At 66.6% G+C, this 54,136-nt stretch carries 61 protein-coding genes and 2 riboswitches (1 of these 63 running past the window's edge); of the genes, 20 read left to right on the top strand and 41 right to left on the bottom strand.

What is annotated here, in order from left to right:
* The first annotated feature begins 63 nt into the window (after positions 1 to 63).
* The gene (locus tag ABWV23_RS16040; protein ID WP_353349562.1) at positions 64 to 417 is read left to right on the top strand and encodes a hypothetical protein; all 354 of its coding nucleotides are present in this window, start codon (positions 64 to 66) and stop codon (positions 415 to 417) included.
* Here ABWV23_RS16040 and ABWV23_RS16035 read toward each other — a convergent pair.
* Positions 414 to 1,130, bottom strand: a complete 717-nt coding sequence (locus ABWV23_RS16035; RefSeq protein WP_353349560.1) for a COQ9 family protein — start codon at positions 1,128 to 1,130, stop codon at positions 414 to 416. The two genes, ABWV23_RS16040 and ABWV23_RS16035, sit on opposite strands and share 4 nt — an antisense overlap.
* 84 nt (positions 1,131 to 1,214) lie before the next feature.
* On the opposite strand from ABWV23_RS16035, the gene rpsU reads away from it, so the two are divergent.
* Positions 1,215 to 1,421, top strand: coding sequence for a 30S ribosomal protein S21 (rpsU, locus tag ABWV23_RS16030; RefSeq protein ID WP_008207378.1), 207 nt, complete (start codon positions 1,215 to 1,217; stop codon positions 1,419 to 1,421).
* Between the two features lie 92 nt (positions 1,422 to 1,513).
* On the opposite strand, the gene ABWV23_RS16025 is transcribed toward rpsU, so the two are convergent.
* On the bottom strand, positions 1,514 to 2,803 hold the full coding sequence (locus tag ABWV23_RS16025) for an Nramp family divalent metal transporter (protein WP_353349558.1): 1,290 nt from the start codon (positions 2,801 to 2,803) through the stop codon (positions 1,514 to 1,516).
* 195 nt (positions 2,804 to 2,998) lie between these two features.
* Here ABWV23_RS16025 and mntR point away from each other — a divergent pair, with 195 nt between their 5' ends.
* Positions 2,999 to 3,454 carry a manganese-binding transcriptional regulator MntR gene (gene mntR, locus ABWV23_RS16020; protein WP_353349556.1) on the top strand — a complete coding sequence of 152 codons (456 nt, stop codon included), beginning with the start codon at positions 2,999 to 3,001 and terminating at the stop codon, positions 3,452 to 3,454.
* 7 nt (positions 3,455 to 3,461) lie between these two features.
* Here mntR and ABWV23_RS16015 read toward each other — a convergent pair whose 3' ends face one another.
* The 3 genes from ABWV23_RS16015 to ABWV23_RS16005 form a co-directional block, all read right to left on the bottom strand.
* Positions 3,462 to 4,622, bottom strand: a complete 1,161-nt coding sequence (locus ABWV23_RS16015) for a cytochrome P450 (protein WP_353349554.1) — start codon at positions 4,620 to 4,622, stop codon at positions 3,462 to 3,464.
* Between the two features lie 78 nt (positions 4,623 to 4,700).
* Positions 4,701 to 5,618, bottom strand: a complete 918-nt coding sequence (gene ppk2 / locus ABWV23_RS16010; RefSeq protein WP_353349552.1) for a polyphosphate kinase 2 — start codon at positions 5,616 to 5,618, stop codon at positions 4,701 to 4,703.
* A 134-nt stretch (positions 5,619 to 5,752) separates the two neighbouring features.
* Positions 5,753 to 6,211, bottom strand: coding sequence for an Lrp/AsnC family transcriptional regulator (locus ABWV23_RS16005; RefSeq protein WP_353349550.1), 459 nt, complete (start codon positions 6,209 to 6,211; stop codon positions 5,753 to 5,755).
* Positions 6,212 to 6,354: 143 nt separating this feature from the next.
* Between ABWV23_RS16005 and ald the strand changes: the two genes are divergently transcribed.
* A complete protein-coding gene (ald, locus tag ABWV23_RS16000; protein ID WP_353349548.1) occupies positions 6,355 to 7,473 on the top strand; it encodes an alanine dehydrogenase in 1,119 nt (372 codons plus the stop codon).
* Positions 7,474 to 7,624: 151 nt separating this feature from the next.
* Here ald and ABWV23_RS15995 read toward each other — a convergent pair whose 3' ends face one another.
* Both ABWV23_RS15995 and mscL read right to left on the bottom strand, forming a co-directional pair.
* Positions 7,625 to 8,431: a mechanosensitive ion channel family protein gene (locus ABWV23_RS15995; protein ID WP_353349546.1), complete on the bottom strand. Its 807-nt coding sequence runs from the start codon at positions 8,429 to 8,431 to the stop codon at positions 7,625 to 7,627.
* Between the two features lie 90 nt (positions 8,432 to 8,521).
* Entirely contained in the window at positions 8,522 to 8,956 is a 435-nt protein-coding gene (gene mscL, locus ABWV23_RS15990) for a large conductance mechanosensitive channel protein MscL (RefSeq protein ID WP_353349544.1), read from the bottom strand.
* Positions 8,957 to 9,126: 170 nt separating this feature from the next.
* Here mscL and ABWV23_RS15985 point away from each other — a divergent pair, with 170 nt between their 5' ends.
* Positions 9,127 to 9,825: a glutathione S-transferase family protein gene (locus ABWV23_RS15985; RefSeq protein ID WP_353349542.1), complete on the top strand. Its 699-nt coding sequence runs from the start codon at positions 9,127 to 9,129 to the stop codon at positions 9,823 to 9,825.
* Positions 9,826 to 9,864: 39 nt separating this feature from the next.
* Here ABWV23_RS15985 and ABWV23_RS15980 read toward each other — a convergent pair whose 3' ends face one another.
* From ABWV23_RS15980 to ABWV23_RS15910, 15 genes are all read right to left on the bottom strand, one after another.
* A complete protein-coding gene (locus ABWV23_RS15980; RefSeq protein WP_353349540.1) occupies positions 9,865 to 10,314 on the bottom strand; it encodes a YtoQ family protein in 450 nt (149 codons plus the stop codon).
* A gap of 57 nt (positions 10,315 to 10,371) precedes the next feature.
* Positions 10,372 to 11,013 carry a phosphoribosyltransferase gene (locus tag ABWV23_RS15975; protein WP_353349538.1) on the bottom strand — a complete coding sequence of 214 codons (642 nt, stop codon included), beginning with the start codon at positions 11,011 to 11,013 and terminating at the stop codon, positions 10,372 to 10,374.
* Positions 11,014 to 11,161: 148 nt separating this feature from the next.
* Positions 11,162 to 11,893, bottom strand: a complete 732-nt coding sequence (locus tag ABWV23_RS15970) for an ABC transporter permease (RefSeq protein ID WP_353349536.1) — start codon at positions 11,891 to 11,893, stop codon at positions 11,162 to 11,164.
* Entirely contained in the window at positions 11,890 to 12,615 is a 726-nt protein-coding gene (locus ABWV23_RS15965) for an ABC transporter ATP-binding protein (RefSeq protein ID WP_353349534.1), read from the bottom strand. The genes ABWV23_RS15970 and ABWV23_RS15965 overlap by 4 nt, the downstream gene beginning before the upstream one ends.
* Positions 12,612 to 13,283, bottom strand: coding sequence for a TenA family protein (locus ABWV23_RS15960; protein WP_353349532.1), 672 nt, complete (start codon positions 13,281 to 13,283; stop codon positions 12,612 to 12,614). The genes ABWV23_RS15965 and ABWV23_RS15960 overlap by 4 nt, the downstream gene beginning before the upstream one ends.
* The gene (locus ABWV23_RS15955; protein ID WP_353349530.1) at positions 13,280 to 14,215 is read right to left on the bottom strand and encodes an ABC transporter substrate-binding protein; all 936 of its coding nucleotides are present in this window, start codon (positions 14,213 to 14,215) and stop codon (positions 13,280 to 13,282) included. Before ABWV23_RS15955 ends, ABWV23_RS15960 begins: the two co-directional genes overlap by 4 nt.
* A complete protein-coding gene (locus ABWV23_RS15950; protein WP_502901664.1) occupies positions 14,212 to 15,195 on the bottom strand; it encodes a ThiF family adenylyltransferase in 984 nt (327 codons plus the stop codon). Before ABWV23_RS15950 ends, ABWV23_RS15955 begins: the two co-directional genes overlap by 4 nt.
* Positions 15,192 to 15,788, bottom strand: coding sequence for a thiamine phosphate synthase (locus ABWV23_RS15945; protein ID WP_353349526.1), 597 nt, complete (start codon positions 15,786 to 15,788; stop codon positions 15,192 to 15,194). The genes ABWV23_RS15950 and ABWV23_RS15945 overlap by 4 nt, the downstream gene beginning before the upstream one ends.
* Positions 15,785 to 16,555, bottom strand: a complete 771-nt coding sequence (locus tag ABWV23_RS15940; protein ID WP_353349524.1) for a thiazole synthase — start codon at positions 16,553 to 16,555, stop codon at positions 15,785 to 15,787. The genes ABWV23_RS15945 and ABWV23_RS15940 overlap by 4 nt, the downstream gene beginning before the upstream one ends.
* Before the next feature lies 1 nt (position 16,556).
* The gene (gene thiS, locus ABWV23_RS15935) at positions 16,557 to 16,751 is read right to left on the bottom strand and encodes a sulfur carrier protein ThiS (protein ID WP_353349522.1); all 195 of its coding nucleotides are present in this window, start codon (positions 16,749 to 16,751) and stop codon (positions 16,557 to 16,559) included.
* Positions 16,735 to 17,712: an FAD-dependent oxidoreductase gene (locus tag ABWV23_RS15930; protein WP_353349520.1), complete on the bottom strand. Its 978-nt coding sequence runs from the start codon at positions 17,710 to 17,712 to the stop codon at positions 16,735 to 16,737. The genes thiS and ABWV23_RS15930 overlap by 17 nt, the downstream gene beginning before the upstream one ends.
* Complete coding sequence (thiD, locus tag ABWV23_RS15925; RefSeq protein WP_353349518.1) at positions 17,709 to 18,512, bottom strand: bifunctional hydroxymethylpyrimidine kinase/phosphomethylpyrimidine kinase; 804 nt, start codon at positions 18,510 to 18,512, stop codon at positions 17,709 to 17,711. Before thiD ends, ABWV23_RS15930 begins: the two co-directional genes overlap by 4 nt.
* Before the next feature lie 54 nt (positions 18,513 to 18,566).
* Positions 18,567 to 18,667, bottom strand: a riboswitch (TPP riboswitch).
* A 146-nt stretch (positions 18,668 to 18,813) separates the two neighbouring features.
* The gene (locus ABWV23_RS15920) at positions 18,814 to 19,092 is read right to left on the bottom strand and encodes a hypothetical protein (RefSeq protein WP_353349516.1); all 279 of its coding nucleotides are present in this window, start codon (positions 19,090 to 19,092) and stop codon (positions 18,814 to 18,816) included.
* A gap of 105 nt (positions 19,093 to 19,197) precedes the next feature.
* The gene (locus ABWV23_RS15915; protein ID WP_353349514.1) at positions 19,198 to 20,565 is read right to left on the bottom strand and encodes an ATP-binding protein; all 1,368 of its coding nucleotides are present in this window, start codon (positions 20,563 to 20,565) and stop codon (positions 19,198 to 19,200) included.
* On the bottom strand, positions 20,562 to 21,221 hold the full coding sequence (locus ABWV23_RS15910; protein WP_353349512.1) for a response regulator transcription factor: 660 nt from the start codon (positions 21,219 to 21,221) through the stop codon (positions 20,562 to 20,564). The genes ABWV23_RS15915 and ABWV23_RS15910 overlap by 4 nt, the downstream gene beginning before the upstream one ends.
* A 196-nt stretch (positions 21,222 to 21,417) precedes the next feature.
* On the opposite strand from ABWV23_RS15910, the gene ABWV23_RS15905 reads away from it, so the two are divergent.
* From ABWV23_RS15905 to ABWV23_RS15880, 6 genes are all read left to right on the top strand, one after another.
* Positions 21,418 to 21,750 (top strand): PepSY domain-containing protein, encoded by a 333-nt coding sequence (locus ABWV23_RS15905; protein WP_353349510.1) that lies wholly within the window; start codon positions 21,418 to 21,420, stop codon positions 21,748 to 21,750.
* Positions 21,743 to 22,399 (top strand): cytochrome b/b6 domain-containing protein, encoded by a 657-nt coding sequence (locus ABWV23_RS15900; RefSeq protein WP_353349508.1) that lies wholly within the window; start codon positions 21,743 to 21,745, stop codon positions 22,397 to 22,399. Before ABWV23_RS15905 ends, ABWV23_RS15900 begins: the two co-directional genes overlap by 8 nt.
* Positions 22,400 to 22,606: 207 nt before the next feature.
* On the top strand, positions 22,607 to 22,948 hold the full coding sequence (locus tag ABWV23_RS15895) for a hypothetical protein (protein WP_353349506.1): 342 nt from the start codon (positions 22,607 to 22,609) through the stop codon (positions 22,946 to 22,948).
* Positions 22,949 to 22,982: 34 nt separating this feature from the next.
* Entirely contained in the window at positions 22,983 to 23,453 is a 471-nt protein-coding gene (locus ABWV23_RS15890) for a DUF2271 domain-containing protein (protein WP_353349504.1), read from the top strand.
* Between the two features lie 12 nt (positions 23,454 to 23,465).
* On the top strand, positions 23,466 to 25,673 hold the full coding sequence (locus ABWV23_RS15885) for a PepSY domain-containing protein (protein ID WP_353349502.1): 2,208 nt from the start codon (positions 23,466 to 23,468) through the stop codon (positions 25,671 to 25,673).
* Positions 25,654 to 26,634: an FAD:protein FMN transferase gene (locus tag ABWV23_RS15880; protein ID WP_353349500.1), complete on the top strand. Its 981-nt coding sequence runs from the start codon at positions 25,654 to 25,656 to the stop codon at positions 26,632 to 26,634. Before ABWV23_RS15885 ends, ABWV23_RS15880 begins: the two co-directional genes overlap by 20 nt.
* An 84-nt stretch (positions 26,635 to 26,718) precedes the next feature.
* On the opposite strand, the gene ychF is transcribed toward ABWV23_RS15880, so the two are convergent.
* Entirely contained in the window at positions 26,719 to 27,816 is a 1,098-nt protein-coding gene (gene ychF, locus ABWV23_RS15875) for a redox-regulated ATPase YchF (RefSeq protein WP_353349658.1), read from the bottom strand.
* 148 nt (positions 27,817 to 27,964) lie between these two features.
* Between ychF and trpA the strand changes: the two genes are divergently transcribed.
* From trpA to ABWV23_RS15835, 8 genes are all read left to right on the top strand, one after another.
* Positions 27,965 to 28,756: a tryptophan synthase subunit alpha gene (trpA, locus tag ABWV23_RS15870; protein ID WP_353349498.1), complete on the top strand. Its 792-nt coding sequence runs from the start codon at positions 27,965 to 27,967 to the stop codon at positions 28,754 to 28,756.
* Between the two features lie 114 nt (positions 28,757 to 28,870).
* Positions 28,871 to 30,442: a trimethylamine methyltransferase family protein gene (locus ABWV23_RS15865; RefSeq protein ID WP_353349496.1), complete on the top strand. Its 1,572-nt coding sequence runs from the start codon at positions 28,871 to 28,873 to the stop codon at positions 30,440 to 30,442.
* A gap of 149 nt (positions 30,443 to 30,591) precedes the next feature.
* A complete protein-coding gene (locus ABWV23_RS15860) occupies positions 30,592 to 31,758 on the top strand; it encodes an alpha-hydroxy acid oxidase (protein WP_353349494.1) in 1,167 nt (388 codons plus the stop codon).
* A gap of 4 nt (positions 31,759 to 31,762) precedes the next feature.
* Positions 31,763 to 32,383 carry a hypothetical protein gene (locus ABWV23_RS15855; protein ID WP_353349492.1) on the top strand — a complete coding sequence of 207 codons (621 nt, stop codon included), beginning with the start codon at positions 31,763 to 31,765 and terminating at the stop codon, positions 32,381 to 32,383.
* A 127-nt stretch (positions 32,384 to 32,510) separates the two neighbouring features.
* Positions 32,511 to 33,146: a 50S ribosomal protein L25/general stress protein Ctc gene (locus ABWV23_RS15850; RefSeq protein WP_353349490.1), complete on the top strand. Its 636-nt coding sequence runs from the start codon at positions 32,511 to 32,513 to the stop codon at positions 33,144 to 33,146.
* A gap of 130 nt (positions 33,147 to 33,276) precedes the next feature.
* Positions 33,277 to 33,969 (top strand): aminoacyl-tRNA hydrolase, encoded by a 693-nt coding sequence (gene pth / locus ABWV23_RS15845; RefSeq protein ID WP_353349488.1) that lies wholly within the window; start codon positions 33,277 to 33,279, stop codon positions 33,967 to 33,969.
* Positions 33,970 to 34,067: 98 nt separating this feature from the next.
* A complete protein-coding gene (locus ABWV23_RS15840; protein WP_353349656.1) occupies positions 34,068 to 35,231 on the top strand; it encodes a serine hydrolase domain-containing protein in 1,164 nt (387 codons plus the stop codon).
* A gap of 9 nt (positions 35,232 to 35,240) precedes the next feature.
* On the top strand, positions 35,241 to 35,612 hold the full coding sequence (locus tag ABWV23_RS15835) for a DUF2237 family protein (RefSeq protein ID WP_353349486.1): 372 nt from the start codon (positions 35,241 to 35,243) through the stop codon (positions 35,610 to 35,612).
* Position 35,613: 1 nt separating this feature from the next.
* Here the strand turns inward: ABWV23_RS15835 and trpB are convergent, their stop codons facing one another.
* The 5 genes from trpB to rpsA form a co-directional block, all read right to left on the bottom strand.
* The gene (gene trpB, locus ABWV23_RS15830; protein WP_353349484.1) at positions 35,614 to 36,867 is read right to left on the bottom strand and encodes a tryptophan synthase subunit beta; all 1,254 of its coding nucleotides are present in this window, start codon (positions 36,865 to 36,867) and stop codon (positions 35,614 to 35,616) included.
* Positions 36,868 to 36,933: 66 nt separating this feature from the next.
* Positions 36,934 to 37,581: a phosphoribosylanthranilate isomerase gene (locus ABWV23_RS15825; protein WP_353349482.1), complete on the bottom strand. Its 648-nt coding sequence runs from the start codon at positions 37,579 to 37,581 to the stop codon at positions 36,934 to 36,936.
* A gap of 66 nt (positions 37,582 to 37,647) precedes the next feature.
* Positions 37,648 to 37,998: a LapA family protein gene (locus ABWV23_RS15820; RefSeq protein WP_353349480.1), complete on the bottom strand. Its 351-nt coding sequence runs from the start codon at positions 37,996 to 37,998 to the stop codon at positions 37,648 to 37,650.
* Entirely contained in the window at positions 37,998 to 38,285 is a 288-nt protein-coding gene (gene ihfB / locus ABWV23_RS15815; RefSeq protein ID WP_353349478.1) for an integration host factor subunit beta, read from the bottom strand. The genes ABWV23_RS15820 and ihfB overlap by 1 nt, the downstream gene beginning before the upstream one ends.
* Positions 38,286 to 38,588: 303 nt before the next feature.
* Complete coding sequence (rpsA, locus tag ABWV23_RS15810) at positions 38,589 to 40,415, bottom strand: 30S ribosomal protein S1 (protein ID WP_353349476.1); 1,827 nt, start codon at positions 40,413 to 40,415, stop codon at positions 38,589 to 38,591.
* A 169-nt stretch (positions 40,416 to 40,584) separates the two neighbouring features.
* Here rpsA and ABWV23_RS15805 point away from each other — a divergent pair, with 169 nt between their 5' ends.
* The gene (locus tag ABWV23_RS15805; RefSeq protein ID WP_353349474.1) at positions 40,585 to 42,132 is read left to right on the top strand and encodes an AMP-binding protein; all 1,548 of its coding nucleotides are present in this window, start codon (positions 40,585 to 40,587) and stop codon (positions 42,130 to 42,132) included.
* 289 nt (positions 42,133 to 42,421) lie between these two features.
* Here the strand turns inward: ABWV23_RS15805 and ABWV23_RS15800 are convergent, their stop codons facing one another.
* The 13 genes from ABWV23_RS15800 to miaB form a co-directional block, all read right to left on the bottom strand.
* The gene (locus ABWV23_RS15800; RefSeq protein WP_353349472.1) at positions 42,422 to 43,420 is read right to left on the bottom strand and encodes an aldo/keto reductase; all 999 of its coding nucleotides are present in this window, start codon (positions 43,418 to 43,420) and stop codon (positions 42,422 to 42,424) included.
* Positions 43,421 to 43,432: 12 nt separating this feature from the next.
* Positions 43,433 to 44,056: a (d)CMP kinase gene (gene cmk / locus ABWV23_RS15795; protein ID WP_353349470.1), complete on the bottom strand. Its 624-nt coding sequence runs from the start codon at positions 44,054 to 44,056 to the stop codon at positions 43,433 to 43,435.
* Positions 44,053 to 44,571 (bottom strand): hypothetical protein, encoded by a 519-nt coding sequence (locus ABWV23_RS15790; RefSeq protein WP_353349468.1) that lies wholly within the window; start codon positions 44,569 to 44,571, stop codon positions 44,053 to 44,055. The genes cmk and ABWV23_RS15790 overlap by 4 nt, the downstream gene beginning before the upstream one ends.
* Positions 44,568 to 45,920, bottom strand: a complete 1,353-nt coding sequence (aroA, locus tag ABWV23_RS15785) for a 3-phosphoshikimate 1-carboxyvinyltransferase (RefSeq protein ID WP_353349466.1) — start codon at positions 45,918 to 45,920, stop codon at positions 44,568 to 44,570. Before aroA ends, ABWV23_RS15790 begins: the two co-directional genes overlap by 4 nt.
* Positions 45,921 to 46,066: 146 nt before the next feature.
* Positions 46,067 to 46,771 (bottom strand): tRNA (guanosine(46)-N7)-methyltransferase TrmB, encoded by a 705-nt coding sequence (trmB, locus tag ABWV23_RS15780; RefSeq protein WP_353349464.1) that lies wholly within the window; start codon positions 46,769 to 46,771, stop codon positions 46,067 to 46,069.
* A 110-nt stretch (positions 46,772 to 46,881) separates the two neighbouring features.
* Complete coding sequence (gene metK, locus ABWV23_RS15775) at positions 46,882 to 48,063, bottom strand: methionine adenosyltransferase (RefSeq protein ID WP_353349462.1); 1,182 nt, start codon at positions 48,061 to 48,063, stop codon at positions 46,882 to 46,884.
* A 5-nt stretch (positions 48,064 to 48,068) separates the two neighbouring features.
* Positions 48,069 to 48,118, bottom strand: a riboswitch (SAM-SAH riboswitch).
* A gap of 39 nt (positions 48,119 to 48,157) precedes the next feature.
* Positions 48,158 to 49,669: an apolipoprotein N-acyltransferase gene (gene lnt / locus ABWV23_RS15770; protein ID WP_353349460.1), complete on the bottom strand. Its 1,512-nt coding sequence runs from the start codon at positions 49,667 to 49,669 to the stop codon at positions 48,158 to 48,160.
* A 10-nt stretch (positions 49,670 to 49,679) separates the two neighbouring features.
* Positions 49,680 to 50,573, bottom strand: a complete 894-nt coding sequence (locus ABWV23_RS15765) for a hemolysin family protein (protein ID WP_353349458.1) — start codon at positions 50,571 to 50,573, stop codon at positions 49,680 to 49,682.
* 21 nt (positions 50,574 to 50,594) lie between these two features.
* Entirely contained in the window at positions 50,595 to 51,107 is a 513-nt protein-coding gene (gene ybeY, locus ABWV23_RS15760) for an rRNA maturation RNase YbeY (protein WP_353349456.1), read from the bottom strand.
* Between the two features lie 41 nt (positions 51,108 to 51,148).
* Positions 51,149 to 52,156 carry a PhoH family protein gene (locus ABWV23_RS15755; RefSeq protein ID WP_353349454.1) on the bottom strand — a complete coding sequence of 336 codons (1,008 nt, stop codon included), beginning with the start codon at positions 52,154 to 52,156 and terminating at the stop codon, positions 51,149 to 51,151.
* Between the two features lie 140 nt (positions 52,157 to 52,296).
* Entirely contained in the window at positions 52,297 to 52,593 is a 297-nt protein-coding gene (locus ABWV23_RS15750; RefSeq protein ID WP_353349452.1) for a hypothetical protein, read from the bottom strand.
* A gap of 11 nt (positions 52,594 to 52,604) precedes the next feature.
* A complete protein-coding gene (locus ABWV23_RS15745; RefSeq protein WP_502901663.1) occupies positions 52,605 to 53,171 on the bottom strand; it encodes an OmpA family protein in 567 nt (188 codons plus the stop codon).
* A gap of 231 nt (positions 53,172 to 53,402) precedes the next feature.
* On the bottom strand, positions 53,403 to 54,136 hold the 3' portion of the coding sequence (gene miaB, locus ABWV23_RS15740) for a tRNA (N6-isopentenyl adenosine(37)-C2)-methylthiotransferase MiaB (RefSeq protein WP_353349450.1). The gene runs 592 nt beyond the window's last position; 734 of the gene's 1,326 nt are visible here — the last part of the coding sequence; the start codon falls outside the window, past its right edge; it ends in the stop codon at positions 53,403 to 53,405.

Raw genomic sequence — 54,136 nt, 5'->3', positions numbered from 1 at the left:
TTTCCACGACGCGAGTGAGCGCCGCCGCTTGCCCCCCGGCCGCAATCGGCTAGGGTCCGGCCCATGTTTCCACTGATGCTCTATATCTCGCTTGGCGCCAATGTCGCCGTCACCCTGCCGCTGGGCTGGCTGGCGCTGTCAGGCCGCCCGGCGGTTTGTACAATCCTGGGGCCGGAGTCCCCGTCCCGCCGGCTGTTGGGCTGCCTCTTGCTCACCCTCGCCCTGCTCAGCACGCTGGGCCTCTACGCCTGGCCCACCGGTCATGACGAAACCGCCATGGCGGTGTTGCTGGGGCTGTTGCCCACCCAGATCGTCTGGTCGGTCATGAGCCTTTTGGCGCTGCCACGTAGCCCGCTGGTCCGGGGTGCCCTCGCACTCAGCGCACTGCATGCGGTGACGCTCAGCACCGTGATTTAACGCCCCCCGAGCGAGCCCGGCAGATCGTCACGCATGTCCTTCGGCGCCCGGATCTGGCCCGCCAGCCATTCCGGCCCGGCCAGCAGCGGTTTCAACAGCGGGTTGCTGCGGATCTTTCCCTTGACCCCCTCGAAGCGCATCACGTCGTCGATCCGCCGGTCGAGAAAGGCCCAGGTCGCCTCATGCCCCGGGCTGTCGTCACCCAGCCAGTAGAGCACGGTCGAGGAATAGACCGCCGACAGCGTGGCGCGCTTGGTGTACCAGTTCACATCGCGCGAGGTATCGCCCAGCGTGGTCCAGATCAGGTCGCAGGTGTTCCAGATCGCGCGCGCGCCGGCGGCGGCGTGCTGCGGCAGCGCAAACAGGGTCACGCCCCGGCGCACCGCCTCCTTGTCCGGGACCGCCTCGAGCCGGAACCGCACCGCGAGTGCGATCTTGTCGCTGAACCGCATGCCGTCCAGATGCGCTGCCGACAGCAGATCCAGCATCGCCGCATCGCCGCGCGCGTGAAAGGCAAGCGCGAGGTCCACCGCACCGCGCGGACACATCGCCTGCGCCAGCACCGGGTCGATCCCCGCGTCGGCGACCGCGGCCTTGAAGGTGGTGTCGGACCATCCGTCGAAGGCCACGTGGTTCAATGCGGCATCCAGCAGCCGCTCCCTGGTGTCGTCCTGTTGCATGGTGATGACGTCCTCTGGTTCGTTGGTCGGCATACTAGACAAGATAGGCGTCACTTGCTATACGGCCACTTCCTGCAAATCCTTGCAACTCGAATCTAGAAAGGTGGTGACAACCACATGCAGGTTAGTGTTCGCGACAACAATGTCGATCAGGCGCTTCGTGCCCTGAAGAAAAAGCTGCAGCGCGAAGGCGTTTTCCGCGAAATGAAGCTCAAGCAACATTTCGAGAAACCGTCCGAGAAAAAAGCGCGCGAGAAAGCTGAAGCGATCCGTCGTGCCCGTAAGCTGGCGCGCAAGAAAGCTCAGCGCGAGGGGATGCTCTAAGCACACCTTCAAGCGGCCTATTCTGACGCTTATTCAGACGACCCCCGTGCCTTGGCCCGGGGGTTTGTTTTTTTTCAGGGGGGCCTTGGCGCTCAGCCCAGCCCCGGCATGCTGACGCCGAAGGTCTGCAGCAGCAGTACCATGTTGAGGCTCAGGACGATCCCCGCCCCGATCACCGCCAGCACCTGCGTCAGCCGTCCGATGCGGAAGGCGCCCATGATATCGGTGCGCGAGACGAAGATGATCAGCGCCACCATCGGCACCGGCAGCGCGATCGACAGGATCACCTGGGATACCACCAGCGCCTGGGTCGCGTTCACCCCCATCGCCACCACGGCAAAGGCGGGGATCATCGTCACCGCGCGGCGGAACCAGATCGGCAGGCGCATGTGGATGAAGCCCTGCATGATCAATTGCCCCGCCATCGTCCCCACCACAGAGCTGGAGATGCCCGAGGCGATCAGCGACACCAGGAATACCGCCGCCGCCGCGCTGCCCAGCAGCGGCGTCAACATGTGATAGGCGGTCTCGATCTCGGCCACCTCGGCGTGACCGGAATGAAAGGCACCGGCAGCCATCATCACCATCGCGATGTTCACCATCCCGGCGGCGGCCAGCGCCAGCACCACCTCGCGGTTGGAAAAGGTCAGGATCTTGCGACGGTCCTTGTCGTTGCGCGCCTGCGCGCGGTTCTGGGTCAGGCCGGAATGCAAATAGATCGCATGCGGCATCACGGTGGCCCCGATCACCCCGACCGCGATGGTCAAGGCGGTCAGATCCGGCAGCGAAGGGGTGATCAGACCGGCCCCCGCCTCGCCCCAGTCGACCGGCGCGATGAAGATCTCGATCAGGTAGCACAGGCTGATGATGGCAACGAAGGTGCCGATGATCAGTTCCATCGGGCGAAATCCGCGCCCCTCGAACAGCAGGATTCCATAGGTCACCACCGCGGTGACCCCCATCCCCGCCATCAGCGGCATGTTGAACAACAACGCCAACCCGATCGCCCCGCCAAGAAACTCGGCCAGATCGGTCGCCATCGCGGCGACCTCGCTCACCGCCCACATGATCCAGACCACGGGACGCGGGAAATGGTCACGACACAGCTCGGCCAGGTTGCGGCCGGTGACGATGCCCAACCGCGCCGATAGTGATTGGAAAAGCATCGCGATCAGGTTGGCGACCAGCACAACCCACAGCAGCGCATAGCCATAGCCAGCCCCGGCCTGGATGTTGGTCGCATAGTTGCCCGGGTCGATATAGGCGACCGAGGCGATGATCGCCGGCCCCGCGAACAACAACGCCGCGCGCAGCCCGTGGCGCCGGCCCTCGAGCACTTCCGAGATGCCAAGGCGCGTGCGACCGGTCGATGTGGATTTCATCTCTTTGTCCTGTCCGAAAATCGTTCAGCCACCTAGGGCAATCGCAAATAAACCCAAGGCTACACTTTTAACAAGTGGCAATCTGATATAGCCTTGACTTCGATATAAATTGAAAGCCTGTTTGCAAATTATTCCGGCATCTGCAATTTATGCCTTCTCCTTGACTATCCTCGTCCGGACCGGAGACCTCCCCCCGTGCCCCATCGCCCGCCCCCAGATCCCACGCCCGAGGCCGAGGCCGAAGCGGCGGCGCAACCCGACCGTTTCAACCAGGCTCGGGCCGCACAGGCGATGGCGGTTCTCGAGGATTACGCCGAAATGATCGGCGACCTGCTGGAAGAGATGGGCGAGGCCCGGATCACCGATATCGCCCGGCGGATGGGGGTGACCCACCCCACCGCGACCAAGGCGGTGGCGCGGCTCAAGCGCGAGGGGCTGGCGATCTCGCGCCCCTACCGCGGCGTGTTCCTGACCGACGAGGGGCTGGCGCTGGCCGACCGGGTGCGGGCCCGGCACCGCACGGTGGTGGCGGTCCTGGTGGCCCTCGGGGTGCCGCCCGAGACCGCCGAGTTGGACGCCGAGGGGATGGAGCATCACGTCTCGGACGTGACCCTGGCAGCCTTCGAATCCTACCTCACGCGCGAGGGCTGAACCGGACTCAGCCCCATTCCACGGGCATGCTCAGCGGCCCGCGAAAGGCCCAGCCGCCGAAACGCGCGGGACCAGCAAGGCGCAGATCGGGGAACCGCTGGAACAGCATCGGCAGCGCCACCTCGGCGATCAGCGCCTTTGACGCCCAGGCCCCGGCGCAGAAATGCGGCCCGGCACCAAAGGAGATGGCGGCGCTGATGTCCTGCCCAGTGTCGAAGGCATCGGGGTTGGCAAAGACATCCTCGTCGCGGTTGCCTGAACCGAACATCAGGAACACCCGGTCCTCGGGCTCCAGCGTGACGCCGTGCAGCTCGTAGCGCTGCGCCACCCGGCGCGGCGACATGCCGATGGGCGAGATCCAGCGCGCGTATTCCTCGAAGGCGCGCAGCCAGGTTACCTGTCCGCCCCGCAGCTGCTCCAACTGGTCGGGATGGGTCAGCAGGGCCCAGGCCGTGCCGGCGATGGCATCGCGTGGTTCGTTCTGGCCGCCTGAGATCGCCAGTTTCACATTGGCCCGCACCTGTTCGTCCGACAGCCCCGCCTGCCGCTGCACCGACAGCAGCGACTGGTCCGGTGCCGCGTCCAGCACCGGGATCATGCCGTCGATATGACGGTCGATCGAGGCGGTGCAATCGTGGCAGTTGGCCTCGATCCCCGGGTCGCCGGCGTAATTCGCGCAGCCGTCGATCATGCCCTGGCTGACGCGGTTCATTTCATGCGCGGTCATGTTGGTCAGCCCGGTGATGGCTTTCAGCGCCTCGCCCGACACCGGCATGGCATAGTCGGCCACCAGGTCGCAGGCGCCGCGCGGCGCCAAGTCGTCAAGGATGCGGGCGGTTTGGGTGCGGAACTGCGCGGTCCAGACCTGTTTCACCGTCTTCGGCGACACGGTGGGAAAGATCGCGCGGCGTTCGGCCATATGCGCCACGCCGTCCTTGCGCATCATGTTCTGCCCCATCAGCACGGTCATCAGCCCGCCGGGCTGGTCCGAAGAGAATACCTCGGTCTTCTTCTCGTTCTCGAAGATGTCATCGCGCCGGGTCAGCAGCGTCGCGCCCAGTCGCGGCACGCGCAGCACCGGCCCCCGCGCGCGCATGCGCTTGAGGTCCGGATAGGGGTCGGCCCAGAACGCCTGTGGGTCGATCTCGTAGACAGGGGCATCTGACATGGCGGCTCTCCTCCCTGCCCGGCAGGACTGAAGGTCAGCACGCCGCCCGCCCCCTGTCAACGTGAGGCGAGCGTTCCGTCAGTAGATCTTGGGCACGTAAAGCTCGTCCGGCAAAACCCGCCGCTCGTAATCGGGGTTATAGACCCGCTCGGGCAGTTCGACCTTCTCGTGCTCCACCTCCTCGTAGGGGATCTTGGTCAGAAGATGCTCGATGCAATTCAGCCGTTCGCGTTTCTTGTCGTTGCCCTCGACGATGTACCAGGGCGCCTCGGGGATGTTGGTGCGGGCGAACATCTCTTCCTTGGCCTTGGTGTAATCCTCCCAGCGGATGCGGGATTCCAGGTCCATCGGCGACAGTTTCCACTGTTTCATCGGATCGTGGATCCGCATGAGGAACCGCAACTGCTGTTCCTCGTCGGTGATCGAGAACCAGTATTTCAACAGGATGATGCCGGAGCGGACCAGCATGCGCTCGAATTCCGGAACGTCCTGGAAAAACTGCTCGACCTGATCGTCGGAGGCAAAGCCCATCACCCGCTCGACCCCGGCCCGGTTGTACCACGAGCGGTCGAACAGCACGATTTCACCGGCGGCAGGCAGATGCGGCACGTAGCGCTGGAAGTACCACTGGCTCTGCTCCCGGCGCGAGGGCGCGGGCAGCGCGACCACCCGGGCGACGCGCGGATTCAGCCGCTGGGTGATCCGCTTGATCACCCCGCCCTTGCCGGCGCTGTCGCGGCCCTCGAACAGGATGCAGACCTTGGCGCCGGTATGCTCGACCCAGTCCTGCACCTTGATCAGTTCTGCCTGAAGCCGCAGCAGGTTATGGAAATAGACCTTGCGATCCAGCATCTCGGGATGCGCCTCGCGATAGATCTTGCGGATCTCAAGCGACAGCATCGGTTCGGCGAACTCGATCTCGATGTCCTCGTCGAACGTGTCCTGCAGTTCGGCCTCAAGCCAGTCCAGCGAATGCCTGTCACTCTCGTCTGTCAAAATCGGGTCCTTTCCAAAGTGTCGCCGGGGGACCTACCCCCCGAGTGTAAAAATCTGGTGTCGCCGCCTGCAAGACACAAGGCCCCACCGGCGACGACCCGCCCCGCAAGGCCGATGCGCGGCGGCGCCGGGGATCAGACCGGCAGGGCCGTTGTCCGACACACGGTGCGCAGCGCAAAGCTCGACTGCATCTGTGCCACGCGCGGCAGACGCGACAGGTACTGGCGGTGAATGCGGGCGAAATCCTCGGTGTTCTCGGCAACGATCTTGAGGATATAGTCGGCGGTGCCGGCCATCAGATGGCACTCCAGCACCGACGGAATCCGCGCCACGGCCCGTTCGAAATCGTCCAGCACCTCGTCGGCCTGGGCCTGTAACGTGATCTCGACGAACACGGTGGTGGGCAGGCCCATCTTGCGTTCGTCCAGAAGCGCGACATAGTCGCGAATATAGCCCTCGGTTTCCAGCCGCTGGACCCGCCGATGACAGGCCGAGGGCGACAGGTTGATCTGTTCGGACAGGTCCGAGTTGGACATCCGCCCCTTTTTCTGGAGCGCCCCGAGAATTCTACGATCCACTGTGTCTAGCGTCACAGGCGCACGTCCTTTGCGGAAAATATTGAATTTATCGAAGACTATTCGATAACACCCGGTTGTGCGAGGCAAGTTTACACAGACATTGCACGGCATCTCGCCTATTTTTTCAGCAGGATTTACGCCCTCGGGGAGGATGTGGCATGAAAATCGGTTGCCCGAAAGAAATCAAACCGCAGGAGTTCCGCGTCGGGATGACGCCGAACGCCGCCGGCGAGGCGGTGGCGCATGGTCACCAGGTGTTCATTGAAACCGGCGCCGGGATCGGCGCGGGGTTCGACGATGCCTCCTATCAGGCCGCCGGCGCGACGATCCTGCCGACCGCCAAGGATATTTTCGACACCGCCGAGATGATCGTCAAGGTCAAGGAACCGCAGGCCGGCGAGCGCAAGATGCTGACCGACAAGCACCTGTTGTTCACCTATCTGCACCTCGCCCCCGACCCGGACCAGACCCGCGACCTGCTCGCCTCGGGTTGCACCGCCATCGCCTACGAGACCGTGACCGACGACCGGGGCGGGTTGCCGCTGCTGGCGCCGATGTCCGAGGTGGCCGGGCGACTGGCGCCGCAATCCGGGGCCTGGGCGCTGCAAAAAGCCAATGGCGGCAGCGGCGTGCTGCTGGGCGGTGTGCCCGGCGTCCGGCCCGCCAATGTCGCCATCATCGGCGGCGGTGTCGTGGGCACGGCGGCGGCGCGCGTTGCCGTCGGCATGGGCGCCAATGTCACCGTGCTGGATCGCTCGGTGGCGCGGCTCTCCTACCTCGACGATGTGTTCATGGGGCGGTTGACCACCCAGTATTCCGATGCCGGCGCGCTCACCGAATTGCTGCCGCAAATGGACATGGTGATCGGCGCCGTCCTGATCCCCGGGGCCGCCGCGCCGAAACTGGTCTCCCGGGACCAGCTTTCGACAATGAAGCCGGGCTCGGCGCTGGTCGACGTGGCGATCGACCAGGGCGGCTGTTTCGAAACCTCGAAACCGACCACCCACCAGGACCCGATCTATGACGTGGACGGCATCATTCATTACTGCGTCGCCAACATGCCCGGCGCGGTGGCGCGCACCTCGACCATCGCGCTGGGCAACGCCACCATGCCCTTCATGCTGGAACTTGCCGACAAGGGCTGGAAACAGGCCTGCGCCGACAACCCGCACCTGCTGAACGGGTTGAACGTGCACGCGGGCCAGCTGACCTATTACGCCGTCGGCAAGGCACTGGGGATCGACGTCGTCTCGCCGCAGCTGGTGGTGAAGGCCTGACCCCCCAGAAGGTCGTCGGGGCGCTTTCTGTTCCGATGCCCGACCGAGTGTCATCCCCGGGGGTCCCGCCGACACCTCGACTATCTGACCGCCCCACGAAAAAACCGGCCGGAAAAACCGGCCGGTCCAAACTGTACGAAACGGGGGCGATTTACCCCTGTTTCTGGATCTCCACCTGGTGCGGATAGGGGATCGAGATACCGCCCTTGTCAAAGGCTTCCTTGATCGCCTTGGTCAGGGTGAACTTCAGATCCCAGTAATCCGCCGCCTCGCACCACAGCCGCGCGGTAAGATCGACCGAACTGTCACCAAGGTTGGTCACCCGCACCCAGGGCTCCGGATCGGCGAGCACGCGGCCATCGGCCTGCGCAGTCTCGAGGATGATCCGCATCGCGGTGTCGGCATCGTCGCCATAGTCGATGCCGAAGGTCAGGTCGACGCGCCGGGTCTCATGCGCCGAGTAATTGGTGATGATGGCGCCCCAGGCCTTGCCGTTGGGCATGATGATCTGCACGTTATCCGGGGTGATCAGCTCGGTGGTGAACAGGGTCAGGTCCCGAACCGTGCCCGAGGTGCCGCCGATATCGACATATTGGCCCAGCTTGTAGGGCCGGAAGATCACCAGCATCACCCCCGCCGCCAGATCGCTGAGCGTGCCCTGCAACGCAAGGCCGATGGCCAGCGAGGCGGCACCGAGGATGGCGACGAGACTGGTCGCCTGGATGCCGAAGATGCCCAGGACCGCGACCAGCACCACCGCCAGAATCACCCATTTCACCGTGCTGGCCAGGAAATTGCCCAGCGTCGGGTCGATCCGGGGGGTGGCGTTCACCCGGCGCCGGACCAGCCCGGCGATGGCGCCGGCGGCGATCCAGCCCAGGACAAGAACGGCCAGCGCCTTGGCTGCATTGAGAACGATCGGCGCAAACGGGCCGAGTTCCGCGATCAGGTTTTGCATGTTGCCTCTTCTTTAGCTGTGTGCAGGCAGGGCAACCGGGAATGCCCCGGTGCCCTGCCTGCCTGTTCATCTCGGGTGTCGCCGGTGCGATCACCCCTGTTTGAGCGAATCCCGGATCTCCAGCAGAACGTCAAGCTCGCTGGGGCCGGCCGGGGCCGCCTCTTCCACGGCCTCTTCCTCGCGCGCGGCCATGTCCTTGACCTTGTTGACATAGCGCACCAGCATGAAGACCACGAAAGCGATGATCAGGAAGTTGATCACCGCCATGATGAAGGCGCCATAGGCGAAGACAGCCGCACCCGCCTCGCGCGCCGCCTCGAGGCTCGCGCCCGAGGGCACGTCGCCCGACAGCACGACATAGAGGTTGGTGAAATCCACGCCGCCCAGAAAAAGCCCGACGAAGGGGTTGATGAGATCCCCCACCATGGATTTGACGATCGCCGTGAACGCGGCGCCGATGATGATGCCGACGGCCATGTCCATGACATTGCCCTTGGCGATGAAATCCTTGAATTCCTTGATCATTTCACTGTTTCCCTCAACCGGGGCCCAAGTCGGGCCAATACACTGTTATTCATAATTTGGGGATGCACCTTAACCTTGAATCCACATGATTCCCAACCCTCTTTCGTTTTGACACATGGCCCCTTGCGTCAAAACCGCTATCCTCGCGGCACCTGACGAAGGACTCCCAGATGACCGATCTTTCCGATTTTCCGATCACCCGGCGCTGGCCTGCCGCCGATCCGGGGGTGATCCAGCTTTATTCCTTTCCCACCCCGAACGGGGTCAAGGCCTCGATCATGCTGGAGGAAACCGGCCTGCGTTACGAGGCACACAAGGTCACGCTGGACGACGCCGACGTGAAAAGCCCGGCGTTCCTGTCGCTGAACCCCAACAACAAGATCCCGGCGATCATCGACCCCCACGGCCCCGACGGGGCACCGATGGCCCTGTTCGAAAGCGGTGCGATCCTGATCTACCTGGCGGAAAAGACGGGAAAATTCCTCGGGGAGAGCGCGACCGAGCGGATGCAGATCATCCAGTGGCTGATGTGGCAGATGGGCGGGGTCGGTCCGATGTTCGGGCAGTTGGGCTATTTCCACGCCTTCGGCGGCGCCGAGATCGACGATCCCCGGCCGCACGCGCGCTATGTCACGGAAACACGCCGGTTGCTCGCGGTGCTGGAGGGGCGGCTGGCGGGGCGCGACTGGGTCTGCGACGCCTATTCCATCGCCGATATCGCCATCGCCCCCTGGCTGCGCGTGCTCGAGCGTTACGGCGCCCGAGACGCGGTGGGATGGGCGGAGTATCCGCGCACCATCGCCTATCTCGACCGGTTCCTCGCCCGGCCGGCGGTGCAAACCGGGCTGGTGACCCCGCCGCGGGACTGAGGGGACCAGCCTCCGCCTCGCTTGCGCCCTGCCTGTCGGTCAGCCCGGCAGCGCGCCGGTCAACACGTAACGCAGGATCTCCACCACCTGCTGCGGCTCCTCGGCCACGGCAAGGGCGGCGGCGTGAACCTCTTTCAGCGCATGCTGATGCTCCGGCGGGTTCAGCACGATGATCGACTTGCCCAGCGCGGCGGCATAGCCGGCATCAAAGGCGGCGTTCCACTGCTTGTACTTGTCACCGAACCGGACCACGACCACATCGGCCTCTTCGATCCCCTTGCGAGTGCGGATGGCGTTGAGCTTGGCGCCCTTGTGATCATGCCAGAACTTGTTCTCTTCCGCGCCCAGGATCGCCACGCCGCAATCATCACTGGCGGCGTGATCAGTCACCGGCGCGGAAAACGCCAGGTCGAGCCCCTCGGCCCCGGCAATGATCCGGTCGCGCCAGTCGGTGTGAATTTCGCCGGAAAGGTAAACGGTCAGGGTCATCGGCTCGCTCCTTGCTTGTCCTCGCCCCCACATAGCGCGACCTCGCGCGCGAAACCACTAGTCGCTGTCGAACGCCCGCAGGCAGGCGATCACCGCCTCGTCCTCGACCGGACCGAACTGGCGGTAATGGGCACCCACCGCCCAGAACTCCTGCGGGGTTTCCAGGCAGATCAGTCGCTCGGTCTCGGCCTCGAGCTGGGGCACCATGTCTGCGGGCGCCACCGGCACCGCGACCCAGATCGCCGCCGGTCCCTGCGCCCGCAGCGCCCGGATCGCCACCCGCACCGTCGCCCCGGTGGCGATGCCGTCATCGACGATGATTGCCGTCCGGCCCGCGACCGGCACCGGTGCGCGCCCGGGCAGGTAGCGGACACGGCGCGCCTCGATCTCCTGCTTCAGCACCTCGATCCGTCCGGTGAAATCCGCCTCGCTCAACCCGGCGGCCCGCAGGAGCGCAGTGTTGAACAGCGTGACCGGGGCCGGCCCATCGACGATGGCCCCGGCGGCCAGTTCCTCATGCCCCGGCATCCCGATCTTGCGCACCAGCACCAGGTCCAGCGGCGCCCCCAGCGCCCCGGCGACCGCCACCCCCAGTGGCACGCCACCGCGCGGCAGCGCCAGCACCACCGGGTTGTCCGGCGCGGCCCGGACCACCGCCGTGGCCAGTTGTCGTCCCGCGTCGTCTCGATCGTGAAACATGTTGCGGCCTTTCCCTTCGCCCTGGCCGCCTCACTATGCCCTGCCCTGCGCCCTCGGGCCAGCCCGACGCCCCTGCATCAGGACAGGGCGCCGCGCCGCCCCCTTGGCCTTCTGCGCCCTCTGCCCCTTGTCGGTAACGGGGAACCCGTCAGGCGCCCCAAAACCGCCGACAGAGCGCATCGACGGCGGCATGGAGGAGGCAGGTCAGACCTGCCAGCACGATCAGCGCGGCGAACATCAGGTCGATCTTGGCGCGGCCATTCGCGAGCAGCATGAGATAACCGAGACCGCCGGACGCCCCGACCCATTCGCCGATGATCGCGCCGATGGGGGCATAGACGGCCGCCAACCGCAGGCCCGAGGCGAAACCGGGCATCGCGGCAGGCACCCGGATACGCCAGAGGATGCGGGTCGGGGAGGCATCCATCACCCGGGCCAGCTCCAGCCAGCCGGGCGGCACCCGCATCAGCGCGTCGAAAAACGCCGAGGTGACGGGAAAGTAGATGATCAGCAGCGCCATCGCGACCTTGGACCACAGCCCGTAGCCGAACCACAGCGTCAGGATCGGAGCCAGCGCGAAAACCGGGATCGCCTGGCTGAAGACCAGCATCGGGCGCAGCAGCGACCGCGCCAGCGGCGAGGCGACCAGCAGGATCGCCGTGGCAAAACCCAGAACCGCCCCGAGCCCGAGGCCGACAAGCACCTCGACGGCGGTGACCAGCGCGTGCTCGAAGATGAGTGCGCGGCTGGCCCAGAGCGTCGCAAGGACGCGCTGCGGGCCGGGCAGGATGAAGCGCGGCAGATCCCCCAGCGTGACCACCGCCTGCCAGGCCAGCAGCGCCACGAGCGCGGCACCGGAAATGCGCGCGACCCGTCTCATACCGCCTCCATCAGCAACCGCAACAGCCGCCCCTGGAAGGCGAGCGTCTCGGGCGCATCGTAAAGGCGCGGCGTGGCGGTCTCGGGCGGAGTGACATCGGTGATCCCCTCGCGCGTCAACAGCAGCACGCGGTGCCCCAGCCGCGCGGCCTCGGCGGCGTCATGGGTGACGTGCAGGACGGTGCGGCCCGCCAGCACTTCGGCGGCGAGATCCTGCATCCGCGCCCGCGATCTTGCGTCAAGCGCCGAAAACGGTTCGTCCAGCAGCACCACCGGCCGATCCTCCATCAGCGTCCGGGCAAGCGCCACCCGCTGCCGCTGACCGCCCGACAGGGCCTGCGGCCGCTTGCAGGCATGTGCGGCAAGGCCGACCCGCTCCAGCACCGCGCGGGCCCGGTCCGTTTGTGGTGCCGTGCCGCGCAGGCGCGCACCGAGGGTGACGTTGCCCATCGCGTCGAGCCAGGGCATCAGCAGATCGCTCTGCGCCATCAGGGCCACCCGCCCGGCCAGCGGCATCCCGTCGCCCGCCGCCACCTCGCCCTCGAACGCGATCTCGTCGCCGAGCCCGGCGAGCAGCCGCAGGATCGTCGACTTGCCCACGCCCGAGGGGCCGAGCAGGCAGGTCCATGCCCCGGCCGGCGCCTCGAGGGACACCGGGCCAAAGATCGGCACCCCTTCGATTGTCGCGCGCCCGGTCAGGCGCAGCGCTGGCGCACCCCTCATGCCGACAGGCCCATGCCCCAGAAATCCACCTCGAGCCGGGTCGCCATCTCGAAACGGGCGCAGAGGCGCGACCAGCGGGGGTTGTATTCGGGCGCCGCGCCCAGCCGCCGCGCGACCGCCCCGTCGATCAGCGCACCGACCTCGCGGCAGGTGCCTTGATAGTCCGCGCCGGCATAGGTGGCGATCCAATCGGCATAGGGGGTGTCGCCCGCCGCGTCGGCAAGCCGGGCGCCGATCTCGCCATAGCCCAGCACGCAGGGCGCGAGGGCAGCCATCAGATCCAGAAAGTCCCCGGAGTGACCGGCGTCGAGGACATAGCGGGTATAGGCAAGGTTCTGCGGCGCCTCGCGGGCGGCGAACAACGCGTCCTCCGATATCCCCTCGGCGGCGCAGGTCTCGACATGCAGGCGCATTTCCTGGTCCAGCAGGGCGTGGACGGTGGCGGCACAGGCGCGCATTTCCTCCAGCGTTTCGGCCTTGGTCACGGCCAGCGCCCAGGCACGGGAGAAATGGACGAGGAAGACATAGTCCTGCACCAGATAGCGCAGGAAACCCGCGCGCGGCAGGGTGCCATCCGCCAGCCCCGCGACAAAGGCGTGCCGCGTATAGGCCCGCCAAGTATCGCCGGCCGCGTCCCGCCAGAGCGGAAAGGTGCTGCCGTAGCTCATTGCGCCCCCAGGTCGATCGCGAGGTCAGAAACCGGGCGTACCCCCTCGACCAGGCCGGCCTCGTTGAGGAGCGCCTCGAAACGGGCATAGCGCCCCGCGTCCAGCGCCTCGGGGCGCAGGGCAAAGCGCGGGATGGTGTCGGCCCAGGCCATTTCGTTCAGATCGTCCTGCAACTCGGTCGAGGTGGCGGCAAAGACCTCCCAGCTCTCTTGCGGGTGATTGACGATGAACTGCGTGGCCTTTTCCGTCGCGGCGAGGAACCGGCGGATCATGTCCCGGTCCATCATCTCGGGGTTGGCGACATAGATCAGCTCGTCATAGGCGGGCAGCCCCTCTTCCTCGAGGTAGAAGCAGCGACCGGCAACCTCTTCGATCTCCATCTGGTTCAGCTCGAAGTTGCGAAAGGCGCCGATCACGGCGTCGACCTGCCCGGCCATCAGCGCGGGCGAGAGCGACCAGTTGACGTTGACCAGCTCGATGTCGTCCATCGCCAGACCGTTCTCTGCGAGGATCGCGGAAAGCAGCGCCTCTTCGACGCCCGCCACCGAAAAGCCGACCTTGCGCCCCTTGAGGTCCGCGATCTTTTCGACCGGGCCGTCGTCCAGCACCAGCAGGCAGTTGAGCGGTGTGGCCACCAGCGTGCCGACACGGACCAGCGGCATCCCCTCGGCCACCTGCAGATGCAGTTGCGGCTGGTAGGAGATGGCCAGATCGGCGCGCCCGGCGGCGGCCATCTTGGGCGGATCGGCCGGATCGGCGGGGGCGATCACCTCGACCTCCAGCCCGGCATCGGCAAAGTATCCGTTTTCCTCGGCGATCACGATCGGCCCGTGGTCGGGGTTCACGAACCAGTCGAGCACGACGGTCATCTTGTCCTGTGCAAGGGCGGGCGTCGCGATCAGCAGCGCGAGCGCGGTCAGTGTGGATTTCATCGGGTGTCTCCGGTTGGGTCGCCCAGGGCGACGAGGTGAATGTCTCCGTCCCAGACCGCCGCCAGCCGCTCGGCCGCCGCCCATGACCGCAGGCCCGAGCGGCAACACAGCACCGCGCGCTGGCCGGTGGCGGGGGTGGGGCCGTCCGGCCCGAAGGCCGCGACCGGCAGGCGGCGCGCGGCGGGATGGGCAAGGGGCGCTTCCTGTTCGCTGCGCAGATCTACGACGAAATCGGCATGGCTGATCCGCGAGGGCGCGAGAAAGCGAGGTTGGCGCGCGGGTTCCGGCGCGCCACTGAAATCGAAACCGCCAAAGCGGAAAGAGCGCGCATCAAACGTGACAAGCCGGCCCAGCGGCGCGGGCCGGATGCCCGCCAGCAGCGCCACCGCCATCTGCGCCTGCAGCGCACCCAAGACGCCGACGACCGGCCCGAGAACACCGTCTTCGGCGCAGGAACCGGCCCGCCCCGGCAAGTCGGGAAACACTGCTCGCAGGCTCGGGGCGCCGCCGCAGAACGCGCCGGCATAGCCCTCGGTCCCGGTGACCGAGGCGCTGACCAGGGGGCGCGCCCCGGCCCGGCAGCTGTCGGACAGGATGTAGCTCACCGCGAAACTGTCGGCGCAGTCGAGCACGAGGTCGGCCCCCTCGCAGAGCGCGCTGGCGTTCTCGGGGTCGAGCGCGGCAACCACCGGCTCGACGATGCAATCCGGGTTCAGCGCGGTGATGGCGGCAGCGGCGGCCTCGGCCTTGGGCCGCCCAATGTCCGCGCCGCGAAAGAGGGTCTGGCGGTGCAGGTTTGTCACCTCCACCCGGTCAGGATCGACCAGCCGGATATGCCCGACCCCCGCGCCGCCGAGATATTGCAGCACCGGCGCGGCCAGCCCGCCGCCGCCAACGGCCAAGACCCGCGCCGCGCGCAGGCGGGCCTGCCCCTCTGGCCCCAGCTCGGGCACGGCGACCTGGCGGGCATAGCGGTTCATCGCGTTGCCCCAATCCATTGGCGCACACGTCCCTCGGGATCGTCGTTGAGGGTGATGTCAGTGACCGCCGAGACGATATCGGCCCCGGCCGCAAAGGCACCGGCCGCCCGCGCAACACTCATCCCGCCGATCGCCACCAGCGGCAGGTCGCCCACCAGCCGTTTCCACTCGGTGAGGCGGTCGAGGCCCTGCTGCTCCCATTTCATCTTTTTCAGGATCGTCGGATAGACCGGCCCCAGCGCCACGTAATCGGGGCCGAGCGAAAGCGCACGATCAAGCTCTGCATGGTCATGGGTGCTGAGGCCCAGCTTCAGGCCGGCCCGGCGGATCGCGGGCAGATCGGCGGTATCCAGATCTTCCTGCCCCAGGTGCACCCAGTCACAGCCCAGATCGATGGCAATGCGCCAGTGATCGTTGACCACCAGCACGGCCCCCTGCGCCCGGCACAGCGCCTGCGCGCGGCTGATCATTTGCCGAAGCTCCGCCTCCGGAACCTCCTTGATCCGCAGCTGCACCAGCTTCACGCCGAGCGGCAACATCCGCTCCAGCCAGTCCGGGCTGTCGAAGATCGGGTAAAAACGATCAAGGCTCATGTCAGGAACGCCTTGCCGATCACCGGGGTCGAGGGCGCTGCCATGTCGCGCGGCTCCATCGGATCGGCCTCATGGGCAAGTCGACCGGCCTCGACCGCCCGCGCAAACCCCTCGGCCATCGCCGCCGGATCGCCGGCCTTGGCCACGGCGGTGTTCAACAGCACGGCGTCGAACCCCATCTCCATCGCCATCGCCGCCTGGCTGGGCAGCCCGAGCCCGGCATCGACCACCATCGGCACGTCGGGAAACTGCGCCCTGAGCGTGCGCAACCCGTAGATATTCGTCAGCCCCAGCCCGGTGCCGATGGGCGCCCCCCAGGGCATCAGAACCTCGCAGCCCGCCGAGAGCAGGCGGTCGGCCAAGACCACGTCCTCGGTGGTATAGGGAAACACCTTGAACCCCTCCTCGACCAGGATACGCGCGGCCTGCACCAGCGCGAACGGATCGGGCTGGAGCGTGTCGGCATGGCCGATCACCTCGAGCTTGATCCAGGGCGTGTCGAACAGCTCGCGCGCCATCTGCGCGGTAGTCACCGCCTCGCGGACGGAATGGCAGCCGGCGGTGTTGGGCAAAAGCGCCACGCCCAACTCGCGCACCAGGTCCCAAAAGGCTGCGCCGGCCCGTTCGCCACCGGCCTCGCGGCGGACGGACACAGTGGCAATCCCGGCGCCCGAGCGGCGAAACGCCTCGGCCAGCACGCTGGGCGAAGGGTATTGCGCCGTCCCCAGCATCAGGCGCGAGGCGATTTCGGTTCCGTAAAACTGCATCTCAGCCCCCCTGCCGCGGCGCGACGATCTCGACCCGGTCACCGGGGGAAAGGGCCACATCGCGCGCCGACGCGGGCACGAAGGCCTCGTTGACGGCGGTAGCAACCTTAGCGTCGCCATAGCCGAGCTCTTCGAGGATGGTGGCGAGCGTCCCTTCCCGCACCTCGGTCTCGGTGCCGTTAATCATGATCTTCATGCCAAAACTCCGGTTTTGTGCCGTCGCAGGCCGCCTCCACCGCCATCCGCGCCAGGACGGGCGCGAGCAGGAAACCGTGGCGGAAAAGGCCGTTGACGTGGATGGTCTGGCCGCGCTGACTGACGCGGGGCAGGTTGTCGGGAAAGGCGGGGCGCGCATCGGCGCCGATCTCCACCAGCTCGGCCTCGCCGAAGGCCGGGTGCAGCGCATAGGCGGCCGAGAGCAGTTCGAGCGCCGAGCGGACGCTTCGACGGCGATCGTCGCTCTCGATCTGCGTCGCGCCCAGCATGAACAGCCCGTCGCCGCGTGGAACGACGTAAAGCGGAAAGCGCGGGTGCAACAGCCGCACCGGGCGGCGCAGACGGATGTCGGGGCTGCGCAGCAGCACCGTCTCGCCCTTGACCCCGCGCAGGTCGGAAAGGCTGTCCCGCGCCGCAAGCCCGCGACAGTCGAAGGTCAGGCCATCGGGGCGGCCGGTCTCGGCGATAAAGGTGACGCCGGCCTGTTCCAGCCGGTCGCGCAGGTGGTTGAGCGCCAGGCGCGGCGTGAGATGCGCCTCATCGACAACATGCAGCGCCCGGTCGAACCGGCCACCGAGGTCGGGTTCCAATTCGGCCAGCGCCGAGGCATCCAGACGCCTGTACCCTTCGATCCGCCGTGCGAAACGGTCAAGCTCGCGCCGGTCCCGGTCAAGCGTCACGACGAGGGTCCCGAACCGTTCGACGGTCACCCCCTGCCGTTCCCACCATTCGGCGGCCTGTTTGCCCAGCCGCACCACCGGTTCCTCGGCCGTTTCGCCCTCGCAGAACGGGGCCAGCATCCCGCCGGCCCACCAGGAACAGCCATGCGGACCGGGCCGGGGGGCGGGGTCGAAAACCGTCACCTCGCAGCCCCGCGCGACCAGTTCGGTCGCCACGCAAAGCCCGGCGACCCCGGCGCCGATGACCGTCGCCCGCGTCATGTCCAGACCTCGTGAAAATGGTGGACGGGACCGTGACCCTCGCCGATCCCCAGCCCGTCGGCCGCGCCGATCGCGCCGTGCAGCCAGACCTGCGCACGCCGTACCGCCGGTTCGACCCCGACCCCTTTTGCCAGTTCTGCCGCGACGGCCGAGGACAGGCTGCATCCCGTCCCGTGGGTGTTGCGCGTGACAAGCCGGGGCTGCTCCATCGCCACGACGCCGGATGCTGTTACCAGCCGGTCGATGCAACTCGGCCCCTCGGCATGGCCGCCCTTCATCAGCACCGCCCGCGCGCCGAGCCCGCACAGCGCACGCCCCTGCGCCTCGGCCTCCGTCGCATCGCGCGCCGGGTTGCAGCCCAACAGGCGGGCGGCTTCGGGAAGGTTGGGCGTCAGCACGTCCGCGCGGGGCAACAGCCTTTCGATCAGCGCCGCCTCGGCCTCCCGCGCCAGCAGCGCATCGCCGGATTTCGCCACCATCACCGGGTCGAGCACGACCGGGCCGTCGTAGTCCTTGATCGCGGAGGCGACCGCCTCGACGATCTCGGACGAGGCCAGCATCCCGATCTTGATCGCCGCTGGCGGGATGTCGTCGAGCACCGCGCGGATCTGCGCCACGACCATCGCGGGCGGTACCGGCTCGACCGCAAACACGCCGCGGGTGTTCTGTGCCGTAATCGCGGTGATCGCGCTGGTGCCATAGACCCCGAGCGCCGAGAAGGTCTTCAGATCGGCCTGGATGCCCGCGCCTCCGCCGCTGTCGGAGCCTGCTATGGTCAGTGCGGATGTTGTCTTCTTCATCGCTTCCTCCACCAACGACGGGAGGAGGAAGAAAAGGCGGCAGCCTACGGCCAAGCCAGATCATGCTCCGTTCCCTACGCCGGTATTGCCCGGATCAGGTTCGATGGGTCAGCTTGCGCCTCTCAGCCCCTGACGGGGCACCCCAACGGATTCGGGGTATCCGTAGCAGCCGACGAGAGGCGCTTCAACCCAAGCCTGACCGGGCACCATCCCCTGTTGGGGCGATGCGGAGGCGATCGGGATCGGAGCGAACGCGGATTTCATCTGGCAGCTGATCCTGACAAAGCGGCCCGGGGATTGGTCAGATCCGTGTCGTGTCTGTCACACCGATAATGCGCAGCGCGGCCCCCTTGATGGAGCGCAGGGCCTCCGCATCACGGGCACCGCGCGCCAGAACGCGGAACCCGACGGTCAAGGCGACCAGTGACCGGGCCGCGCCCTCCGTGTGGATATCTGCGCCGATCTGCCCCGACGCCTTGGCCGCTTCGATCCTGCGACCAAAGAACGCCTCGAGCTTGCCGAGCGCCCTGGTCACGATCTGCTGGATACCGAAGGTTGCATAACGGCTGCCACGGTTCACGCCCCTCCCCTTTACCAGATCGGCAATGGAGGTCGCCTCGCCCCCCTTGACCGACAACACCCCTGAGCCCTGCCCCACGCGTCGGACCGCCTGGCATGCCCCTCGTCAGGTCGAGGAAATGTCAGACGGTGCAGATACCGCCGAACTGTCTGTCGGCAACCTGACGGAGGCCTGGAAACCGGACGACGCCCCAGGGCGCGGAGACTGCAGCACCAGCGGGCTTCCGATCCGGTCTGCGATGGCGGCAACGATGGCAAGGCCCAGCCCGCTGCCATCGCTGCTTGCGTCCGCACGTTCGAACCGCGCCGTCAACTGGTCGAGCGTTTCGCGGGACAGTACCGGCCCGTCATTGGCGACCACCAACTGCCCATCCGAGGTCAGGGTCACGTCGATCAAAGCGTCTGCCGCCCCATGGCGCAGGGCGTTCTCCACCAGGTTCCGACAGAGAATCCCGAAGGCGTCCGGATCGAGATCGGACAGGACCGGCCCCTCGGGCAGCGTCAGCGCGATGCGGTCAGGGACGTGCGCGCGCCCGATATCCTCGACTACGACGCGGGCCACCGTGCGCAGGTCCATGCTCTGGTCCAGCCGGAGCCGCCCGCCCTCGGCCCTTGCAAGCTGCATCAGGCGTTCGGAGAGCCGCGTCAGCCGTTTGAGCGTGGTCTCGATCTCTGCCGCGCGGGCCTCGGCGGCCGGATCGCGGGTTTCAGACTGCAGACGCTGCGCCTGCGCGATGGCCCCGGCGAGTGGCGTGCGCAACTCGTGCGCGGCATTGGCGGCAAAGCTGCGCTCGGCCTCGAAAGCCTCTCGCAGCCGGTCCAGCAGGCTGTTGAGCGTCGTCGCCAGCGGGTGGATTTCCGCCGGCAGATCCCCGGTGGCGACCGGCGAGAGATCGCGCGCATTCCGCGCCTCGAGGCTGGTGCGAAACCGGCGCAACGACCCAAGCGTGGTCCGGACCGCGAGGACGATCGCCGCCAACGCCACGGGCAGCACGATCAGCAGCGGCAGCCCGAGACCCAGCTGGATTTCCCGCGCCACCGCCGCGCGATGGGCCAGCGGTTCCGCGACGGTGATGCGGACCGTGTCCTGAAGGGCCGCGTCATTGTAAAAGCGATGGGTCGCGGTCTGGTGAAACCCCGGCCCGTCGTAGGGCGGAAAAATCTGCGGGTTCGCCGCGTGGGACTGCAGCAGGATGCGCCCCTCGGCGTCGCGCACGACATAGGTAAAGAACTCCAGGTGTTCCCGGACCGGGGCGAGCCGTTGGGTCACCCCCTCTTCCTCGCGCCCGACGATGTCGGTCACCGCCAGCGGCAGGATACGCTCGGCGGTTTCCCGCAGGGCGCTGTCGAACACCTCGTCCATCTCGCCCCGCACGATCAGGGCGGTAAGCGTCGCGGCCAGCAGCCACAGGGTCGTCAGAACCAGCCCGACCGACAGCCCGAGCCGCGCCTGAAGGCTGCGCGGAAACCTCATGGCTTGCCCAGCCGATACCCCATGCCGCGCTCGGTCTCGATGATCGCGCTGCCGAGCTTCTTGCGCAACCGGCTGACATGGACTTCGATGGTGTTGCTCTCTACCTCGTCGTCAAAGGCATAGAGCTTGTCCTCCAGCTGTGCCTTGGACAGAAGCTGCCCCGGACGAGACAGGAAGGCCTCGAACAGCGCCCATTCCCGCGCCGTCAGTTGCACCGGCTTGCCGTCGCGGCGAATGCTGCGCGCGGCAAGGTCGATTTCCAGCGGCCCATGGGTGATGATCGGGTTCGGGTTGCCGCTGTAGCGCCGCGCAACCGAACCGATCCGCGCCGAGAGCTCGGCCAAGTCAAACGGCTTGACGAGGTAGTCGTCGGCGCCCGCGTTCAGCCCCTCGATCCGGTCCGACACCTGGTCGAGCGCGGTCAGGATGATCACCGGCGTGACCGCACCCCGCGCGCGCAGCGCCTTGAGGAACGTGATGCCGCGCCCGTCCGGCAACATCAGGTCCAGCAGGATCAGGTCATAAGAGGCACCGTGCACCGCGTCGGTCGCGGCATCCAGACGCGTGACCCAGTCCACCGACTGGCCATTGGCCGCGATCTGGTCGCGCACCGCGGCGCCCAGAACGGTGTCGTCCTCGATCAAAAGGATGCGCATGGTCGTTCCATTTCCCTTGTGGCGACCCGTTTCGATGTGACCGGTTGACGCAAAACTTCCATTTCCCTTGTGACGACTCCTTTTTCATGTCTCAGGCTGAAGCCAAGCTGACAGAAGCGACCGGCCCTCTTCAGGCTCCCGTCAGCTTCGTCGCGCAAGACTCGCATCACCCTGGTCGCAACGAGGAGTTTGGCCCATGAAGAAGACATTGACAATTCTCGGCTTTCTCGCGGTCTTGCCAGCGGGGATGGCCTTGGCCGAGGACGATTGTTTCGTTCCGATGACGGATTGGCAGCCAAGGGATGCCGTGGCCCGCCTTGCCGAGGAGAACGGCTGGACCGTTCGACGGATCAAGATCGACGACGGCTGTTACGAGATCAAAGGGCGGGATGCCGAAGGGCGCCCCATCGAGGTCACCGTGAACCCCGCCACGCTCGAGGTGATGGAATTCGAATACGAGGACGACGAGGGTGATCGCCCGCGCCGGGATCACAAGGCGGATCGCAAGGGGGACCGCAAGAATGACTGACTCCGCACAGCCAGTGGCACCGCAGACGGAAACCGGGGCCTCTGGCAATGTCCGTGTCTGGGATCCGCTGGTGCGGCTGTTCCACTGGGGGCTCGTCGCCGCCTTCGCGGTCGCCTGGCTCTCGGCGGAGGAGCTGCAACCGGTGCATGAGATCGCGGGCTACATCGTGGCCGCCCTGGTGGCGTTCCGGCTGGTCTGGGGCCTCGTCGGAAGCCGGTACGCGCGCTTTTCCCAGTTCATCAAGGGCCCCCACGACACGCTGTCCTATCTCGGCGACATGGTGCGCGGGGGCGAGCGGCGATACCTCGGTCACAACCCCGCCGGCGCCGCCATGATCGTGGCGCTGCTTGCCGCTCTCTCGGGCACGGCCTTTACCGGCTGGCTCATGGAGGAACCGGACCGCCTTGCGATGCTGCCCGAGATGCCGCAGATCGTCGCGCCCGCCTGGGCCGATGGTGACGGGGACCACGGCGAATACGGCGATGGACCGCTGAAAGAGGTGCACGAAACCTTTGCCAACCTGATGCTGTTCCTGATCGCGCTGCACGTGGCGGGCGTTGCCCTGGCCTCGGTCCGGCATCGTGAAAACCTGGCCCGCGCCATGATCACCGGCGACAAGCGCGCCCCCGGACCCGAGGACATCATTTGACCCCATTCCTCCGGCCGATGTGTCCCTTCGGCCTACCTGGCCCCGCCATTCCCTGGCGGGGCATTTTCCCTTCCTGACGGCAAGCTGAAGCGGGAATCGCCCCGTTGTCAGGAAGCCCTCAGGTCCGATCGCCAAATTGGGGTCAGCAGACGAAAAGGAGACCCTGCCATGAGAAAGACCCTTGCGATTCTTGTTACCTCCACGGCCTTGACCACCGCCATCGGCGTGCCCGCCTGGAGCGCGATGCGCGCCTCTACCGGCGACGGCTCCCAGGCCTTTTCCGCGCTTTTCGATGACGGCACAGAGGCGCCGTCGCTGGTCCGGGTCCGTGACGACGATGACCACCACGGAAAACACCGGAAATGGTGGCGCCTGTTCGGCGACGATGATGACGACGATGATGATGATGACGACCACGATGATGATGATGACGACGACGATGAAGGTCGCCGCGGCGGCGCCAGGAACCCCGCCCCCGCCGGCACCGTCGCACCGCCGCAAAACGGCCTTTTCGGCACCGGCACACCGCCGAAGGTTCAGGTGAACTAATCCCCTCCTCCCCCTCTGAAAAAGGATACGACCGATGAAATCGCTTCTTGCCACGCTGGCTCTGACCACTGCCCTGACCGTTCCGGGCTACGCCATGGCGCGCCCGGTCACGCTGACCACGACACTCAACAACTATGGCGGCGACGGCGCCTATCTCGCGCTTTACGTGACCGACACCTCGGGCGCCTATGTGGGCAGCCTGTGGATGGCCGGCGGCAAGTCGAAATACTACAAGCACCTGACTGATTGGTACCGCGTCACCGGCGGCGACACGGCGCAGGTCGACGGCATCACCGGCGCCAGCGTCGGCGCGGGCCGCAGCCTCGAGATCACGCTGGACCTTGCCGATGCGCTGTTCGATGCCGGTTACACCCTGCATGTCGACGCGGCCGTCGAGGACATGCGCGACAGCCCCAACGAGATCGCCGTGCCGCTGACTACCGAGGGCGCGGGCACCCCGGTGCGCGGACGCCGCTACATCGCCAGCTTCGCCTACGACATGTAAGGAGACAGGGCCATGATCCGCGCACTCCATCGCTGGCCGGGCCTTCTGGCGTTCGCGCTCCTCGTGGTCCTGAGCCTGAGCGGGGTGGCCCTGTCGGTCTTCCCCGCAGCCGAGCGGATCGCCGCGCCGCAGGCCGAGTCCGGCCTGACGGTCGCCACCCTCGTCGACCGTATCCATGCGGCCTATCCGGGCGTCGAGCAGATCCGCCGTGCCCCCTCGGGCCGGATCACCGCCTATTGGTTCGATCAGGGAACCCCGGGGGCCGCCGTGATCGACCCCGCCACCGGTCAGGGCGTGGGGTCTGCCGACCCCAACCAGCTGCACCGCTGGCTCACCAACCTGCACCGCTCGCTGTTCCTCGGGGACGGCGGGCGCATCGCCATGGCCCTGGGGGCGGCGGCGATGCTGATCCTCGCTCTTTCGGGCGCGGCCCTGGTCGCGCGGCGCGTGGGTGGGTGGAAACGCTGGTTCGCGCCCCTGCGCGGGCCGCTTGCCGGGCGGCTGCATGTCGAGATCGCCCGGATCGCGGTGATCGGCCTGACCCTGTCGTCCGTGACAGCCCTGTGGATGACCGCCTCGACCTTCGATCTGCTGCCCGATGACGGCGCCACTCCGGTCTTTCCGACCGAGGTCAGCGGCGAGATGGGCGTTGCGCTCGACCAGTTGGCAGGCCTGGCCGAAACGCCGGTGGCCGACCTGCGAGAGCTGAGCTTTCCCTATCCCGGTGACGCGACCGATGTCTTCACGCTCAAGACGGACCAGGGCACCGGCTATCTCGACCAGGGTACCGGGGGGCTGCTGACCTGGGCTGACCTGAGCGGGTGGGATCGCGTTTCGGAAACCATCTACATGTTGCACACCGGTCAGGGCGCCGCAACGCTTGGCCTCGTGCTCGGGCTGATGGCGCTCGGCGTGCCCGCGTTGGCGGCGACCGGCGTTCTGACCTGGCTCGCCGGGCGGCGCGGGCGGCCCCGCATCCGGGGCAATCAACCGGCGGCGCGGGCCGAGACGATCCTGCTCGTCGGCAGCGAGGGCGGCAGCACTTGGGGCTTTGCCGCGACCCTTCATGCGGCGCTGACGCAGGCCGGTCAAAGCGTGCATGTCGCGCCCATGTCGGGTTTCGCGCCGCGCCGCTACACCGGCGCCAAGCGGATCATCGTGCTGGCCGCAACCTATGGCGACGGCGGCGCACCGGCCTCGGCCAAGGGGTTTCTCGACCGGCTGGCCGCCGCCGACAGCGCGCCCACCGCACCGCTGGCCGTTCTCGGCTTTGGCGATCGCAGCTTTCCCGCCTTTTGCGCATTCGCGAAATCGGTCGCCGCAGCGGCCGAGGCAAAGGGCTGGCCCGCTCTCCTGCCGCTCGACACCATCAACCGCCAGTCGCCACAGGACTTCGCCCGCTGGGGGCGCGCGCTCGGTGAGGCTATGGGGATCAAACTGGAGCTGTCGCACCAGCCGGTTCCTCCGGTGACGCAGGTGCTGACCCTGATCTCGCGCCGCGACTACGGCGCCGAAGTGCAGGCCCCGACCGCGATCCTGCGTTTTGCCCTGCCGCGTCCAACGCTCTGGCAGCGGCTGACCGGCGCCGGTTTTGCCCGGTTCGAGGCGGGCGACCTGATCAACATCCTGCCCGAAGGCAGCGCTGTGCCGCGCTCCTACTCGCTCGCCTCCTCGCGCCGCGACGGGTTTATCGAGATCGTGGTCAAAAAGCATCCCGGCGGCCTCGCCTCCGCCCAACTGACCGCGCTGGAGCCCGGGCAGACGGTGACCGCCTTTCTGCGTCGAAATCCCGGGTTCAAACCGGGCCGGGGCCGCGCCCCCCTGATCCTGATCGGCGCCGGAACCGGCATCGGTCCGCTGGCAGGTTTCGTGCGCGACAACACGCGAGGACGACCCATTCACCTTTTTTTCGGGATGCGCCGCCCCGACAGCGACTTTTTCTATGACAAGGAAATGCCCGCATGGCAGGAACAGGGCCGCCTGACACGGTTGATCACGGCGGTCTCGCGCGGGAACCGGCCCGAATACGTGCAGGACGCGCTGCGCGGTGACAAGGCGCAGGTCGCGCAGCTCATCCACGACGGGGCCCGCGTGATGGTCTGCGGCGGGCGTGGCATGGCGACGGGCGTGGCCGACGCGCTGACCGAGATCCTCGCGCCAAGCGGCCTCACCCTTGCGGTTCTGAAAGCAGAGGGACGATATGTCGAAGACGTCTATTGAGCCGGAACGCCATGCCCTGAACGGCCCGACCATGGGCACGCGCTGGTCGGCGTTGTTCTTTGCCGCACCGGGCTTCGACCCCGCCCCGCTGCGCACGGCGCTGCAGGCAGCGGTCGACGAGGTGGACGCGCAGATGTCCACCTGGAAACCCGACAGCGACCTGATGCGCCTCAACGCGGCGCTGGTGGGCACGCAGGCGACGGTGCCGGATCGGTTGAGAGAGGTCCTGCGCCTCGGCCTTGAAATCGGGCGTGCCTCGGGCGGGGCCTTTGACATCGGCATGGGCGATGCGGTGACGGCCTGGGGCTTTGGCCCCGAGGCCGCGACGCCCGATGGAATCCGCGCCGCGATGACGGCTGACCGCCTGCCCGCGCAGGCGGCACTGGAAATCGGCGAAACTCATGTGCGTAAGACCGCGCCCGTCGCGCTCGACCTGAACGGCATCGCCAAGGGCTACGGCGTCGATCGGCTGGCCGAAACCCTGCGCGACCACGGCATCGCGAATGCCCTCGTCGGGGTCGACGGCGAGATGCGCGCGCTTGGACTGCGGCCCGACGGGCAGGCCTGGAGCGTGGCGGTGGAGGCCCCCGACCCCGCGCGCCGCACCCCCCATTCCGTCCTTGCGCTTCAAGATGCCGCCGTGGCGACCTCGGGGGATTATCGCCACTGGGTCGAGGTGCAGGGCCGCCGCCTGTCGCACACCATGGACCCGGCCCGTGGCGCGCCGCTGATCGCCTCGCCGGCCTCTGTCACCGTGGTGGCCCGGACCTGTGCCGAGGCCGATGCCTGGGCGACGGCGCTCATGGTGCTCGGCCCGGAAAAAGGCGCGGCACTTGCGAAGACGAGGGAACTCGACGCCCTGTTCCTCCTGCGCAATGCGAATGGCAGCACACGGGAAGTCGGCGTCGGGCGGCTGTTCGACCAAGAGCCAGCGGCAAAGTCCCCGGCAGCGGGGCAATAAGCCCGCGGGTTCCGGCCAGGGTTCAATTTTCTGATGTTCGTGACGGCGCGCGGCGGACCATCGCCGCCGCGCGGTCCGTCCGGGTCAGGTGTTGAACAGGAAATGCATCACGTCGCCGTCACTGACGACATAGGATTTGCCCTCGGCCCGCATCTTGCCGGCCTCCTTGGCGCCCTGTTCGCCGCCATTGGCGATGAAATCCTCATAGGCGATGGTTTCGGCCCGGATGAAGCCCCGCTCGAAATCGCCGTGGATCACCCCGGCGGCCTGCGGCGCGGTGGTGCCATGCGGAATGGTCCAGGCGCGCGCCTCTTTCGGGCCAACGGTAAAATAGGTTTCCAGGTGCAGCAACTCGTAGCCGGCGCGGATCAACCGGTCGAGCCCGGCCTCCTCCAACCCCATCTCCTCGAGGAACATCTGCGCCTCTTCAGGGTCAAGCTGGCTGATTTCCTCTTCGATCTTGGCGCTGATGACCACGTGCGAATTGCCCTCGGCGGCGGCCATGGCCGCGACCGCCTCGGAATGGGCGTTGCCACTCGCGGCCTCTGCCTCGGAGACGTTGCAGACATAGAGCACCGGCTTGGTGCTGAGCAGTTGCAGCATCTTCCACGCCTTGGCGTCATCGGCGTCGACCTCGACCACGCGGGCGGGCTTGCCCTCTTCGATCGCGGCCTGGGCGGCAGCCAGAAGGCGGTCCTGCTGCTGCGCCTCCTTGTCGTTGCCCTTGAGCTTGCGCACCAGGTTGGCACGGCGCTTCTCGATGCTTTCCAGGTCGGCCAGCATCAGCTCGGTCTCGATCACCTCGGCGTCGGCCACCGGATCGACGCGCCCCTCGACATGGGTGACGTCGCCATCCTCGAAACAGCGCAGCACATGGGCGATGGCGTCGACCTCGCGGATATTGGCCAGGAACTGGTTTCCCAGCCCCTCGCCCTTGGAGGCGCCCTTCACCAGCCCGGCGATATCGACGAAGGTCATCCGCGTCGGGATGATCTGCTTGCTGCCCGAGGCCGCCGCCAGCTTGTCGAGCCGCGCGTCAGGCACCGCGACCTCGCCCACGTTGGGCTCGATCGTGCAGAACGGGAAATTCGCCGCCTGCGCCGCGGCGGTCTTGGTCAGCGCGTTGAACAGCGTGGACTTGCCCACGTTGGGCAGCCCCACGATTCCCATCTTGAAGCCCATCTCGGCCCTCCGCATCATCGGTTTTGGCGCCTTCTATGCGCTGGAACCGCGCTCTGCAACGGCCCATGTCGCCGCGCCGCATGCCTTAGGCATTGATTTCCACCGGCGTATTCGCCAAACCATGCCGCAACACAGACGGGGGCCGTTCATGACACGCATCGATGCCAAATTCGCCGCGCTGAAGGCGCAGGACCAAAAGGCCTTTGTCGCCTATGTCATGGCGGGCGATCCGGATTACGCCACCTCGCTCGAGGTGGTAAAGGGGCTGCCCGGCGCCGGGGTCGACATCATCGAGCTGGGCCTGCCCTTCACCGATCCGATGGCCGACGGCCCCACCATCCAGGCCGCCGGGCAACGCGCGCTCGAGGCCGGCATGACCCTGCAACGGACCCTCGATCTGGCGACCGAGTTCCGCAAGACCGACGACCAGACGCCGATCGTGCTGATGGGCTATTACAACCCGATCTACAATCGCGGCGTCGATACCTTCCTTGCCGATGCCAAATCGGCCGGGATCGACGGGCTGATCGTGGTGGACCTGCCGCCCGAAGAGGATGACGAGTTGTGCATCCCGGCGCAGAAGGCCGGGCTGAACTTCATCCGCCTTGCCACACCCACCACCGATGACAAGCGTCTGCCCAAGGTGCTGCAGAACACCTCCGGGTTCGTCTATTACGTCTCGATCACCGGCATCACCGGCTCGGCCGAAGCCGAGGCGACCGATGTCGGCCCCGAGGTGGCCCGGATCAAGGCCGGCACCGACATCCCGATCATTGTCGGGTTCGGCATCAACACGCCGGAGAAATCGCAGGCCATCGCCAGCGTCGCCGACGGCGCCGTCGTCGGCTCGGCCATCGTCAGCCAGATCGCGGCGGGCAAGCCGGTGACCGAGGTTCTCGATTTCGTCAAGTCGCTGGCCGACGGGGCGCACCGCGCCTGAAGTTTTCCTTGATCGGGTCCCGGCCCTCGCTATCCTTTTTCTCGCTCAAGTCGGCAGGCAGTGAGCGGAATCGGTATGTGCCATGCTTTTCTTTTCGCCAGGAGAGGATCAGATATGGCCGAGAGCAACCCCCAGACCCCGCGCCGCCGCCGTGGCCGCAACAACCCGCCGGTCAGCCGCGCCGCCGCGGATGCCTTTTCGCTTGAACATGTGATCGGCCCGCGCGCCGGGTTCGGGTTTCTCGACAGCGACCGGATGGAGTTTCTCAAGGCGCGCGCCCTGAGCCTGCTGGAAGGTTACGGCGTGATGATCGTGCATCCCGCCGCCAAGGCCGCGTTGATCGCCGCCGGCGCGCGCGAGGGGGCCGAGGCCGGCCGGCTGCGCCTGCCCCGCGCGCTGATCGAAGAGGCGCTGGCCGCCACGCCCAAGAGCGCGCGGCTGTGCGGCAAGACCCGCGCCCGCGACATCGACCTGCCGCGCGCGGATCACGGCTTTGTCCTGCGCACCGGCACCGGGGCGCATGGCTATGTCGATCCGCGCGACGCCAGCTATCGCAACATGGACCTGCGTGCCGTGGGCGAGATCGCCGCCGTGGCTGACACCCTCGACCAGGTCGGCTTCATCGCGCACCCCTTCGTGCACGGCGTGCCGGAGGTGACGGCGGATATCCATTCCTATGCCCGCATCACCGGGCACACCGACAAGCACGTCTGGATGCAGCCCTATCAAAAGGAAAACATCGACTATCTCCTGAGGATCGCCGCCATTGCCGCCGGGGGTGAGGACGCCTTGCGTGCCCACCCCTCGACCAGCACGATCACCTGTTCCTTCTCGCCGCTGGAATTCAAACACATGGATACCGAGGTGATCCTGCAATGCGGCCGCTACGGGGTGCCGGTGCATGCCTGCTCGCTGCCCTCCGCCGGGGGCACCGCGCCCTTGTCAGTGGCCGGTCTTGCGCTGATGGCGGTGGCCGAGATCGTCGGCATGGTGACGATGGCGCATGTCCTGTCCCCCGGCCTGCCGGTGATCGCCACGCCACTGATGTTCGCGCTCGACATGCGCACCGGCAGCGCGCTGCAGGCCAGCGTCGAGGCGATGCAGGCCGCCAGCCTGTCGATCCAGATGGTCAAGCAGGGCTTCGGCCTTTTGGCCCATACCTACGGGTCCGGGTCCGACACGCCCGACGCCGACCACCAGTCGATGGCCGAGCGCGCGCTGCTGATGCAGACCGTGGCGCTGAGCGGCGCCGATATCCTCGGCGGGGTCGGACAGCTGGAATGCGCCACCGTGTTCAGCCCGGTGCAGGCGGTGCTCGACAACGAGGTCGGTGCGATGATCCGCCGCTTCCTCCGTGTGCCGGAGATCAGCGAGGCGGCGCTCAACTGGGACGAGATGCGCCAGATCCGCGTTGGCGGGCATTTCCTTGACAGCGATCACACCGTGACCGGTTGCCGCGACCAGTTCACCCCTCGGGTGTTTCAGCGGATGGGCCGCGACGATTACGAGGCATCGGGCCGCCGCGGCGCCTTCGAGGTGGCCCGCGACCAGGCCCTCTCGGCGATCGCCGCCGCCCCGGACGGGGGCGTTCTGAGCGAGGACCAGCAGCGCGAGATTGCCGCGCTGGCTGCCGCCGCCGACAACCACATCGTCGCGGTCTATCGGGGCAAGGTCGAAACGATCTGAACCGACGGCCGGCTGAACACCGCGCTGCGCGTGGCGATCCGGCCCCGGTCGGGCCGTGCATCGCGCCCCATCCAATTGCCGCATTGTCTATTTCCGCGCGCATTGGTAACCAATCCTGACCAGTGAGTTGGCCAAAGGGGACGCGCGTCATGCCGGTGATCACCAATATCGAGGACCTCAAGCGCATCTATCATCGCCGCGTCCCGCGCATGTTCTACGACTATTGCGAAAGTGGCAGCTGGACCGAGCAGACCTTTCGCGACAACGTCTCCGACTTCGACCAGATCCGCCTGCGCCAGCGGGTCGCCGTTGACATGTCGGGCCGCTCCACCGCCAGCCAGATGATCGGCCAGGACGTGACGATGCCGGTCGCGCTCGCGCCGGTCGGGCTGACCGGGATGCAGCACGCCGACGGCGAGATGAAGGCGGCCAAGGCGGCGCATGACTTCGGGGTGCCCTTCACGCTCTCGACCATGTCGATCAACTCGATCGAGGACGTCGCCGAGTACACCCGCCAGCCGTTCTGGTTCCAGCTCTACACCATGAAGGACGAGGATTACGTCCGCCGCCTGATCCAGCGCGCCAAAGATGCGCGGTGCTCGGCGCTGGTGATCACGCTCGACCTGCAAATTCTTGGCCAGCGTCACAAGGACCTGAAGAACGGCCTCTCCGCCCCGCCGAAACTCACGCCCGCGACCATCGCCAACCTCGCCACCAAGTGGCGCTGGGGGATCGGGATGCTGGGGGCCAAGCGCCGCCATTTCGGCAATATCGTCGGCCATGTGAAGGGCGTCTCGGATGCCTCGCAACTCGGCGCCTGGACCGCCGAGCAATTCGATCCGACCCTCGACTGGGGCAAGATCGAGAAGCTGATGGAGCAATGGGGCGGCAAGGTGATCCTCAAGGGCATCCTCGACGCCGAGGACGCGAAGATGGCGGCCAAGCTGGGCGCCGACGCGATCGTGGTGTCGAACCACGGCGGCCGGCAGCTCGACGGCGCGCTGAGTTCCATCCGCGTGCTGCCCGAGATCCTCGACGCGGTCGGCGGCGACACCGAGGTCTTTCTCGACAGCGGCATCCGCTCGGGGCAGGACGTGTTGAAGGCGATGGCGCTGGGGGCCAATGGCACCATGATCGGCCGCGCGTTCGTCTACGGGCTGGGCGCGATGGGGCAACAGGGGGTAACAACCGCGCTCGAGGTGATCCAGAGGGAACTGGACACCACCATGGCACTCTGCGGCGAACGCAAGGTGACCGAGCTGGGCCGGCACAACCTGCTGGTGCCGGAGGATTTCGGCGGACGCTGGCAGGGCTGAGCCCTTGCTGGTCTTCTCCGAGCAGACGCTGGCGTTCCTGGCGGTGCCGAAAACCGGCACCACCGCGCTGGAGGTGGCGCTGCGGTCGCGCGCCGACATCGCCTTTTCCAAGCAGCGCAAGCACATCACCGCGCAGCGGTTTCACAACCAGATTGCACCGTTCCTGAAATCGGCCTTTGGCCTGACCCCGGAACGTCTGGCTGTGATCCGCGACCCCGAGGACCAGATCCGAAGCTGGTACAAGTACCGCACCCGCGCCCGACTCGAGGACCGCGAGGCGGCGACCGATACCATGAGCTTTGACGATTTCGTCCGCGACGTGATCCGCGACGATCCCCCCCGGCACGCGCGGATCGGCAGCCAGTTCCGCTTTCTCACCTCGGCCCGGCGCGAGCTTCTGGTGCACCACCTCTTCGCCTACGAGAGCCAGCCGCTGCTGCTGCGCTTTCTCGAAGAGCGTTTCGGCGCACCGGTGGAGCTTGGGCGCAAGAACGTCTCGCCCCCGGCCGAGGCCCCGCTCGACCCCGACCTGCGCAAACGGCTGCGGGCCGCGCGGGCCGAGGAGTTCGCGCTCTACGACCGGGTGAACGAGGCCGGCGGGCACCTGCGCACGGTGCTGGACTAGCCGCCGTCGGCGCCGGCAGGTGCGGGCGAGAATCCCCCTTTCCCTCGCGGGCCATCTCGTCTATACGCGCGACTTCACGCGGGGCTACAGCCTTGGAGGAGCCCCGCCCTTATATTGGAGAAATATCATGGCTGGTGAGATTCCTGATCTCGTAGCCCAGGAACGGACGGGGACAGGCAAGGGCGCCGCTCGTCAGGCGCGCCGCGCCGGTATGGTTCCGGGTGTTGTATTCGGTGGCGAAAGCGATCCGCTCCCGATCCAGATTCCGTTCAACGAGCTGTTGAAGAAGCTGCGCGCAGGCCGGTTCAAGTCGACCCTGTTCAACCTCAAGGTTGACGGGCACGACGACGTGCGCGTGATCTGCCGCGACGTGCAGCGTGACGTGGTCAAGGACCTGCCCACGCACCTCGACCTGATGCGCCTGCACCGCAACTCGAAGATCAACCTCTTCATCCCGGTCGAGTTCCTCAACGAAGAGGAAGCCCCCGGCATCAAGAAGGGCGGCGTTCTGACCGTTGTGCGCCCCGAGGTCGAACTGATGGTGACCGCTGGCGATATCCCCGAAAAACTGACCGTCGATCTGACCGGTCTGAACGTCGGCGATACCGTGACGATCTCCGCGATCGACCTGCCGAAGGGCAGCAAGCCGACCATCGACCGCGACTTTGTCATCGCCAATATCTCGGCCCCGTCGGGCCTGCGCTCCTCCGACAACGAGGACGAGGGCGAAGGCGAAGAGGTCGAGGCAGCCGCCGAGGAATAATTCCTCTCGCACCGCATTTGGAAACGGGGTCCTTCGGGGCCCCGTTTTCGTTTGCGCCATCCTCCCCGCTCTGGATTCCGCGCCGGTTTCCGGGCATGTAGGGGCCACCTGTTCACCTGCGAGGGATGCGATGCAACTCTTTGTCGGCCTTGGAAACCCGGGCGCGAAATACGCGCACAACCGGCACAACATCGGCTTCATGGCGCTGGACCGCATCGCCGGGGACCACGGGTTCGGCCCGTGGAAATCCAAGTTCCAGGGCCAGATTGCCGAGGGGCGGCTGGGCGGCGACAAGGTGCTGCTACTGAAACCCGAGACCTTCATGAACCGCTCCGGCCAGTCGGTGGGCGAGGCGATGCGCTTCTACAAGCTGGAGCCGGGCGATGTCACCGTGTTCCATGACGAACTTGACCTCGCGCCGGGCAAGGTACGGGTGAAACAGGGCGGCGGCCATGCCGGCCACAACGGGCTGCGCTCGATCCACGATCACATCGGCGAGGCCTATCGCCGCGTCCGCCTCGGCATCGGCCACCCGGGCCGCAAGGAACTGGTCTCGGGCTACGTCCTGCGCGATTTCCCCAAGGCCGACGAGGGCTGGCTCGACGATGTGCTGCGCGGGCTGTCCGATGGCGCCGATCACCTGGCCGCGGGCGACGGGGGCCGGTTCATGAACGCGGTCGCCCTGCGCACCGCACCGCCGCGCTCCTCGACCACGCCCAAGCCGGAGACGAAGGCAGGCGCGGCCAAACCCGCCACGCCGGACAGCCCACCGGCCGAGGACGCCCGAAGCCCGATGCAGAAACTGGTCGACCGGTTCCGCTGAGCCGCCCCCCCACAGCCTGCGCCTGACCGGGTTTCCCCGCGTTCCCCCTTGCCGTGTGGCCCCCGTTCGGCTCAGATGGCGCAAAACGGGGGGACATGATGCGTACATTCGGAAAATGGCTGGGCCGGGTTCTTCTGGCGCTGATACTTGCCGCCGTGGTGGTAGGCCTGTGGAAGCGGGAAGAGATCCAGCGCCTCTGGGCGGTCAACACGCTGTTCGACGAGGGCCGGATCGTGCAGAACTTCTCGCATATGGACCGGGCCTTTCGCACAGCGCCCCTGCCGCGCGGGTCCGGCGCCCCCAGCGACCTGCCGCACGGTGCCGCCCATGACCTGCCCGAGGGCGCCGAAAGGTGGCTGGAAGAGCGCGCGGTTACCTCCCTGCTGGTGATGAAGGAGGGCGCGATCCGCTACGAGGAGTATTTCCAGGGCACCGGCCCGGACGACCGCCGGATCTCGTGGTCAGTTGCGAAAAGCTATCTCTCGGCGCTGTTCGGCGTGCTGCTGGACGAGGGGGCGATCGCCTCCATCGACGATCCGGTCACCAAATACGCCCCGATGCTGACCGGATCGGCCTATGATGGCGCCAGCATCCGCAACGTGCTGAACATGGCCTCGGGCGTGACCTTCGACGAGGATTATTTCGACTTCAACTCGGACATCAACCGGATGGGCCGGGTGGTTGCCCTTGGCGGCACTTTGGACGATTTCGCGGCCAGCTTCACCGACCGTTTCGCCGATCCGGGCGCGACCTGGCAATATGTCTCGATCGACACCCATGTGATCGGCATGGTGATCCGCGGCGCCACCGGACGCAGCGTGACCGAGCTTCTGGCCGAAAAGATCCTGGCGCCGCTGGGGCTGGAACGCGACGGATTTTACATCACCGATGGCGCCGGGGTGGCCTTTGTCCTTGGCGGGCTGAACTTCACCACCCGCGATTACGCCCGCTTCGGCCAGATGATCCTGCAGGACGGGGAATACGGCGGCGCGCAAGTGGTTCCCGCCGACTGGATCGCGGCCTCGACCGCGCCCAGCGCCCCGACCGCGCCCGGCAAGACGCGCTATGGCTATCAGTGGTGGATCCCCTCCGACGCCCACGACGGGGAGTTCTTCGGGCGGGGCATCTACGGTCAGTACATCTACATCGACCGCCCCGCCGGGGTGCTGATCGTGGCCACCGGCGCCGACCGGCGGTTCCGGGACACCGGCGCGTTTGAACAGAACCTCGAAATGTTCCGCAGAATCGCCCAAAGCCTGTAGACTGCCGACATGAAACCGGATGAAAGCCTCAATGTCCTGGGCGGCACCCTGACCCCCTGCTCGTTCGAACCCCTGACCGGGTTCTTTCGCGACGGCCACTGCAACACCTGCACCGCCGACCGGGGCAGCCATACCGTCTGCGCGGTGATGACCGGCGAATTCCTCGCCTTTTCGAAATACGTCGGCAACGATCTCAGTACGCCGCACCCGGAGGTCGGCTTTGCGGGGCTGAAACCCGGCGATACATGGTGCCTCTGCGCCGCGCGCTTCCTGCAGGCCCATGACGAGGGCTGCGCGCCCAGGGCGCACCTGGATGCAACCCATGTTCGCGCGCTGGAAGTGGTGCCGCTGACGGTGCTGGTCGACTGCGCCGCCGACTGAGTCAGTCCGCCTCGCGCCCCTCGGTATCGGACATGTCAAAGCCCAGATGCTTGGCGACGGTAAAGATGTCCTTGTCGCCGCGCCCGCACATGTTCATCACGATGATATGCTCGCGCGGCAGATCGCCCGCGATCTTCATCACATGGGCCAGCGCATGGCTCGGCTCCAGCGCCGGGATGATTCCCTCCAGCGCACAGGACAGCTGGAACGCCTCCAAGGCTTCCTTGTCGGTGATCGAGACATATTGCGCCCGCCCGACCTCGTGCAGCCAGGAATGCTCCGGCCCGATGCCCGGGTAATCCAGCCCGGCCGAGATCGAATACCCTTCGAGGATCTGCCCGTCGTCGTCCTGCAACAGATAGGTACGGTTGCCATGCAGCACGCCGGGCCGCCCGCCGGTGAGGCTGGCGCAATGCTCCATCTTCTGGTTGACGCCCTTGCCACCGGCCTCGACGCCGATGATGTTCACCGACTTGTCGTCGAGGAACGGATAGAACAGGCCCATCGCGTTCGAGCCGCCGCCAATCGCCGCGATCACCGTGTCGGGCAGGCGTCCCTCTCCCTCCTGCTCGGCCAACTGCCAGCGCACCTCCTTGCCGATCACCGATTGGAAGTCACGGACCATCGCCGGATAGGGGTGCGGGCCGGCCACCGTGCCGATGCAATAGAAGGTATCGCGCACGTTGGTCACCCAGTCGCGCAGCGCATCGTTCATCGCGTCCTTGAGGGTGCCGCGACCAGAGGTCACCGGGATCACCTCGGCCCCCAACAGGCGCATGCGGAACACGTTGGGCGACTGCCGCTGCACGTCATGGGCGCCCATGTAGACCACGCATTTCAGCCCGAACTTGGCACAAACGGTGGCCGTGGCGACGCCGTGCTGCCCGGCGCCGGTCTCGGCAATGATCCGGGTCTTGCCCATGCGGCGCGCCAACAGGATCTGGCCCAGCACGTTGTTGATCTTGTGGGCGCCGGTATGGTTCAGCTCGTCGCGCTTGAGATAGATCTTGGCGCCGCCCAGGTGATCGGTCAGCCGTTCGGCGAAATACAGCGGGCTGGGGCGACCGACATAGTTCTTCCACAGGTCGTCCATCTCGGCCCAGAAGGTCGGGTCGGTCTTGGCCCGTTCGTATTCTTCCTCAAGGCTCAGGATCAGCGGCATCAGCGTTTCGCTGACGAACCGTCCGCCGAAGATGCCGAAACGGCCTTTTTCATCCGGCCCGGACATGAACGAGTTGAAAAGATCGTTGGCCATCGCGCGTCCCTTCCTGCTTTCAGCCGTGCATAAAAGGCCAAAGGCCCGATTTCCAGCGGATTCGCCTCACGCCTGCGCGCCGCGAACAAAGGCCTCGATCAGCCCCGCGTCCTTCACCCCCGGTGCGCTTTCCACCCCCGAGGAGACATCCACCTGCCGCGCCCCGGTCAGGCGCACCGCCTCGCCCACGTTCTCCGGGGTCAGCCCGCCCGCCAGCATCCAGGGGCGCTGCCAGTACTTGCGCCCCGCCAGCAGCCGCCAGTCGAAGGCCAGCCCGTTGCCGCCCGGCAGATCCGCTCCCTTGGGCGGCTTGGCGTCGATCAGAAGCTGGTCGGCCACCTGCGAATAAAGGTCGATCCGCTCAAGGTCCTCTTCGCCGGCCACGCCCACCGCCTTCATCACCGGCAGCCCATAGCGGGCGCGGATCGCGTCCACCCGCTCGGGGCTTTCGCGCCCGTGCAGTTGCAACATGTCCAGCGGCACCGCCTCGACCAGCCCGTCCAGCGTGGCCTCGTCGGCATCGACCGTCAGCGCCACCTTGCAGATGCCCTCGGGCACCTCCAGCGCCAGCGCCGCCGCGGCGTCCACCGCCAGGTGGCGCGGCGATTTCGCAAAGAACACGAAGCCGACATAGGCGGCCCCGGCCGCCGCTGCCGCCCGCACATCGGCCGCTTGCCGCAGCCCGCAGATTTTCACACGGATGTCAGTTGTCATGAGGGATATCTAGGCCGCAATCCGGCCGGTGAAAACCGGCATTCGGCGCGAATCGCGCGCGCGGCCTCAGCTCGCCTCGTCCAGCAGTGCCAGGACCTCGTCCTTTTCCTCGGACTTGGCCCGCTTCAGCCGCGTCACCTCGCGCTCCAGCTTGCGGACCTCGCGGTGCTTCTGCCCGGCCTCGCGGCGATGCTTGTGTTCGCGCATCCATTCCCAGATGAACCCGAGCACGAGGCCGACAGCGATGCCGCCCAGCGCCACCACGAACAGCGGCAGCGAGGTGGAGAGGTTCCAGCCCAGCAGCGCGGCGATGTCATCCGGCATCAGTTTCAACGTCACCGCGCCACGATTGGCCAGAGAGACAGAGATCAACACGATTCCCAGCACAGCCAGGAATGCATAGCGAATATAGCGCATCAGTCAGCTTTTCCGTTCAGACGATCCCGAAGAAGTTTCCCCGTCTTGAAGAAGGGAACGTATTTCTCCTCTACATGCACGGTTTCGCCGGTGCGGGGATTGCGACCGATCCGCGCGTCGCGTTTTTTCACCGAGAATGCGCCGAATCCGCGCAACTCCACCCGGTCGCCGCGCGCCATCGCTTCGGTCACCTCTTCGAACACGGTGTTCACGATGCGCTCGACGTCGCGCTGATACAAATGCGGGTTATCGTCGGCAATCTTCTGGATCAGTTCCGACCGAATCATGGAGGGCCCTCCCAAGGCGCAGTTGGTAGACGCGCAGGCATTCTGCGATGCGTGCAATCGACTATAGGCAGAATTATCCGATACGGAAACGGGAAGTACAGGATTTAACACGGGAATTTCGCCGCAGGCAGGCGGGATGCGGCCCCATCGCCCCGGATTCACCCCCCGACAAAGCGCGAAGTACTGCAGATCGGGATGGGAAACGGTGGCCCGAATCGGCCCCCGCGGGCCCGAAAAGGAAACGGGCCCCGGGCAAAATGCCCGGAGCCCGTCCCCGTTTCAAACCGGAAAAAAACCTCCGGATCAGTCGTTGTCGCCCTTCAGCGCGGCGCCAAGGATGTCGCCCAGCGAGGCGCCCGAATCCGAGCTGCCGTACTGTTGAACAGCTTCCTTCTCTTCGGCGATCTCGCGTGCCTTGATCGACAGGCCCAGACGGCGGGTCTTGCTGTCCACGTTGGTCACGCGCACATCGACCTTGTCGCCGACCGAGAACCGGTCAGGACGCTGCTCGCCACGGTCGCGGCTCAGGTCCGAACGGCGGATGAAGGACTTCATGCCCTCGTATTCCACCTCGATGCCGCCATCTTCGATCGCGGTCACGTTCACGGTGATGATCGAGCCACGCTTCACGCCGCCCACGGCCTCGGCGAACTTGTCGCCACCCAGCGCCTTGATCGACAGCGAGATACGCTCTTTCTCGACGTCGACTTCCGAAACCACGGCCTGGACGATGTCGCCCTTCTTGTAGCTCTGGATCGCGTCTTCGCCACGCTCGTCCCACGACAGGTCCGACAGGTGAACCATGCCGTCGATGTCGCCGTCGAGACCGATGAACAGACCGAACTCGGTGATGTTCTTGACCTCGCCCTCGACCTCGGTGCCCTCGGGATGGGTCTCGGCAAAGACCTCCCACGGGTTGCGCATGGTCTGTTTCAGACCCAGCGACACGCGACGCTTGGCCTGGTCGATTTCCAGGACCATGACGTCGACTTCCTGGCTGGTCGAAACGATCTTGCCGGGATGCACGTTCTTCTTGGTCCAGGACATTTCCGACACGTGGACCAGGCCTTCGACACCCGGCTCCAGCTCGACGAATGCGCCGTAGTCGGTGATGTTGGTCACGCGGCCCTTGTGCACCGAACCCAGCGGGAACTTGGCACCGACCAGATCCCACGGATCTTCCTGCAGCTGCTTCATGCCCAGGCTGATACGGTGGGTTTCCTTGTTGATCTTGATGACCTGAACCTTGACGGTCTCGCCGATCGACAGGATTTCCGACGGGTGGTTCACACGGCGCCATGCCATGTCGGTGACGTGCAGCAGCCCGTCAACACCGCCCAGGTCGACGAACGCACCGTATTCGGTGATGTTCTTGACCACGCCGTCGACAGTCTGACCTTCGGTCAGGTTGGCGATGACCTCGGCACGCTGTTCGGCGCGGCTCTCTTCCAGGATGGCGCGGCGCGACACGACGATGTTGCCACGGCGACGGTCCATTTTCAGGATCTGGAACGGCTGCTTGAGGCCCATCAGCGGGCCGGCGTCGCGCACGGGGCGCACATCAACCTGGCTACCGGGCAGGAACGCAACTGCGCCACCCAGATCGACGGTAAAGCCACCCTTGACCCGACCAAAGATCGCGCCTTCGACGCGCTGGTCGTCGGCATAGGCTTTTTCCAGGCGGTCCCAGGCTTCTTCGCGGCGGGCCATCTCGCGCGAGATGACGGCTTCGCCACGGGCGTTCTCGGCAGAGCGAAGATAGACTTCGACCTCGTCGCCGACAGCGATCTCGGGGGCCTCGCCGGGATTAGCGAATTCCTTCAGATCGACGCGGCCTTCCATCTTGTAGCCTACGTCGATGATGGCCTGGCCTGCCTCGACGGCGATGACCTTGCCCTTGACGACAGTACCCTCATCGGGCGTGTCCATTTCGAAGCTTTCGTTCAGGAGGGCTTCGAATTCCTCCATGGATGTGTCTTGAGCCATTCGGTCTCGGTTTCCTTTGCGATCACATTTTTCTGGCCGCGCGGTTGTCTCCGCCGGTCTTGGGGTTTCGTTGGTCAGGACGAACCGCAAAACAAAGAGGGCCGGTGCATCCCGACCCTGCTCGATATCTCTGCTTGCGGGCATTTTCGCCCTTGTCGACGTGCGTTCTATAGGGGGTTTGCCCCTGTCGCGCAAGAGGGAGGCATTTCACGCCCCCGCGCCGCAACGTCATCCGGCAGCGGCATGCCGACCGCCGGAAAACCGGTTGGCAAAGCCCCCGCCGGATGTAGAAATTCCCCCGGGAGGACTTCACATGACAATCATCAAGAGCCCGTTTTCGGACGTCGACATCACCACGCAATCGGTCACTGAACGGGTGTTCCGGGGAATCGACCCCGACCGCACCATCCTGGTCGACGGCTCCTCGGGGCGCGAGATGACCGGCGCGCAGTTCATCGGCGCTGTGAAATCGCTGGCCGGCGGGCTGACCGAACGCGGGTTTGCCGGGCAGGTGCTGGGTCTGATGGCGCCGAACATCCCCGAGTACTGCGTTGTATTCCACGGCACGGCCTGGGCGGGCGGCACCGTGACCACGATCAACCCGACCTATACCGCCCATGAGGTCAAGCACCAGCTGCTCGATTCCGATGCACGGATTCTCGTGGTGGTGGCCCCCTTCCTCGACACCGCGCGCGAGGCGGTCCAGGGTACCAACGTCCAGCACCTCGTCGTGATCGGCGAGGCCGAGGGGGTCATGCCGCTCTCCGACCTGATGGGCGCGCCGTTGGAGCAGCAGGCGCCGGTCGACACCGCCGAACACGTGGTCGCCCTGCCCTATTCCTCGGGCACCACCGGCCTGCCCAAGGGGGTCATGCTGACCCATCGCAACCTCGCCGTGAACATCGACCAGTCGCTGGAACCCGCAAACGTGCAGGCGGGCGAGATGACGGTGGCCTTCCTGCCGTTCTTTCACATCTACGGGCTCGAAGTGCTGATGAACATCTACCTGGCCGCCGGCGGCGGGCTGGTGACGATGCCGCGCTTTGACCTGGAACAGTTCCTGACGCTCTGCGCCCGGCACCGCACGCCACGGCTCTGGATCGTGCCGCCGGTGGCGCTGGCGCTGGCCAAGCATCCGCTGGTGGACAAATTCGACCTGTCCTTCATCGAGCAGATCAACTCCGCCGCCGCGCCGCTCGGCGCCGACGTGGCCGAGGCGATGGGCGCGCGGCTGGGCGCCACCGCGACGCAGGGCTATGGCATGACCGAACTCAGCCCGGTCAGCCACGTCTCGCCCCAGGGCAAGGGCAAGCCCGGCGCCTCGGGCGTGACCGTCTCCAACACCGAGAGCCGCATCGTCAACCCCGAGACCGGAGATGACATGCCGCTGGGCCAGGATGGCGAGCTTTGGGTGCGCGGCCCGCAGGTGATGAAGGGCTATCTCAACAACCCGGAGGCCACCGCCGAGACCATCGTCGGGGGCGGCTGGATGCGCACCGGCGACATCGGCCATTTCGACGAGGACGGCTATCTCTATGTCACCGACCGGCTCAAGGAGCTGATCAAGTACAAGGGCTTCCAGGTCGCCCCGGCCGAGCTGGAGGCCGAGATCCTCACCCACCACGAGATCGCAGACGTGGCGGTGATCGGCTTTCCCGACGACGAGGCGGGCGAGGTGCCGATGGCCTTCGTGGTGCCCACACCGGGCAGCAACCCGACGCTGGAAACCCTGCAGGGTTATCTCGAAGGGCGGCTGTCGCATTACAAGCAGGTACGCAAGATGGAGGTGGTCTCCGAGATCCCGAAATCCGCCGCCGGCAAGATCCTGCGCCGCATGCTGCGCGATCAGGTCGGGGCGTAAAGCCTCCCTGCCCTGTCACCCCCGCGAAAGCGGGGGCCTTTCTCTGACGCCTCCGGGAAGAGATCCCCGCCTGCGCGGGGATGACAGCGATTTGACCTCCGGGCGGTCCAAAGCAAGGGTTACGCCCAGCCGCCGCCCCCCCGCGCGTCGCGTCTTGCCATCACCTTGCCACAGCGCCCTGTCACCCCCGCGAAAGCGGGGGCCTTCTCTGACACTCTCGGAAGGAGATCCCCGCTTTCGCGGGGATGACAGGGTGCGCAATGACAAGCGCACCCTGAGCGCCCCGGGGTCAGCAGTACCGCTCGGGTCCGACCCACTGGCTGTCGTTATAGCGGTCGCCATGGGCCCAGCCCACCGGCAGCACCTGTTCGATCCGGTCCATGTCCGCCGCCGTCAGTTCCAGGTCGCAGCCCGCCACCAACTCGCGGAAATGCTCGACCGACCGGGTGCCCGGGATCGGGATCACGTGCTCACCCCGGTGCAGCAGCCAGGCAATCGCCACCGCCGCCGCCGGCGCGCCCATCTCGGCGGCCAGGGCCCGAAACCCGTCGCTGATCTCCAGGTTGGCGGTCAGGTTCGGCTCCATGAACCGCGGGTTGGCCTTGAGGAAACCCAGCTCCGGGATCACCTCCTTCGGCAACGGATGATCGGTCAGCAGCGACCGACCCACCGGCGAAAACGCCACCAACGCCGTGCCCAGCTCGGCACAGGCCTGCACCAGCCCCAGCTCCGGCGCGCGGGTGGACAGCGAATACTCCGACTGCACCGCCGCGATCGGATGCACCGCCGCCGCCCGTCGCAGGCTGCTCGGCGCGATCTCCGATATCCCGATGGCGCGTGCCTTGCCCTTCTTGACCAGCGCGGCAAGGTTCTCGGTGGCCGCCTCGATCGGCAGGTCCGCATCGCGGCGATGGATGTAGAACAGATCGACACAGTCGATCCCCATCCGCGCCAACGACTTGTCCAGCTCCGCCTCGAGATACGCCGCCGAATTGTCGTAATAGCGGTTGCCCTCGGCGTCCCGCGCGATCCCCGCCTTGGTGGCGATGTGAAAGCGATCCCGCGTGCCCGGCCGCGCCTTGAGGAAACTGCCGATGGTCTCTTCCGACTTGCCCATGCCATAGACGTTCGAGGTGTCCACATGGCTCACCCCCAACTCCAGCGCCGCATCCAGGATGGCATGGCTGCGCGCCTCGTCGGTGGGGCCGTAGAAATTGGAGAACGACATCGCCCCGATGCCGATGGCCGAGGTTGTCGCGCCGTTCCTGCCCATGGTCCGCTGTTTCATGATCCCTGCTCCTCAGTTTGCCTTGTATTTCGCCGCCACCGCGCGCACGGCCTCGGCGACAGCCTCGTCGATGCTCAGGTGTGAGGTATCGAGACGCAGCGCATCCTCGGCCGCGCGCAGCGGCGCGGTGGCGCGTTCGCTGTCGCGTTCGTCGCGGGCGATCACGTCGGCCAGCACCTCGTCCTCGGTGGTGTCGCTGCCCTTGTCCTTCAGTTCAAGGTACCGCCGGCGCGCCCGCACCTCGGCACTCGCCGTGACGAACAGCTTCACCTCTGCCTGCGGGCAGATCACCGTGCCGATATCGCGCCCGTCCAGCACCGCACCCCCGGCCCTGCGGGCAAAGGCGCGCTGGAAATCGACCAGCGCCGCGCGCACCTCGGGGATCACCGCGACCTTGCTGGCGGCCTGCGCCGCCTCGGCCCCGCGCAGCCGGGCCTCGTCCTCCAGGTCCGCGCGCGACAAGGCCTGCGCCGCCGCGACCGGATCGACCCCGTCCAGCATCTTCACCCCGACCGCGCGGTACAACAGCCCGGTATCCAGATGGCCAAAGCCGAAACGCTCTGCCACCGCGCGCGAGATCGTCCCCTTGCCCGAGGCCGCCGGCCCGTCGATGGCCACGGTAAACGGTTCGCTCATGTCTTTCTCCATTTTGTCCATGCCGCCCGGGCAAGCCCGGCGCAGACCGCCAGCATCACCACCGAGGTCAGCCCCGCCTTGGCCTGCGTGGCGTGGCTTGCCGCCGTGATCGCCGCCCCGGGCAGCATCCCGTCGTCACGCAACATGGCGCCCACGCGCGCGTTCTCCAGGTAATCCGCCGCCACGCCGCCCAGCGCCAGCAGGCTCAGCCCCCAACGCAGCCATAGCGGCCCGATCAGCGCCCGGACTGCACCGATCAGCACCACGGCCAGCAGCGCCGGATAGACGAGGTCCAGCGCATGCTGCGGCCCGAGATAGAGCGCGCGACCCTCGGCGCCCAGCGCCGCCAGAAAGGCCCGCGCCTCGGCCACGGAGTAGCCCATGGGACGCATATCGAACGGGGCCAACCCGGCAGCATCGCGGGAAATCGCCGGCAGGGTCCAGCCCACCATCGCGCCGTAGACCGCCAGTGCGGCGGCGAAGACCGCCCAATATGCGACCCGCGCCCGGCTCACGATCCGGTCCGCTCGACCCTTGCCCCCAGCGCCGCCATCAGCGGCTCGAACACCGGGAACGATGTGGCGATCGGCCCGCCGTCATCCACCGCGACCGGCTGTTGCGCCGCCATCCCCAGCACCAGGAAGGACATGGCGATCCGGTGGTCGAGATGGCTGGCACAGGTCGCCCCGCCGGGCACATTGCCCGCGCCCAGCCCGGTGACCTCCCACCAGTCCTCGCCCTCTTCGACGCTAACGCCGCAGGCGCGCAGCCCCGTCGCCATCGCCTCGATGCGATCCGATTCCTTGACCCGCAGCTCGCGCACCCCGGTCATCAGTGTCTTGCCACTGGCACAGGCCGCCACGACGGAAAGCACCGGATATTCGTCGATCATGCTCGCCGCGCGCTCGGGCGGCACGTGAATCCCCTTCATGTCCGGCGAATAGCGCGCGCGCAGGTCCGCCACCGGCTCGCCGCCCTCTTCGCGCTCGTTCTCATAGGTCAGATCCGCGCCCATCTCGCGCAGGGTGGTAAACAGGCCTGCCCGCGTCGGGTTCAACCCGATGCCCGGCACCAGCACGTCCGAGCCCGGAACGATCAGCGCGGCACAGACCGGAAAGGCGGCGCTCGACGGATCGCGCGGCACCGCGATCACCTGCGGTTTCAGCTCGGGCTGGCCAGTCAGGGTGATCACCCGGCTTTCGTCAGTCTGTTCACTCGTGACTTCGGCACCGAACCCGGCCAGCATCCGTTCGGTATGATCGCGGGTGGCCTCCTTTTCGATCACCACCGTCTGGCCCGGCGCATTGAGACCGGCCAGCAGCACCGCCGATTTCACCTGCGCCGAGGGCACCGGCACGGTATAGCGCACCGGCACCGGGTCGGTCGCGCCCTGGATCGTCATCGGCAGTCGCCCGCCCGCGCGCCCCACCGCCCGCGTTCCGAACAGCGCCAGCGGATCGGTCACCCGCGCCATCGGCCGCTTGGTCAAGCTGGCATCGCCGGTAAAGGTCGCGGTGATCGGGCAGGTCGCCATCGCCCCCATGATCAGCCGCACGCCGGTGCCCGAGTTGCCGCAGTCGATCACTTGGGTTGGCTCGGCAAACCCACCGACGCCGACGCCGTGGACATGCCATGTGCCGTCGTCATCCCGCGTCACCTCGGCGCCAAAGGCACGCATCGCCTTGGCGGTGTCCAGAACATCCTCGCCCTCGAGCAAGCCGGTGATCCGGGTCTCTCCCACCGCCATCGCACCCAGGATCAGCGCCCGGTGCGAGATCGACTTGTCGCCGGGCACCTCGGCCACACCGGACAGGGGGCCGGAGGCCGCGGTCTTCATCGGGATCGGGGTGCCATGTGCGGACATCTGGTCGGGTTCCTTGCTTGGTCTGGGCGTTGGGTACCCCATGAGGGCGCATCCGTCCATGACGTGTTTCGCCCCCGGTTCCGGCCGGAACCGACCGCAAAGCCGAACCGTACAATTCGGCCCCCAGAGTCCCCGATCCGCGGGTGTCAGATCCGGCGGAAGGTCAGGTAATGTGGCACCCGCCCCTCGCGCAGGGCCTTCTGTTCGTAGCGGGTCGAGATCCAGTCGTCCCAGGGCTCACGCCAATCCGCAGGACGCTCCGCCAACCACTCGAACCCGGCGCGTGGAACCTCTTCCAGCGTCTGGCGCACGTAATCGGGAATGTCGGTCGCCACGCGAAAGATCGCGCCCGGCTTCAACACCCGCGCCAGCGGTTCCAGGTGCTCTTGCGTGACGAAGCGGCGGCGGTGATGCCGTGCCTTGGGCCAGGGATCGGGATAGAGCAGAAAGGCCCGCGAAATGGAGTTGTCCGGCAGCACGTCCATCAGGTCGCGCGCGTCGCCGGGGTGCACGGCGAGGTTTTCCACCCCGGCGCGCCGGATCTTGCCCAGCAACATGGCGACCCCGTTGATATAGGGTTCGGCCCCGATGATCCCCACGTCGGGGTTCGCGGCGGCCTGGTGCACCATGTGCTCGCCGCCGCCGAAGCCGACTTCCAGCCAGACTGGCCGACCGCCGAACAGGGCGTCGAGATCGAGAGGACTGCGCATGGGGTTCTCGTCCCAGCCCACCGGGCCGGGCGACAACCGGGCCAGGTCCTCGTCCAGATAGGTCTTCTGGCTTTTCTTCAGGGTCTTGCCCTTGAGGCGGCCATAGAAATTGCGGTGAGGGCGTTCAGGGTGCTGCGTCATGGCGCGCGGTGTAGCGATTGGACGCGCGCGGGGCAAGCGGCCGCGCCGAGGACACAAGAAAACCCCCGCCCGGCATCCCGGACGGGGGCGAAAACCGGCTGCTGCTGGCCTCAGACCGCCTTTTTCAGCGCCTCGGCCAGATCGGTCTTTTCCCAGCTGAAGCCGCCGTCGGCATCGGGTTCGCGACCGAAATGGCCATAGGCCGCGGTGCGCTGGTAGATCGGCTTGTTCAACTGCAGATGCTCGCGGATGCCGCGCGGGGTCAGGTCCATCGCCCCGCCGACCGCCTTTTCGATCACCTCGTCGGGCAGTTCGCCGGTGCCGTGGGTGTCGATGTAGATCGACAGCGGCTTGCTCACTCCGATGGCATAGGACAGCTGCAGCGTACATTTCCGCGCCAGCCCTGCCGCGACCACGTTCTTGGCCAGGTAGCGCGCCGCGTAGGCCGCCGAGCGGTCCACCTTGGTCGGATCCTTGCCCGAGAACGCGCCACCGCCGTGGGGCGCCGCGCCGCCATAGGTGTCGACGATGATCTTGCGCCCGGTCAGCCCGGCGTCGCCGTCAGGCCCGCCGATCACGAAGGTGCCGGTCGGGTTGACCCACCATTCGGTGTCCGGCGTGATCCAGCCCTCGGGCAGCACTTCACGGATATAAGGCTCGACAATCTCACGGATGTCGTCGCTGGTCTGATCCTCGCTCGCGTGCTGGGTGGAGAGCACGATCGAGCTGATGCCGACCGGCTTGCCGTCCTCGTAGACCACCGAGAGTTGGCTTTTGGCATCGGGGCGCAGGCTGGGTTCTGCACCGGATTTGCGCACCTCGGCCAGGCGGCGCAGGATGGCGTGGGAATACTGGATCGGCGCCGGCATCAGCGCCTCGGTCTCGTCGGTGGCATAGCCGAACATGATGCCCTGGTCGCCGGCGCCCTCGTCCTTGTTGTCGGCGGCGTTGACGCCCTGGGCGATATGGGCCGACTGCTCGTGCAGGAAGTTCAGCACGTGGCAGGTGTTCCAGTGGAAATGTTCCTGCTCGTAGCCGATGTCCTTGATGCAATCGCGGGCGATCTGGCCGATCCGGCCCATGTAGTTCTTGAGCTGCTCCTGGTCGGACAGGCCGACCTCGCCGCCGATGACAACCATGCCCGTCGTCGCGAAGGTCTCGCAGGCGACACGCGCTTCGGGCTCCTCGGCGAGGAAGGCATCGAGAACAGCGTCGGAAATCCGGTCGCAGACCTTGTCGGGGTGGCCCTCCGAGACGGACTCGGAGGTGAAGATATAGTTCTTGCGGGACATGAAAGTGCTCCATTGGTGTTTTGCCTGCCACGCCAGGAAGCCGTTGTGACAGTCGTCAAACCCGGGTCCGCGCGATCCGCGGGCCGGTCAATCGCTATGTAGGCGATCTGCGGGGGCTTTGCACCAGCTTAAACGCGAAGGCGGCACATAGTAGCAGCAGCAACACAGGCCAGTCGCCTGAGCGTGCATAAAGCGTGGGCGGCAGCGGCGCCGGCAGCGTCACGTCGACATAGCCTGCCTGCCCCAGCGGGATGCTGTCGATCACCTCTCCACGCGGGCCGATCATCGCCGAGATGCCGGTATTGGCCGCCCGCGCCAGCGGCAGCCCCTGCTCGATCGCCCGCATCCGGGCCTGGGCGAGGTGCTGATAGGGGCCAGACCGGGTGCCGAACCAGGCGTCGTTGGTCACCTGCAGCAACAGGCTCGGGCGCTGCGGCGCGGCGTTCACGTCCTGCGGGAACACCGCCTCGTAGCAGATCAGCGGCAAGGCCGACCCAAGCGCGCCGAGATCCAGCAGCCGTGGGCCCGGACCGGCGCTGTAGCCCTGCCCCTCTTGCGCGGCAAACCCGTAGAGTCCGAACCGCGCCGCCAGATCGCCCAGCGGCACGTATTCGCCAAAGGGCACAAGGTGGTGCTTGTCGTAAATCCCGGCCACCTCGCCGGCACCGTCGAGCCGGATCAGCGAGTTGTAGACGCGCCAGCCATCGAAACGCTGGATGCCCAGCACCACCTCGGCGCCCCGTGCCGACTGCGCGATGCGCGCCAGCGTCGGGGCAGCGTCGTTTAGGGCGACCGGCACCGCGCTTTCGGGCCAGACGACCAGGTCCGGGCGCGGCTCGGCCGCAGTAAAGTCGATCTGCCGCTTGAAGAAGATCGGGATATGGGCCGGATCCCATTTCTGATGCTGCGGCGCGTTGGGCTGGACCAGCCGGACGGTCGCGCCGGTGGCGGTCACGGGCGGCCCGCCCGAGGCGGCGGCATAGGCGGCCACGGCAAGGACCGCGGCGGGCAGGCAGGACAGCACGAGGGTGCGTTTCCCCCGCCCCCGCGCCAGCGCCAGGCCCGGCGTCAGCGCGACCGCCAGGGTCGCCAACCCCAGGCCCTGCGGCCCGATCCAGGCCAGGAGTTGGGCGACCGGGGTATCGACCCAGACCTGCGCCGGCGCCGCCCAGGGAAACCCGGTCAACAGATAGGCGCGCCCGAACTCGGCCAGCGACAGGGTCACCGCCAGCGCCGCGGTGCGGCCCGCCGGACCCCGGGCGAAACGATGCGCGGCCCAGGCCGCCGCCCCCCAGAACAGCGCCAGCCCGCCCGCCAGAAAGACCAGCGCAAAGGGGGCCATCCAACCGTATCGCTCGGGCTCGACCAGGAAGGGTTCGACGATCCAGAACAGCCCGTGGGCGAACCAGCCGGTACCAAAGGCCCAGCCGGTCAGCGCCGCCGCGCGCGGGGTGGTACAGGCGATCAGCAGCGGCGGCAAAAGCACCAGCGCCAGCACCGTCGCGGGCCAGGCCCCGATTGGCGCCAGCCCCATGGCCCCGACCGCGCCGATCAGCGCGGCAATGGCCATGCGCCAGCGCAACCGCCACCGGGCCGCCCGCGTCATCGGCGGCCGGTCATTCGTCGGCATCCGGGACGTACACGCGCAGCCGCTTGATCCGGCGCGGGTCGGCGTCGATCACCTCGAACTCGGGGCCGTCGGGATGCACCACCACCTCGCCCCTTGTGGGTACCCGTCCCGACAGCATGAAGACCAGCCCGCCGAGCGTGTCGATATCTTCCTCGTCCACGGCGTCATGGCTGGTCAGCGACCGGCCGATCTCGGCCTCGAACTCGTCCAGCGGGGTGCGCGCCTGGGCGATGTAGCAGCCGGGCTTTTCCTTGACCCAGGGCTGGTCCTCGTCGGCGTCGTATTCATCCTCGATCTCGCCCACCACCTGTTCGATCAGGTCCTCGATGGTGACCAGCCCGTCAACGCCGCCATATTCGTCAATCACCAGCGCCATGTGACGCCGCTCGGTCTGCATCTTGGTCAGCAGCACGCCCAGCGGCATCGACGGCGGCACGAACAGCAGCGGACGCACCATCGCGGCAAGGTCGAACTCGGCCTCGTCGTCGCCGTTGAACCCGTGGGTCAGCGCGAGGTCCTTGAGGTGGACAAAGCCCAGCGGCGTGTCCAGCGTCCCGTCATAGACCGGAATCCGGGTCATCCCGCTTTCGCGGAAGACACCGACCAGCTCCTCCATCGTGATGGTGTTCGGAACCGCCACGATCTCGGCGGTGGGGATCGCCACGTCCTCGACCCGCAACCGCCGCAGGTTGATCATGCCGCGCGGGTGCACCGCCGCGACCGGCTGACCATTGCTTGCCTCCTGCAAAGGGGTTTCGGCCGGCGCAAGCGCCTCGAAAATACGACCGAGAAAGCCTGTTTTCTCGCCGGTGTCTGTGGTGTTGTTCTCTGAATGCGCGCGTTGCGCCGCGTTAGAACAATCGTCTGTGTCGTCGCCCATTGATCCTGTCCGAAAGGGGCCTCATGGCCCGTCTTGTTCCCTATATGGGTCATCAAGGCCCAAGATGCCAAGTATCTCGACCTCCAAACCCTCCATCAAAGTGGCATCCGGGTCACGGATGTGGTCATAGCCAAGCAGATGCAAAAGCCCGTGCACGATCAGATGCGTGCTGTGATCGGACAGGCTCTTGCCCTGGTCGCGGGCCTCTCTGGCGCAGGTGTCATAGGCGATGGCGATATCGCCCAGCGCGATTTCCCCGGTGAAATCCGGCTCCGGCAGCGCCGGTCGGGCGCCGGGGGTCGCGGCGGCAAGATCCTCGGCCGGCCAGCTCAGCACATTGGTCGGCTGCGGCTTGTCACGGAAATCGGCGTTGAGCGTGGCGATGCGGCCATCGTCGCAGGCCAGCACCGCGAGTTCGCAAATGTCGGGATCGAGGCCCAGGTGCCGCAGAGCTTCCGCCACCGCCCGCTCGGCAAGCGCGGCAAGGTTCACCGCCTCCCAGCGACTGTCTTCGACGGTCAGGTCCAATGTCATCGGCAGGTCACCTTGGCCAGAGGAGCGGCCCGGGGCCGCGGTCAGGTGTCGGCCTCATACGCTTCGATGATGGCCGCGACAAGCGGATGGCGCACCACGTCCTTGGAAGTGAAATAGTTGAAGCCGATGCCGGAGACCGATGAAAGCAACCGTTCCGCGTCGACCAGACCCGAGGGCATGCCGCGCGGCAGGTCGACCTGGCTGCGGTCGCCGGTGATCACCATGCGGCTGCCCTCGCCCAGGCGGGTCAGGAACATCTTCATCTGCATGGTAGTGGCGTTCTGCGCCTCGTCCAGCACCACGAAGGCATTGGACAGCGTGCGCCCGCGCATGAAGGCCAGCGGCGCGATCTCGATGCGCTTTTCCTCCATCAGCTTGGCCAGTTGCTTGCCCGGCAGGAAATCGTTCAGCGCGTCGTAGAGCGGCTGCATGTAGGGATCGACCTTTTCCTTCATGTCGCCGGGCAGGTAGCCAAGCTTTTCGCCCGCCTCGACCGCCGGGCGCGACAGGATGATCCGGTCGACATGGCCGCCGATGAACATCGACACCCCCACCGCCACTGCGAGATAGGTCTTGCCGGTGCCGGCCGGGCCGATACCGAAGGCGAGTTCGTTCTCGAACAGCGATTTGACATAGGCCTTTTGCGCGTCGGTGCGCGGTTCGACCAGCTTCTTGCGGGTCTTGATCTCGATCGGGCCGCCCTTGAACATCTCAAGCTGGGCGCCGTCATCGCCGCTGCCACCGCCCTCGGCCCCGCCCATCCGCAGTTCCCGGTCGACATCGCCGGCCTCCACGGTGCGGCCGCTTTCGAGTCGCTGATACAGCGCGTTCAGCACCGCGACCGCCTGCGCCTGTGCCGGCGCCTCGCCCATGATGGCCAACTGGTTTCCACGCCGCAGGATCTGCACCGAGAGCTTTCGCTCGATCTCGGCGAGGTTTCGGTCGTATTCGCCACACAGGTCGACCAGCAGGCGGTTGTCGGAAAATTCGATCAGCACCTCTTGCGGTGCGGTTTCGGCTTGCGGTGGGGTCAGGGCGCCAATGGCCAATCCGCTCTCCTTGTCTCAAACGGTAAGACAAGCCTGCCAAGATCGGCCGCACCGCGCAAGCGGAAGCACGCGGATTTCACCGGTTTGAAACAAAAAAGGCCGCCCCGGATGGGACGGCCGTGGAATTTGTCGGCGCCGGGTCAGATCGCGTCGACGACCTGGCTGCCCTTCTTGAACGGGCCGGTGGCCACGCCCGGCGGGGCCGCACCGGAACAGACCGGCTTGCCGTTCTTGTCCAGACGCTGGGACAGATAGCCCTCGACCCCGTCGTCGATGATCCAGTGGTCGCAGCCGTTGGGATCCACCCAGATGCCGGCCTTGAGCTGGCTCAGATCCTTGGTGTCGAAGATGTTGCGGTCCCGGGTCTTGTCGGTCGCTTCACAGGCCGCGAGCGTCCCGGCCGCAGCGAGCAGCGCGATAACCTTGACGAATTTCATTGGCTCTCTCCTCACTGCACGCAGATGATTTCGACGCGACGGTTCTGCGCCATGTTGGCCGCGCTGGTGTTGGGCACCCGCGGGTCACGTTCGCCATATCCGCGAACATCGACCACGTTGGCCCCCACGCTGCGGGCAACCCGGGCCACCGAGTTCGCGCGATTGCGCGACAGGCGCATGTTGTACGCGTCCGAGGCACGGCTGTCGGTATGGCCTGTGATGATGTAGCCGCGTGCCCCTGCGTTGGCGAAGAACTCACGCAGGCGCCGCTGCCCGGCGGCATTGATATAGTACTTGTCCGTGGCAAAGAACTGGTCCGCCGGCATCGTCCCGCACAGATTGCCCCGGCGACAGACCGGAGTTCCGTCTCGGCGCAGGTGCGGGGACATGTACCCTTCGGCCCCGTCATCCATGACCCAGTGTTCACAGCCGTCCGGATCGACCCAGATGGTCGGGACATACCGTTCCCCGATCACCGTCTTCGTCCGGGATTGCGCCTGCGCAAGCGTCGCGAACCCGAGCGCCAGCACGAGTGCCAGGACCAGCGTCGCCAGCACCCGATGCGCTGTTAAATCGATCACCTTTGATGTCGTCACTTTACTTCCCCCGCAAACCTAATCCCCCGGCTGACCGGGGAGGCGACTTTGATCTTAATTCCACAAGGTTAAGAAGTCGCGCGATAATTGTGAAGCAAAATCCACCACTTGTTGTCGCGCAATCGTCTACACTTTCGATTTCCGCAGCCGAATTGTCTGCAAAATCGCCCTCCATACGCCGATCCGTTCCCCGCGACCCGCGCGGGGCAAGGATCAGGTCAGGAGTTCGCCGGCCAGGGAATTGGGTCCCGAGGACACGATTCTGACGCGCGACAGGTCGCCGGGCGCCACCGCGTCCGTCTTGACATGCACCGCGTGCAGATAGTCGGACTTGCCGACCATCTGGCCCGGAAGGCGCCCCGATTTCTCGAACAGGACCTTAACGTCGCGGCCGACCATGGCATCCTGCAACGCGCGCTGCTGGCGGGTCAGAAGGGCCTGCAGCCGTTGCAGGCGGTCGTCCTTTTCGGCCTCGTCGACCTGTGCGCGTTCGGCCGCGGGGGTTCCGGGGCGGGTCGAATACTTGAACGAAAAGGCCGACCCGTATTGCACAGCCTCGACAAGGTCGAGGGTGGCCTGGAAATCCGCCTCGGTCTCCTCGGGGAAACCGACGATGAAATCACCCGACATGTGCAGGTCCGGGCGCGCGGCGCGCAGCCGCTCGATCAGCCGCAGGTAGTGCTCAGCGGTATGGCTGCGGTTCATCCGCTTGAGAATCCGGTCACTGCCCGACTGCACCGGCAGGTGCAGATAGGGCATCAGCTTGGGACAACTCGCATGGGCCTCGATCAGGTCGTCGCTCATGTCGTTGGGGTGCGAGGTGGTGAAACGGATGCGCTCCAGCCCGTCGACGTCGTTCAGCGCCCAGATCAACCGCGCCAGCGACCAGTCGGCGCCATCCGCACCGGGCCCGTGATAGGCGTTGACGTTCTGGCCCAGCAGAGTGA

This window comes from Aquicoccus sp. SU-CL01552, assembly GCF_040365005.1.
Lineage (GTDB): Bacteria > Pseudomonadota > Alphaproteobacteria > Rhodobacterales > Rhodobacteraceae > Antarcticimicrobium.
The sequence above is the reverse complement of the archived record's forward strand: the minus strand, read 5'-3'. Positions and strand labels throughout refer to the sequence as shown.

Excerpts from the sequence above, each read along its gene's own strand:
- ABWV23_RS15980 (WP_353349540.1), bottom strand. The coding sequence starts at position 10,314 with ATGACCCTGACCGTTTACCTTTCCGGCGAAATTCACACCGACTGGCGC.
- cmk (WP_353349470.1), bottom strand. The coding sequence starts at position 44,056 with ATGAGCGAACCGTTTACCGTGGCCATCGACGGGCCGGCGGCCTCGGGC.
- ABWV23_RS15970 (WP_353349536.1), bottom strand. The coding sequence starts at position 11,893 with ATGAGACGGGTCGCGCGCATTTCCGGTGCCGCGCTCGTGGCGCTGCTG.
- ABWV23_RS15930 (WP_353349520.1), bottom strand. The coding sequence starts at position 17,712 with ATGACGCGGGCGACGGTCATCGGCGCCGGGGTCGCCGGGCTTTGCGTG.
- ychF (WP_353349658.1), bottom strand. The coding sequence starts at position 27,816 with ATGGGCTTCAAGATGGGAATCGTGGGGCTGCCCAACGTGGGCAAGTCC.
- ABWV23_RS15975 (WP_353349538.1), bottom strand. The coding sequence starts at position 11,013 with ATGTTTCACGATCGAGACGACGCGGGACGACAACTGGCCACGGCGGTG.
- ABWV23_RS15995 (WP_353349546.1), bottom strand. The coding sequence starts at position 8,431 with ATGCAAAACCTGATCGCGGAACTCGGCCCGTTTGCGCCGATCGTTCTC.
- ABWV23_RS15805 (WP_353349474.1), top strand. The coding sequence starts at position 40,585 with ATGACAATCATCAAGAGCCCGTTTTCGGACGTCGACATCACCACGCAA.
- aroA (WP_353349466.1), bottom strand. The coding sequence starts at position 45,920 with ATGTCCGCACATGGCACCCCGATCCCGATGAAGACCGCGGCCTCCGGC.
- rpsU (WP_008207378.1), top strand. The coding sequence starts at position 1,215 with ATGCAGGTTAGTGTTCGCGACAACAATGTCGATCAGGCGCTTCGTGCC.
- thiS (WP_353349522.1), bottom strand. The coding sequence starts at position 16,751 with ATGAAGATCATGATTAACGGCACCGAGACCGAGGTGCGGGAAGGGACG.
- ABWV23_RS15910 (WP_353349512.1), bottom strand. The coding sequence starts at position 21,221 with ATGCGCATCCTTTTGATCGAGGACGACACCGTTCTGGGCGCCGCGGTG.
- ihfB (WP_353349478.1), bottom strand. The coding sequence starts at position 38,285 with ATGATTCGGTCGGAACTGATCCAGAAGATTGCCGACGATAACCCGCAT.
- ABWV23_RS15835 (WP_353349486.1), top strand. The coding sequence starts at position 35,241 with ATGAAACCGGATGAAAGCCTCAATGTCCTGGGCGGCACCCTGACCCCC.
- mscL (WP_353349544.1), bottom strand. The coding sequence starts at position 8,956 with ATGATCAAGGAATTCAAGGATTTCATCGCCAAGGGCAATGTCATGGAC.
- ABWV23_RS15860 (WP_353349494.1), top strand. The coding sequence starts at position 30,592 with ATGCCGGTGATCACCAATATCGAGGACCTCAAGCGCATCTATCATCGC.
- lnt (WP_353349460.1), bottom strand. The coding sequence starts at position 49,669 with ATGACGCGGGCGGCCCGGTGGCGGTTGCGCTGGCGCATGGCCATTGCC.
- ABWV23_RS15865 (WP_353349496.1), top strand. The coding sequence starts at position 28,871 with ATGGCCGAGAGCAACCCCCAGACCCCGCGCCGCCGCCGTGGCCGCAAC.
- ABWV23_RS15965 (WP_353349534.1), bottom strand. The coding sequence starts at position 12,615 with ATGAGGGGTGCGCCAGCGCTGCGCCTGACCGGGCGCGCGACAATCGAA.
- ABWV23_RS15840 (WP_353349656.1), top strand. The coding sequence starts at position 34,068 with ATGCGTACATTCGGAAAATGGCTGGGCCGGGTTCTTCTGGCGCTGATA.
- ABWV23_RS16035 (WP_353349560.1), bottom strand. The coding sequence starts at position 1,130 with ATGCCGACCAACGAACCAGAGGACGTCATCACCATGCAACAGGACGAC.
- pth (WP_353349488.1), top strand. The coding sequence starts at position 33,277 with ATGCAACTCTTTGTCGGCCTTGGAAACCCGGGCGCGAAATACGCGCAC.
- trpA (WP_353349498.1), top strand. The coding sequence starts at position 27,965 with ATGACACGCATCGATGCCAAATTCGCCGCGCTGAAGGCGCAGGACCAA.
- rpsA (WP_353349476.1), bottom strand. The coding sequence starts at position 40,415 with ATGCCCGCAAGCAGAGATATCGAGCAGGGTCGGGATGCACCGGCCCTC.
- ABWV23_RS15915 (WP_353349514.1), bottom strand. The coding sequence starts at position 20,565 with ATGAGGTTTCCGCGCAGCCTTCAGGCGCGGCTCGGGCTGTCGGTCGGG.
- ABWV23_RS15950 (WP_502901664.1), bottom strand. The coding sequence starts at position 15,195 with ATGAACCGCTATGCCCGCCAGGTCGCCGTGCCCGAGCTGGGGCCAGAG.
- trpB (WP_353349484.1), bottom strand. The coding sequence starts at position 36,867 with ATGGCCAACGATCTTTTCAACTCGTTCATGTCCGGGCCGGATGAAAAA.
- ABWV23_RS15945 (WP_353349526.1), bottom strand. The coding sequence starts at position 15,788 with ATGAGCCTTGATCGTTTTTACCCGATCTTCGACAGCCCGGACTGGCTG.
- ABWV23_RS15940 (WP_353349524.1), bottom strand. The coding sequence starts at position 16,555 with ATGCAGTTTTACGGAACCGAAATCGCCTCGCGCCTGATGCTGGGGACG.
- ABWV23_RS15750 (WP_353349452.1), bottom strand. The coding sequence starts at position 52,593 with ATGAAATTCGTCAAGGTTATCGCGCTGCTCGCTGCGGCCGGGACGCTC.
- ABWV23_RS15765 (WP_353349458.1), bottom strand. The coding sequence starts at position 50,573 with ATGGGCGACGACACAGACGATTGTTCTAACGCGGCGCAACGCGCGCAT.
- ald (WP_353349548.1), top strand. The coding sequence starts at position 6,355 with ATGAAAATCGGTTGCCCGAAAGAAATCAAACCGCAGGAGTTCCGCGTC.
- ABWV23_RS15880 (WP_353349500.1), top strand. The coding sequence starts at position 25,654 with ATGTCGAAGACGTCTATTGAGCCGGAACGCCATGCCCTGAACGGCCCG.
- ABWV23_RS15905 (WP_353349510.1), top strand. The coding sequence starts at position 21,418 with ATGAAGAAGACATTGACAATTCTCGGCTTTCTCGCGGTCTTGCCAGCG.
- ABWV23_RS15900 (WP_353349508.1), top strand. The coding sequence starts at position 21,743 with ATGACTGACTCCGCACAGCCAGTGGCACCGCAGACGGAAACCGGGGCC.
- ABWV23_RS15955 (WP_353349530.1), bottom strand. The coding sequence starts at position 14,215 with ATGAAATCCACACTGACCGCGCTCGCGCTGCTGATCGCGACGCCCGCC.
- ABWV23_RS15800 (WP_353349472.1), bottom strand. The coding sequence starts at position 43,420 with ATGAAACAGCGGACCATGGGCAGGAACGGCGCGACAACCTCGGCCATC.
- ABWV23_RS15850 (WP_353349490.1), top strand. The coding sequence starts at position 32,511 with ATGGCTGGTGAGATTCCTGATCTCGTAGCCCAGGAACGGACGGGGACA.
- thiD (WP_353349518.1), bottom strand. The coding sequence starts at position 18,512 with ATGAAGAAGACAACATCCGCACTGACCATAGCAGGCTCCGACAGCGGC.
- ABWV23_RS15825 (WP_353349482.1), bottom strand. The coding sequence starts at position 37,581 with ATGACAACTGACATCCGTGTGAAAATCTGCGGGCTGCGGCAAGCGGCC.
- ABWV23_RS15885 (WP_353349502.1), top strand. The coding sequence starts at position 23,466 with ATGATCCGCGCACTCCATCGCTGGCCGGGCCTTCTGGCGTTCGCGCTC.
- trmB (WP_353349464.1), bottom strand. The coding sequence starts at position 46,771 with ATGACGCAGCACCCTGAACGCCCTCACCGCAATTTCTATGGCCGCCTC.
- ABWV23_RS16015 (WP_353349554.1), bottom strand. The coding sequence starts at position 4,622 with ATGTCAGATGCCCCTGTCTACGAGATCGACCCACAGGCGTTCTGGGCC.
- ABWV23_RS15960 (WP_353349532.1), bottom strand. The coding sequence starts at position 13,283 with ATGAGCTACGGCAGCACCTTTCCGCTCTGGCGGGACGCGGCCGGCGAT.
- ABWV23_RS16025 (WP_353349558.1), bottom strand. The coding sequence starts at position 2,803 with ATGAAATCCACATCGACCGGTCGCACGCGCCTTGGCATCTCGGAAGTG.
- ABWV23_RS15820 (WP_353349480.1), bottom strand. The coding sequence starts at position 37,998 with ATGCGCTATATTCGCTATGCATTCCTGGCTGTGCTGGGAATCGTGTTG.
- metK (WP_353349462.1), bottom strand. The coding sequence starts at position 48,063 with ATGTCCCGCAAGAACTATATCTTCACCTCCGAGTCCGTCTCGGAGGGC.
- ABWV23_RS15890 (WP_353349504.1), top strand. The coding sequence starts at position 22,983 with ATGAAATCGCTTCTTGCCACGCTGGCTCTGACCACTGCCCTGACCGTT.
- ybeY (WP_353349456.1), bottom strand. The coding sequence starts at position 51,107 with ATGACATTGGACCTGACCGTCGAAGACAGTCGCTGGGAGGCGGTGAAC.
- ABWV23_RS16040 (WP_353349562.1), top strand. The coding sequence starts at position 64 with ATGTTTCCACTGATGCTCTATATCTCGCTTGGCGCCAATGTCGCCGTC.
- ABWV23_RS15985 (WP_353349542.1), top strand. The coding sequence starts at position 9,127 with ATGACCGATCTTTCCGATTTTCCGATCACCCGGCGCTGGCCTGCCGCC.